A 57,671-nucleotide genomic window follows, 5' to 3' on the forward strand; every position below is an offset into this window, starting at 1 on the left:
AAAAGCACCCGATCACGATTTTCCCAGGCGCAAATCACTTCTTTACAGGCTATTTAAAGCAACTACGCCAAGTGATTAGCCAGTATATTCGTTTATAAACAATCGGCATCTCATGGCAGGAAAGTTGAGGTTTAGACCTGTATATCCTGCCATGTCAGCCCAAAATGCACCTAATCTCTTTAACCCAATTACTGTTGTTTTTGCATTCTAAATGCTCATACAAAAATCAAATGTGGAACAGGTGAAATATCAGTTCTAAGTTCTTGTCTCATCCAAAAGTTTTATTTCAAAAAAGATGACTTCACTATACTTTGGATCCATTAAAAGAAATTCATCTAGATTTACGCTCTAATTCATTCTAGATGGTGCATCATTAACTCACCCAAATAGGCATTTAAACCTATGCTGAACTTCACTTTTCTTGGTACTTCTTCAGGCGTTCCAACGCTCACACGCAATGTTGCAGGGCTTGCGATTGGTATTCAGAAAAGTAAGGAATGGATTTTAGTCGATGCTGGCGAAGGTACACAGCATCGCCTTCAACAAGCCAGATTTTCCCTACACAAGCTCAAAGCGATTTGTATTACCCATGTGCATGGTGATCATTGTTATGGTTTAGTCGGTTTACTCGCGAGTGCGGGAATGAATGCACGCACACAACCCTTAACGATTATTGCCCCTCAAGCCATTCAGACTTGGCTCGAAGTGACCATTCAACTCACCGATCTGTATTTATCTTATCCCATTGAGTTTATTGATGTAGAAACACTGCTTGAGCGGCCGCATCAACTCAATGAAGTGCTGTCGATTCAAACGCACCGTTTGCACCATCGTGTACCAAGCTATGCCTTTAGTGTGGTGGCTACACATGTTCAGAAAAAACTTGATACTGCTGCGCTACAAGCACTGGGTATTCCAAAAGGCAAAGTTTGGGGCGATTTACAAAGTGGTCAGGACATTGAATTTGAGGGGGAAAATTTTCCAAATCGACAGTTTTTTGAAATCACCTCTCAGCAAATTCATGCCGTGATTGCGGGAGATAATGACCAGCCTGAACTGTTGAATGATGTTTGTGCCACAGCCAATCTGTTGATTCATGAAGCAACCTACACCCAAGCCATTTTAGACAAGGTGGGAACAACACCCATGCACAGTTCTGCAAAAATGCTGGCCGAATTTGCCGAGAAAGTTCATTTACCTCACCTGATCTTGACGCATATCAGCGCACGCTATCACGATGCACAAGGTTCAAAAACATTAAAAGCTGAAGTTGAGCAATATTATTCAGGTCAGTTTTGGATCGCGCATGACTTTGACCGATACGAACTTGATCTCGATGGAAACATGACAAAAACCGCCTATGCAGCACATGGATTTTGCCAAGTCACGACTCCACGCTAAGCAGCAGACCAATTACTGAGAGATGCTGATTTTAAAATCTGGTCTCTTAAAATCGATATTCCCAAATAGAAATAACATCGTGATCTCTCAATCACCGAAGTCCAAAGTTCTGCAACATAAAACCAAAAAACCTCAACGTGGATAATGCTTTAATATAATTTCACTGATGTAGATCATGATGAACTGTTCAATTTCTCAACCACGGATGAAGCCAAAAAAATAGATGACAGTGAATATTCTTCATCATAAAAATTCGATCTTGATGGTGTAGATCTATCATGGATTGGTTTCTACTTGAACTTATGGATTCATAGCGCCATGTATTAACAATATATTCTTATTTAAAAATAAAAAGGAAAAAGCCGTGAACAAAGCTTTGGCACATTTGCCTAGTCCGATCCGCATTGACGGCTCGCAAGGTGAAGGTGGCGGACAAGTTTTACGTACTGCGCTTTCACTCTCAATGATTACAGGCAAACCGTTTGAGTTAGTCAACATTCGTGCTGGGCGCAAAAAGCCTGGTTTAATGCGTCAGCATGTGGTTTGCGTACAAGCCTCTCAACAAATGAGTCATGCCTACACCCAAGGCGCAGGCTTGCATAGTCAATATTTATATTTTGCGCCGCAGCAGACTCAGGCAAGACATTACGAATTTCATATTGGTTCAGCAGGCAGCAGCTTATTGGTCTTTCAAACCTTATTACCTGTACTTTTACAACAATCAACGCCAAGTCAATTGATTATTCATGGCGGCACGCACAATCCGATGGCACCGACTGCCGATTTTATTCAGCACAGTTTTATTCCAACGCTGGCCAAAATCGGGATTCAGATTGATTTTGAAATGGAAAAAGCGGGATTTTTCCCCATTGGCGCTGGAAAAATCAAGGCGACTGTTCATCCATGGCAGCAGCGACAAGAACTCGATTTGCGTTCACGTGGAGCACTGCAAGCCACACATGCCTATGCCGCAGTCCTAAATTTAGATGCTGATATCGCTGAGCGCGAACTGGCAACCCTCCAACAAAAACTCGATTTGCAACAGGCTGAGCAATTGCAGCTACAAGGCATTAGCCAAGGCAATAGTGTATTTGTCTGTATTGAAAGTGAACAGCATTGCCAAGTGTTTAGTGCATTGGGCGAGTTACGTAAAAGTAGCGAACAAACAGCCTTGCAACTGGCTCAAGATGTTCGTCACTATTTGAATGGTCAAGCCGTTGCCGATGAATATTTGGCAGATCAGTTGTTATTACCATTGGCATTGGGTCAAGGAGGACGCTTCACCACGCAGACTTTGAGTGAGCATACCCGAACCCAAGCGGAAATGATCAAACGTTTTATCGACTGTGAAATTGAGTTGATTGAACATGCGCATCAGTATGTTGAAATTATTGTGAGTGTTTAGAGGCGCATAAAAATGGCAGAGATGACTAAAATCAGTCTGTTTATAAGCTTGATGCTCAGACATTAACCTAAAAAATAGCTTCAAGTTTTATCAGTCAGAAAATGGCGTTTGGCTGACTGAATATGTCCCTGCACAGGATTTATCTGTACAGGGTTGATGGGTAAAAATATTCTGATCAGCCTATATCTGTACCAATCAGGACTTTGTTTTAATCAACATTTGCCAATGCAGTGATCAACAACTGCCAACATTTTTCAACAGTATCGACTTTCACTCGTTCGCCTGGTGCATGCGCCCCTTGAATATCAGGGCCAAAGGACACCATCTGCAAGTCAGGATAATGCTCGGCAATAATCCCGCACTCTAAGCCTGCATGAATCACTTTAAGTTCAGGTTCAATCTGAAAAGTGTCTTGATAAGCCCGTTGCAAGCATTTTAAAGCAGCTGATTCAGGATTCGGTGTCCAACCTGAAACGAACGGCGCAAGACTTGAATGCAATCCGTAATACTCAAAATGCTGCTGAATACGATGTGCATGTGATTCCAGTTCATCATTGACCATTGAACGCACCATGATCAGCACATTGGCTTGCTCATGGTTTAAGCGCACCACACCAATATTATTCGAGGTTTCCACCACATCAGGCAGTGCCTGACTCATGTGGGCCACACCATATGGACAGCTCGACAAAGCAGCGAGCCATGCCTGTTGCTGCTCAAGAGCAATCACTTCGGTGACAGCTTCTTGTAATGGCTGAGCATGTAATTCAAGTGCATCATCTACACCTTGAAGTTGTACGCGCAAATTCAATTGTGTTTGTGCTAACAAGGCATCTAACTGGGCAAATGCTGCTTGAGGTAAGGCAATTTTGGCAGTCGCTTCACGGGGTAAAGCATTTCGTGCTGTACCTCCTGAGAATTCAATCAGATGGGCATGGAGTTCTGGCAAATGCTGTTGTAAAAACTGAGCCAAAATCACATTGGCATTGCCGCGCCCCAAGTGAATATCAACACCTGAATGTCCACCTTTGAGTCCTGATACCTGTACTTCAACCGCAACCAGCTCGGTATCAGTGTGCACATACGTCAGCGCTTGCTCGACTTCAATATCCTGACTGCCTGCACAGCCCAAATAAAGTTGTCCCCATTCTTCAGTATCGATATTGAACAGCCACTTGCCTTGCAGTACATTTTCTTCAAGAAAACGTGCGCCGCTCATGCCCGCTTCTTCATCAACAGTCAGCAAAACCTCAATCGGGCCATGCACAATATCGTCGGCATCCAGCACAGCCAAAGCCAGTGCAACACCAATCCCATTGTCTGCACCGAGTGTGGTATTGGGTGTAATCAACCAGTCATTGTCCAAAATCGGCTGAATCGGATCACGACTAAAATCATGCAGCGTCCCCCGATTGGCTTGGGTAACCATATCCAGATGCCCTTGCAAAATCACGCCCATTTTATGCTGCATGCCTGAGGTTGCGGGTTTACGGATAATTAAATTGCCAACCACATCGACATAAGTCTCTAAACCTTTTTGTTCCGCCCAGTCTTTTAGATATTGGCGAAGTTGTTGTTCTTGTTTGGACTGGCGTGGAATACGGCATAAAGTGGCAAAATGCTGCCAGACGTTTTGTGGAGAGAGTTGAGAAAAATCAACGGCATTCATGCTCTGGTCTCATCAAGTCAATGGATTTATTTGTCTTCACTATACCGTAAAATCTCTAAATGGATGATGAGTCAGCCAATATTCCCATCATCCACCCTAAAAATGCTTAAGCGGCCAATAAACGCTTTGCGGCTGCATGATGTTCAGCGCGTAGTTTATCTAAATCTAGCCCCAAGACTTCGCGGTCTTTAACCACCCATTTTCCATTGACCATAACATGCTGGGCTTGGTCAGCACCGCACAACAATAGCGCTGAAATCGGGTCATGGCTGCCTGAGAAACGCAGTTCATCCAATCGGTAAAATGCTAAATCTGCCTGAAAATCAGGTGCAAGCTGTCCTAGATGTTGTTCACGCCCAAGTAACTGTGCTGAACCCTGTGTTGCCCAACCGAGTGCCAGTTCAGGGGTGATCTGCTCCGCACCATATTTGAGACGCTGCAAATATAACGCCTGTTTCGCTTCCAAAATTAAATTGGAGGCATCCCCAGACGCAGAGCCATCAACACCCAAGCCCACTTTTGCGCCTGAGGCCATTAAGTCAATCGTTGGACAAATGCCTGATGCCAGACGCATATTCGAATGTGGACAATGACAAATCCCCACGCCATTTTTCCCCAGTCGCTGAATTTCTTCGGCATTAAAATGGATGCCGTGTGCCAACCATGTCCGCGAATTGAGCCAGCCTACGCTTTCTAAATAATCCACGGTACGCATACCAAACATTTTCAAGCAGAAAGCTTCTTCATCCAAGGTTTCCGCCAAATGCGTATGCAGACGAACATCTAGTTTTTCCGCCAAATCTGCACTGGCACGCATAATTTCAGGCGTCACCGAAAATGGCGAACACGGCGCAAGAGCAATATTGACCATCGCATCTGCACCACGCTGATGATACTGCTGCACCAATCGTTCGCTATCTTCTAAAATAGTCTGCATGTCCTGCACTGTATGCTGTGGAGGCAAACCGCCCTGCGCTTGCCCAAGGCTCATCGAACCGCGCGTGAGCATGACACGCATCCCGAGTTCTTCCGCCGCTTTGACCTGAATATCAATCGCATCGGTCAACTGACTCGGAAAGAGATAATGATGATCTGCTGCCAAAGTACAGCCTGACATGACCAGTTCTGCCAAAGCCACTTGAGTTGCCAAATGCAATTGCTCTGGTGTCAATTTCGCCCAAACGGGATACAGATTGACCAGCCAAGGAAATAATGGCGCATTGACCACAGGTTTCCACGCACGGGTTAAGGTTTGATAAAAATGATGATGACTGTTGATCAATCCCGGAATGATCACATCTTGATTCGCCAAATAGACTTGATCAATCGCTGTTTTTGGCTGCTGTCCCTGTGCCACCAGTTCAATAATCTTTCCATTTTGAATGACTAAACCACCGCGGGCATCTTGTTCATTTGCGGTAAAAATTGCCAATGGATTCTTAATCCAAAGTGTAATACTCATGCCTTTCTCCTCTGTGCCACAGGGAGAAGCAATTTATATGCCGCGTTGTTGTTTATTCAGTTTTTCTCATAAAAAAAGCCAAGCATATGCTTGGCTTTTTATTTCTAACAGATCGAATTATTCAGACACTTCGATACTTAAACCTGCCTGATTTGCCAGTTCGGTAAAAGTCGGGAAGCTTGTTGCAACGGTTTCAGTACCCACAATGGTAATCGCTTGTGCAGCACGTAAGCCTGCAATACTAAAGCTCATCGCAATACGGTGGTCATGGTGTGATTCAATCTGAGCGCCTTTAAAGATTGGAGACCAGTCACCAGATTTGCCCTGACCTTGAATGATAATGCCATCTTCAGTTGGGGTACATTGAATGCCCATGGCTTGCAAGCCATCTGCCATCACCTGAATACGGTCAGACTCTTTGACACGCAGTTCAGCCGCACCTGTCAGCACTGTTTCACCTTCGGCACATGCCGCAGCAATAAACAATGCAGGGAATTCATCAATCGCCAACGGCACTTGATCTTCAGGAATATGAATGCCTTTTAATGTGCGTGTTGCACGAATACGAATATCCGCAATCGGTTCACCGCCTGCAATACGCTCATTCAACACTTTAAGGTCAGCACCCATTGCTTTGAGAATTTCAATCACGCCAGTACGGGTCGGGTTAATCCCGACCGCTTCCAAGGTCACATCTGCATTTTCACAGATTGCTGCACCCACCATAAAGAATGCCGCAGAAGAAATATCAGAAGGCACTTGAATGTCAGTCCCCACTAACTTACCGCCACCTTGCAAGCGAATACGGTTACCTTCTGTTTTCACTTCATAACCAAAAGCACGCAACATACGTTCTGTATGATCACGTGTTGGTTCAGGTTCAGTCACCGAAGTTTCACCTTCTGCCCACAAACCTGCCAATAAAATCCCTGATTTCACCTGAGCAGATGCCATTGGCAAATCATACTGAATGCCTTTGAGCGCTTGAGCACCTGTAATGCTGACTGGTGGTGTGCCTTTTTCGCCTGTGGTCTGGATTTGAGCACCCATTAAACGAAGTGGTTTGGCAATACGTTCCATTGGACGCTTTGACAATGAAGCATCGCCTGTCATGACAGTATCGAATTTTTGTGCAGACAACATGCCAGACAACAAACGCATACTGGTGCCTGAATTGCCCATATACAACGCACTTGCAGGTGCTTTCAAACCGTGCATGCCGACACCATGAATGGTCACTTCACCATTTTTAGGCCCTTCAATCGACACGCCCATGTCACGGAATGCCTGTAAAGTTGCCAAAGCATCTTCACCTTCCAAGAAACCAGTGACATGTGTTGTGCCTTCAGCAATTGCACCAAACATAATCGAACGATGTGACACCGATTTATCACCTGGAACAGTAAATGTTCCTTCAAAACGATGCTGTTGAGGTTGAATGGTAAATTGTTGAGTCACCTTGTCTTTCTCCATTAAAGGTTTTTTGGCAAGCATATGGTTAAAATGTTGACGCGCAGCTTGAGCATGTCCGAGTAAGCCCATCAGCGCATGAGAATCTTCTTTTTCAATCAGCCCACGAATAATTGCGAGTTGCTGTTCAAAGCCATCAACCGCTTTTAAAATTGCAGTCTTGTTGGCAAAGAAAATGTCATGCCACATTTGCGGATCAGATGCAGCAATCCGTGAGAAATCACGGAAGCCACCTGCGGCATAACGGAAAATATCCAGATTATCTTCGCGGTTTGCCAGTTGTTCCACCAGATTAAACGCCATCAGGTGCGGTAAATGACTGGTATGCGCCAACACTTCATCGTGTTTTTGTACATCCATACAGATCACTTCGGCTTTTGCTGCCTGCCAAAGTGCCACCAGTTTTTCAACTGCCCAATCTGCACTGGTTGGTAATGGTGTCAAAATCACTTTGTGATGCGCAAACAGATCGACTTTACCTGCATGTACACCCGTGTGTTCACTGCCTGCAATCGGATGTCCAGGGACAAAACCCACAGGTAAACTGTCACCAAAAACGCGCTGAGCCGCAGCGACAACATTGCCTTTGGTACTACCGACATCGGTTAAAATTGCATCGGCGTTTAAATACGGTTGAATCTGTCCCAAGACTTTTTCAGTCGCTTGTACAGGCAGCGCCAAGACCACCAAATCCGCATCTTTTACAGCATCAATTGCAGAAGTGTAACCCTCTTGAATCAGCCCCAATACTTTCGCATCTTGTAAAGTTTTGGCTGAACGCGTTGAGGCAACCACCTGAGTTGCCAAACTTTCTGCCTGAATCACGCGTGCCAGACTTGAACCAATCAAGCCTAGCCCAATAAATGCCACTTTTTTAAACAAGGGCTGTGTTTCTGAAACTACCACCAAATTCGCCTCTGTGTTAAATCCAATTTCTGCGTTTATTTTGTTTAAAGTACCGCAACTGGATAAGAACCCAATACACGTAATTCTTTAACAAACGGACGAATTTCTTCAATCGCAGCAGCAACATTCGGCTGGTCAATATGCCCTTCTAAATCAACAAAGAACACATACGCCCATTTTTCAGGAAGTGCTGGGCGGGTTTCAATACTGGTCAAGCTAATATTGTGTTTGGCAAATGGCTCTAAAATATCCAGCAATGCCCCTGCGCGGTCATGTGCAGAAATTAATAAAGATGTTTTATCATTGCCACTTGCAGGAATTTTTTCACGACCAATTACCAAGAAACGTGTGGTATTTTCAGGATTGTCTTCAATATTGCTATGCAAGATTTCCAAACCATACATCGTAGCCGCAATATCAGAAGCAATTGCTGCTGAATGCCATTCATTACGAATACGGCGTGCTGCTTCGGCATTAGAAGTCATTGCAACACGTTCAACACCAGGATAATGGATGTCGAGCCACTTACGGCACTGTGCCAAAGTTTGCTGATGTGCATAAATCTGTTTAATGCTGTCTTTACGGGTATTTTCAGACACTAAAAACTGGTGATGAATACGTAATTCAACTTCACCAATCACATTTAAGCTTGATGTCTTAAAGCAATCTAAAGTATGGTTGACCACTCCTTCAGATGAGTTTTCGACAGGAACAACACCATAGTGTGCACTACCTGCTTCAACTTCACGGAACACTTCATCAATGGTGGCAATCGGACGCACAATCGCATCCTGACCAAAATGTTTCAAAGCCGCCGCTTGTGTAAATGTGCCTTCAGGGCCTAAAAAGGCAATACTTTGCGGTGCTTCAAGTGCCAAGCATGCTGACATGATTTCGCGGAACAAACGAGCCATGGTTGCATCAGATAACGGGCCTTCATTACGTTCCATCACTTTACGTAGCACTTGTGCTTCACGTTCAGGGCGATAAAACACTGGATTCTCTTCAGTGGCAAATTTGGCTTTCGCCACAGCCTCAGCTAGACCTGCACGACGATTCAAAAGGTTTTGAATCTGTTGGTCTACGCTGTCGATATCCGAACGCAATTGTTCTAAATTCAGAGAAGTCGTTTTCTGATCGTCTTGGATCATGTCATTTCGCCCCGTGCTCATGTTTTTTCTGCCTGCAAGTATAACCACATTCAACTAGAAAATGTCATCACCTCCCAAGGTGCAAACCAAGTTTTTCGAGTGGTTTTCCCTATTTAGCAACTGAACTTCAACAAATCTAAGGCACTCTCAAACCTGATACCTGAACAAATACCTTACTTATTTATCACATTCATCCCGTTCACCATACACTGCACAAGATTGCAACTCCCCTCATCAACTGAACTTGGTTCTGGCACAGCTTGTGCTAGTATGTCGAATATCTTTTATTTTTTGCGGTTTCGTCATGACCACTAAACGCAATATCTATCAAGACTTTGAACATCCATTTGCCCAATATATCCGCATTATTGGTAAGGGCAAAACAGGTGCACGTTCCCTGACTTTTCAAGAAGCCTATGATGCGTTTAGCATGATCCTGAAAGGTGATGTCCTCGATGTGCAACTTGGTGCATTTTTGATGTTGCTCCGCGTGAAAGAAGAATCGGTCGAAGAACTGGCAGGTTTTGTCCAAGCCACCAAAGACCAGTTGCATTATCGCCCACTAGAAGTTGATCTAGACTGGTCATCTTATGCGGGTAAACGCAAACATTATCCGTGGTTCTTACTGGCAGCTTTGACTTTGGCTCAACAGGGCTATCGCGTGGTAATGCATGGCGCTGCGGGTCATACCTTAAACCGTGTTTATACCGAACAGGTTTTAGAGTTTCTCAACTATCCAATTTGTCATACACAAGACGAAGTTGAGCAACAATTACAGCAACGCAATTTTGCCTATCTGCCACTGGCTGCCATTTCCCCTGTTCTAGATGAATTGATTGGTTTGCGTAATGTCATGGGACTACGTTCACCAATCCATACACTCGCTCGCCTGATCAATCCATTTAATGCCAAAGCCACATTACAAGCGATTTTCCACCCTGCATATCGTGGCTCTCACCAACGCGCAGCCTTTACGCTTGGCTATAAGAATAGTGCAGTGATTAAAGGTGAAGGTGGCGAATTTGAACGCAATCCCGATGCTAAAACTTTAATTTGTGGAATTCGTGATGGCGAAATGTATGAGCATGAACTCCCGAAACTCACACCAGAACGCAGCGCAACTGAAGAAGAACTGGATTTAGCTGTATTTAAAGCGGTTTGGGAAGGTCAGCAACAACATACCTATGGTGAAATCGCAGTGGTCGAAACCATGGGCATTGCTTTATATAGCATGGGTGTTGTGGACAACTATGAAACTGCAATGCAAAAAGCACAGATGTTATGGGATACACGCCATCAACAATAAATAGCAGCAATAAAAAATCCCCGTTTGGGGATTTTTTATTTAGACAAATCGAATCGGCTTGAATTCAGGTTCATTTTTGTGATGGTCATCATCACACTCTTCCCCTTCTTCTTTTGTACCGCGGTCGATATAGCCTGTGCGCTCTTCTTCAGGCAAATTTTTATATTCCCATGCAAGGACTGCCTGCATGCAAATTTCACGTTGCTCTTGAGTCAACGCTACACCATTAGGCCATTTACCAATTTCAACCGCGGTTTTTAGACGTTCTACAATTTCAGGGTCTAAGACCGAGAGCATTTGTTCAATATTCATGACTCTTCCTGCTGCTGCAATGCTTCAAAATCTTGATGCCATCCCAACTTGGTTCGACATGCCATATAGAAGTCATAACCAGGTGGATGTAATAAGCTTAATTTAAAGGGATGCTTGCGAATATACAAAACATCTCCGACATTCAGCGCAACACTATGCTGCGCATCGGCACTCACCATTGGTAAAATACGATTCTTACGTACCGTAATTTTAATTTCACTCTGATCACCAACAATGATCGGACGTGAAGATAAGGTATGTGGATGCATCGGCACAAGGACAATCGCATCCATGCTCGGATGAATAATCGGGCCACCACCAGATAGCGCATACGCGGTAGAGCCTGTTGGGGTTGCCACAATCAAACCATCACTATGTTGACGGTAAACAAACTGCCCATCAATCGACAGCTCAAAGTCCACCATATGTACTGACTTGCCCGAGTGCAGCACAATATCATTCAGTGCAATGGCACTATAGACAGTTTCGCCTGCGGTGCGTACTTCCATTTCAAGCAAGAAACGCTTATCAAGCTGGAAATTGCCTTTTAAGACCAGATCAAGCTTTTGCAAAACTTCAATCGGATTAATATCTGTTAAAAAACCTAAACGTCCACGGTTAACGCCAATCACAGGTGTATTGTACTTTACCAACGCACGTGCAGCATGCAACAAAGAACCATCACCACCGACCACGACAACCAAATCCGCCACTTCACCCATCAGGTTACGGCTGACAATTTGACAATTTTGATAAGGGACTAGTTTCGCTGTTTCAACATCAAAAATTGGATGTAATCCCAATTTCAGCAAATGCTCATAAATAAGACAAAGTGTTTCTACAACAGCGGCCTTTTCTGGTCGTCCAATTAGCCCAATGTTGCGAAACGACTTGTGTGAGATTCCCACCAATTCAAGCGCTCCGTTCGGATTCGCAGCAATAATAGCACGTTGTTTCAGTTTTGAAAAAACAATACGAAGTCTCTGATAAAACGCTAAATTATTGCTTAATTTTGTATTGTTTCGCGAATAATCATTGCAAAATATATAAAAGCTTCGCATGATTACAGGGTTTATGTCGGATAGCTTATCACTTTTTATGAAGTCACAACGCGGTCTTGGTTTACTCCCTCTGATTTTTTGTATTGTTGTTATTGCAGCATTTTTAGCTTTTAGTGCGTATGTCATTCATCTTGATAGTGTTATCCGCAAGAAATTTGAAGGTCAACGCTGGGATATTCCTGCTAAAGTCTATGCACGCCCACTAGAAATATACAATCAAGCACCTGTCGCCGAACCTGATTTTGTTCAGGAACTCACCCTACTGGGTTATAAAAAAGCAGATGGTTACACTCAGCCAGGTAGCTATGTTCTCAATGGCAACAGCGTGTATGTACATACTCGCGGCTTTGACTTTGGTGATAGTACTGAACCAGAACAAGTGCTTCACATCACCTTTGCTAATGACGAAATGCAAGATGTTCGCACAACCAAACCTTCTAGCACTGGAATGACCCGTTTAGAACCACTATTGATTGGTGGGATCTATCCACAGCACAATGAAGACCGTGTTCTGATTAAAATTAAAAATGTACCAAAACCACTGATTGAAGCATTAATTTCCACTGAAGACCGTGACTTCTATCATCATCATGGTATTTCAATACGCGGTACTGCACGTGCCATCGTGAGTAACATTACGGGTGGTAAACGTCAGGGCGGTTCGACTTTAACGCAACAATTGGTGAAAAATTTCTATTTATCGCCAGAAAAAACCTTAAAACGCAAGGTAAATGAAGCGTTAATGGCTGTATTGCTTGAAATGCATTATAGCAAAGACGAAATTCTTGAAGCTTACCTCAATGAAGTTCACTTAGGACAAAATGGTAACTATTCGATCAATGGTTATGGTTTGGCATCACAGTTCTATTTTGGCCTGCCATTACGTGAACTAAATATTGCTCAACAAGCTTATCTGGTTGGCTTGGTTCAAGGACCATCTTTGTATAATCCTTGGCACAACCCAGAAGGTGCGAAAAACCGTCGAGATACCGTACTGCACAATATGTTGGTCATGGGTTATTTGACTCAAGCCCAATATGAGCAAGAATCAGCTCGCCCGCTGGGTGTTGTGGCAAAACCAGCACTTGGCCCAACTCGATTCCCAGACTTTATGGATATCGTGCGTCGCCAATTGCGTAGCGAATATCAAGAATCTGATCTGACCAATCAAGGCTTACGTATTTTCACAACGCTTGACCCTGTTGCGCAAACTAAAATCCAGAACGCCTTTAAAGACACTGTAGATAGTATCAGTAAACGTAATCCACGTGCATTGAGCGACTTACAAGGTGCGGTTTTGATTCAGCGTCCAGACAATGGTGAATTGATTGCCGCAGTCGGTTCAACACAAAACTTCACAGGTTTTAACCGTACTATTGATGCAAAACGTCAAGTCGGATCATTGCTCAAACCTGTAATTTATTTAAGTGCAATTCACTCAGGTCGTTATAACTGGGCAAGTTTAATTCAAGACAGCCACATCAGCATACCAGCTCAAGGCTCGTCATGGACACCTAAAAATTATGAAGGTGGTGAGCATGGCATGGTGCCAATGGTTCAAGCATTACAGCACTCTTACAACCTCGCAGCAGTACGCTTAGGTCAAGAATTTGGCGTGGCAACTTTCACCAACCAGTTACGTAAATTTGGCGTAACGAGTGACATTCCTGCCTATCCATCAATTTTCCTCGGTGCGGTCAACTTGTCACCAATGGAAGTTTTAGGCATCTACAACAACTTTGCAACAGGCGGTTTTAAGTATCCAACAAAAGCCATTCGTTCTGTCGTCGATCAAAATGGTAAAACTCTAGATCGTTATGGTTTAGAAGTTCAGCAAACCATTGATCCTGCCGATGCTTATGTCTTGAACTACGGTTTACAGCAAGTCATGAATGGCGGTACAGGTAGCGCGGCTTACCGTAGCTTACCTTCAAGCCTGAAACTTGCAGGTAAATCAGGGACAACCAACGATACCCGTGACTCATGGTTTGCTGGCTATTCAGGTAATTACTTGGCTGTTGTTTGGTTGGGTCTAGATAACAACAAGATCACTGGCTTAACAGGTTCTTCTGGTGCATTGCCTGTATGGGTCAATGTCATGAAGCAGTTGCGCCAGCAGCCCGTCAACATCAAGCAGCCAAAAAATGTTCAATGGCAATGGGTCGATGTGAAATCAGGTCAACTCACTGCGCAAAACTGCCCAGGTAATATGTATATTCCATTGTTGGCTAATCATTTACCTGCCCCAGGAGGTAGCTGCGGTGTTCCTGACAATCAAGCACCTACTGAACAACCTGCTGCATCTGCACCAGCAACCACCAGCCCCGACAACATCGAAAATCTAATTCGAGAAAGCAACAATTCAGACAACAGTGATTCACCTACTCGCGTCATTTCAAGTGGCAGTTACGAACAGTAATTTCATCTTTGGGCAATAGTCTTTACTATTTGCCCAATTCTTTTTTTAAAGTATCTAGATGGAGAGCTCTCGCGAATGCATTTCAAACTGATCAGTAGTTGTTTATTGAGTCTGAGTTTTGTTGGCTGTACTCAGTTAGCACATCAACCACAACCCAAAACACATCAAGCAACAACCCCGACAGAAAAAAAACCGCTTCACGATGCAAATGGTGTCACTGTTACACCTTACCATGTTCCTGAAATCAAACGTTCACCCGTTCCTGTTCCACCACAACCTGTAGCAGCCCCAGACGGTTCAGAAAAACCTGTTTTCCGTCAGCTCATTCAACGCGCAAATCAAGCATTACAACGTAACAATCTGACCGAAGCACAACACCTTGCTTTACAGGCACAGCGCATTTCACCACAAGCTGCTCAAAGCTATGTTGTACTTGCACAAGTTGCCTATAAAAAACATGACTACAGTCATGCGCAGTCTTTAATTCAACGTGGTTTAAGTCTGGCAGATGACAGTGCTACCCAAAAACAGTTATGGCACATCCGTTTGCAAATTGCACAAGCGCAACATAACGCCAGTGCTATTCAGCAAGCCAAACAAGCACTGAGCCAGCTTTAAACCTGAGAAATGCCCGCAATACCATAAGCTGCATGTTGTTGGGCTATCCCTAAATCTTCGTGCTTTAAACCACCCAAAGCAATAATTGGAAGGTCAACTTGCTGAGCAAGCTGCTGAAATTGACTCCAACCCAAACCTTGAACTTCTGGATGTGTAGCTGTTGCCAGTACAGGACTCAACAATGCAGCGTCACATCCAATTTTCTGCGCGTGTTGCAGCCCTTGTAAATCATGACATGCTGCCAGATAACACTGCCCAACACTTAGCTCTCCACGTTGTGTGGCAAATAGTTGTGGTTGTTTAAGATGAATCGCCACCAGTTGTGACTGTTGCTCTAGGCTTAGCTGTTCAGCCCATGTTTTGTTCAAAATCAGCTTGTTTAATTGTTCTTGAGTTAAAGCTTGCAAAACTGCTGCATCAGCTTGATGCTCGGGACGGTAGTACATAACTTGCCCTACATCCAAATCAGCCAGTTCATCTAATTGCGTGCGTATTTTAATACGTTGTGGCAACACCAAGCGTCGAACCAGTTGTCGGTTAGCTTTTGGAAAATTCAAGTTGGCTAATTCGGTACGTGTATACCATTGCCATGGCTGTTGGATTTGTCTCAAATCTTCTTCAGGCACATAGCTAAAAAACACATGCAATCGAACAATGACATCCTCATATTCATGTTGAATCAGCTCAAACGGGTGCCAATCAGCCAAATTAATCCCAACTTCCTCTAAAACTTCACGGCGACAGGCTTGTTCGGCAGTTTCACCCTGCTCAAGTTTTCCGCCAGGAAATTCTGCTTTATTTCCCTGATGTTGCTGAGCATCGCGCCATCCAACGAGAACGCGTGTTTTGGAAAATAATAGCCCAATTGCCACTTCAACTTGGGATTTTTGCATCACTCATCCTTTTCAATTTTCAACATGGTTTTGTCTCATGCTGAGCATGTTACAAAGTTTTCTGATTCAGTACCAAATTTTCGTTGACAGTCTTATTCGATAATGATTATCATTTAAATCACTCACCGACACCACGGAATAAATACGATGAACGCACCATTTAGCTTATTTACTCGTAACACTGATACTGCCCAATCTCTGCCAATGCTTCATTCCAACAACCTATTTGCTCTCGGGCGTGAAATTCGCATTATGCATGCAGGGGAAGAATACCGTTTACGTCTAACACGCAACAATCGACTGATTCTCACCAAATAATAAGAACTTAAAACAGTGTCATATAATAATAAACGTGGGAATATGCAGCACATCTGAGCAATGTGCTGTTTTTTATTGAAGTTTTTCAAAAAAAATAACTTCGAGTTGATTTCACAACTTTCCAACCTTAAATTACTAATTTTATGTGACTTTTTTAATACTTAACTTAATGGAACGACACGTAAGACTTCTTCCAGCGAAGTGACACCTGCAACAACTTTTCGCGCACCTGCAATTCGGAGTGGCTCTACACCCTCTTTTTTCGACTGAAAACGTAGAGTATTTAAAGGGACATTGTCACTGATCATTTGCTTCATTTGTAAGCTGATCGGCATAAACTCATAAATCCCAACACGCCCTTTATAACCTGTATAACGGCAGGCTTCACAACCTACAGGAACATACATGGTTTTTGGAACATCGACTGTATAGTCCACGGTTAAATGCAACCACTGGGCTTCATTGATAGGTACTTCTTGTTTACATGCTGGACACAGCTTACGCACTAAACGCTGTGCCAATATACCGAGCAATGTGGCAGAAGATAAAAATGGCTGTACACCTAAATCATGCAAACGGGTCAGACTCGAAGGTGCATCATTGGTATGTAGTGTTGAAAGCACCAAGTGGCCTGTCAGCGCTGCCTGAATCGCCATATCAGCGGTGTCTTGGTCACGGATTTCCCCGACCATAATAATGTCAGGGTCTTGACGCATTAAAGCTCGAATACCATCAGCAAAGCCAAGTTCAATCCCGTGATTGACCTGCATTTGGTTAAAGCTACCCTCAATCATCTCAATCGGGTCCTCGATGGTACAGACATTTACATCATCTGTGGCCAGTTGTTTTAAAGTTGAATATAGCGTGGTGGTTTTCCCTGAACCTGTCGGCCCTGTAACCAAAATAATGCCATGACTATGCTGGGTCAGTTCATGCCAATGATTCAATAAATTTTGATCAAAGCCGAGCTGTTCAAAGTTACGCACCAAGACTTCAGGGTCAAAAATACGCATGACCATTTTTTCACCAAAAGCAGTGGGCAAGGTCGCTAAACGCAACTCTGTTTCCAAACCTCGTGGCGTACGAGTTTTTAAACGTCCATCTTGGGGTTTGCGTTTTTCAGCAACATTCATTCGCCCTAAAATTTTAATACGAGCAATCACTGCACCCAAGGTATTGGCAGGCATTTTATAAATAGTGTGTAAAATCCCATCGATACGGAAACGCACCTTACTCTGTTCACGGCGTGGCTCAAGGTGAATATCACTCGCCCCTTGCTCAAAGGCAAACTGTAAAATCCAGTCCACCAATTTCACAATATGCTGATCATTGGCATCTGGGTTCTGATTGGTTTCGCCCAATTGCAACAGCGCTTCCACACCGCGATTATCTCGTTCATAACTCTGATTCTTCTGCGATGAGTTTACTGCACGACTGACTTGGTAATACTCTGTGACATAGCGCTGTAACTGCTCAGGACTTAAAAAAACCCGCTGGATTTTTTTGGGTTTAAGACCATTCTCCAGATACCCGATCCAATCCGTTAAAAAAGGTTGATCTGTTCCGATCAAAACTTCGGTGTCATTCACTTCAACTGCCAAAATGTGATTTCGAATGGCAAATTCTTGTGACATGACCGCAGTGAGTGCCGCAACATCTGCTTTAAGCGGATCAATCACATAAAATGGTAAATTGGCTTTCTGGGCGAGCCACTGACACAAAAAATTCAGCGTCAGCTTTTTGTCAGGATCATTTGGAAGACTTAAATCAAATTGTGCAATCCACTGTAAAGGGTGCCATGCCAACTGTGTTTTGTTGCGATGTGTAGTCTGAACTAATGCCTGATCACGCTCAGTCATCATGTCATCCCAAAGCAACTGATCTAAACACCAAGTCAAATCAATAGAATAAGAAAATTGTTTAAACCGCTGATTTGACTGCATGAAAAAAACCCCTACATGATCATTATGATTTTATGCAGGCTATGTTAGCACTTTATGCTGTAAGCATTAATGATTTGAACTAAAACTATCTTTCTATAAAGCATTGATTAGTCGGTATATGGAATCAATTCAACGATGACAATCTCATTCACCCTCACCTGAAACCGAACATTCAAATCAGCAAAATGTAATCCATAAACACGTTCAGGATCATCTTGATAGGCAGGACGTGGGTCGAGTGCCAATACCTGTTCAATTTCCTGATATAGTTGAGATGAACCTAATCCATTTTCAGCAAGTTGAATACGCTGTGATAATGCTATTTCAGACCAAACCACCTGTTTGAGTACTGGTGCTTCGCGAGCATAACCACTTTGCGCATCAGGAATAGCATCGGAATAAGCAATATACGGTTTTATATCGACTATCGGTGTACCATCGAGCAGATCCGCACCCGACACATACACACGTAATTGATTATCAACCTGTTCAACACGTTTAAAACGGACAACGGATAAACCAATCGGTGCAGGTCGATACATACTGCGTGAAGCAAACACCCCGATTTTTTGGTTGCCACCTAATCTTGGTGGACGAATTTGTGGTCGGAAACGTTCAAGCGGCTTATTTTGATGAAATTGCCACAACAGCCATAAATGACTAAATTCTTCGATGCCGACAAAGGCGAGTGGATCATCATACGGAGCCTGCATCACAATATAAGATTCAACATCCACCAGATTCGGCTGACGTGGAATACCAAACTTTTCTTTGAATGGAGACTGCATGAAACCAATAACGGGAACTTGGAGCGGAGCGATCATCACTTTTTCTTATAAACACAATTAAATATATTCAGTTTATCGGCAATCATTTTAGATTAAAATACACCTCAGTTTTTATTATCCATATTGAGATTGCTTGAATGGCTGCTTTTAACGCTGAACGTGTAACACATGTTCACCATTGGAATGACACTTTATTTAGTTTTAAAACAACACGTGATCAAAGCCTGCGCTTTAAGAATGGTCAGTTTGTCATGATCGGTCTTGAAGTGAATGGCAAGCCGTTAATGCGTGCCTACTCAATTGCAAGTGCCAACTATGAAGAAGAACTTGAATTCTTCTCGATTAAAGTACAAAACGGTCCATTGACTTCGATTTTGCAAAAAATCCAAGTGGGCGATGAAATTTTAATTTCTAAAAAGCCAACAGGAACTTTAGTCCTTGATGACTTACTCCCAGGTAAAAACTTGTACCTTCTTTCTTCAGGTACAGGCTTAGCACCATTCTTGTCTGTGATTCGTGATCCTGAAACTTATGAACGCTTTGAAAAAGTGATCGTGGTTCACGGTACACGTTTCATCAGCGAATTGGCTTACCAAGACTTGATCTTAGATGAATTGCCAAACAACGAATTCTTCGAAGAATTGGGCATTAAAGACAAATTGGTCTACTACCCAACTGTAACTCGTGAAGAATTCCATACTCAAGGTCGTGTAACAACTGCAATTGAGTCTGGTCAATTGTTTGAAAAAACTGGTTTACCACGTTTCAACCCTGAAACTGACCGTGCAATGCTTTGTGGTAGCCCACACTTCCTGAAAGACGTTGCCGCGCTTCTTGACCAACATGGTTTGAAAGAATCTCCACGTATGGGCGAAATGGGCGATTACGTGATTGAACGTGCTTTCGTAGAAAAATAATTCCACGATGCTCTAAAAAACCGAAGTCCTGTGCTTCGGTTTTTTGTTTGAACGTATTGAAAAATCAGACATCGGCTGTAAAAAAGCTTGTCGATCTCGGCATTTTTCTGCACAATTCTTGCTTTCGTTTTTAGCATAGCCGTAGCCAAATGAGTTTGCCGTTCCCTCTCATCCAGCAAATAGATGCATTATTGCCACAAACCCAGTGCGGTTTATGTGGACATCGTGATGGATGTTTGCCTTATGCCAAAGCAATTAGTGAGGGTGAAGAAGCCAACAAATGCGTCCCAGGGGGGCAGCCTGTTGCCGATGCCATTGCACAGCTACTCAATCGCCCTTTGCTCAAAGCCGAAGAAAGTGTTTGGGATATTCAGGCAGATGGTCGACCTCAGCGCATGAAAGCGGTGATTCGTGAAGATGAATGTATTGGCTGCACCAAATGTATTAGTGCCTGCCCTGTCGATGCGATTATTGGTAGTGGTAAATTAATGCACAGTATTCTAAGCGATCTGTGTACAGGTTGTGAATTGTGCATACCACCCTGTCCTGTCGACTGCATTGATTTAGTAGAAGATACGCAAGCTTTACCGACAGCAACACAGCAAACCGAACAGCAAGATGATCTACGCTATCGTTATTATGCACATATCCACCGTGAAGAGCAGCGCCGCACCGAACGCAAAGGGCCGATTGTCCGCGCTGAAATTGATAGCGAGTTATTTGTCCAATTCTCAAGTTATTTAAATAGCGTACCCACCATTCAGCGTGTTGAAAAATCGTCTGAACAAGATTTGGTTGCCGATGCCAAGACGACCATTGAACTGGCTAAACTACGGACTCAAATTAAGAAACTTGAAAAACAGCTCAGCGTACGCGACAACCCAGCGAAACGTGCTCAACTTGAACAGCTCAATGCTGAGTTAAATGTACTGCAAGGTGAAGGCTAATGTCCAGTAAGAACATGACCAAAAAGCAGGTTCAAACTTTTTTTGAACGCTTACGTGAACAGCGTCCTGAACCAACGACCGAACTCAATTTTTCATCGCCTTTTGAATTGCTTATTGCGGTCATGCTCTCAGCTCAAGCCACCGATGTCAGTGTTAACAAAGCCACTGATAAACTTTATCCTGTTGCCAATACGCCTGAACAGATTTTGGCGCTAGGCTTAGAAGGTTTAAAAAGCTATATCAAAACCATTGGCTTATATAATTCAAAAGCTGAAAACGTGATCAAGACCTGTGAAATTTTAATCGGTCAACATCACAGCCAAGTTCCAGATAATCGAAAAGATTTGGAAGCACTTCCAGGGGTTGGACGTAAAACAGCCAACGTGGTGCTCAATACGGCTTTTGGACACCCAACTATGGCAGTGGACACGCATATTTTCCGTTTAGGTAATCGTACAGGTTTGGCTGTCGGTAAAAATGTACTTGAAGTTGAGCAACGCTTAATTAAAGTCATTCCAAAAGAATTTATGATTGATGCACACCACTGGTTGATTTTGCATGGTCGTTACTGCTGTATCGCACGTAAACCCAAATGTGCTGAATGTGTGGTTTCCGATGTGTGCAACTGGGCCGACCGTTTTGAGTTTGGTGCGGTCAAACCTGTAAAGCCTAAAAAAGAAGATTGATTTTAATTCATCACACTAAGAATCAATTTTAAATTAGCGTTTCTTTTTAGATGGCGTTGATTTCTTAGTGGGTTGAGGAATTGGTTGGGGTTTAGATGCTTGTTTATGCTCTTTCACTACATCATTAAGCATTTTCTTGCTTTGTAAAAGTAAAAAGATCAGCCCCACTAAGCTGATAATCACTAAGGCGATCAGTGCCAATTTCAACATCGTCTGCTTTTCCCTATATAAAAAAAGAGCCCTACAATAAATGAGGGCTCTTTATCTGTCAAAGTCGATTATTTCGCTTGATCTAAAATCGCGAACAAATCAGCTTGAACATTATCAATCGGACGTAAGCCGTTCAATTTGTCGTAGCTTGGTGCATTTTCACCAGATGCTGCGCGACCTTGATAGAAGCCAACCAATTGTTCAGTTTCAGCATGGTAAGCTGACAAACGTTTACGAATGGTTTCTTCTTGATCGTCTGGACGTTGAACAAGGTCTTCACCAGTTTCGTCATCTTTACCTTCCACTTTTGGTGGATTATAGACAACGTGGTAAACACGACCCGATGCAGGGTGCTGACGGCGACCAGAAAGACGGTTCACGATCTCTTCGTCTGGCACATCAATTTCAATCACGTGATCGATGCTGATGCCTTCTTTCTCTAGCGCTTCTGCTTGAGGAATGGTACGAGGGAAACCATCGAAAATACAGCCGTTTACACAATCAGGTTGAGCAATACGCTCTTTGACTAAGCCGATAATTAAATCGTCAGAAACCAAACCACCAGATTCCATTACACTTTTCGCTTTCAACCCTAATTCGGTTCCTTCACGAATCGCAGCACGGAGCATATCGCCAGTTGAAATTTGTGGGATATCATAGCGCTTACAGATCAACTGAGCTTGAGTACCTTTACCTGCGCCAGGTGGTCCGAGTAAGATAATGCGCATCTAATAAATCCTCATCTAAAATAAAAACAGTCTTAACCTGTCCAAAGATTTTAAATCTCTGAAACTGTTAAGTATTATAAAAAAGCAACAAACAAATGTATTGTACCAGCAATAAAGCCAGTTACCCCCCCCAATACAATCAAAATCCACTCATCCTCTTTAAATGCGGGACGTAACAAATTCTGGAATTCACTTGGAGTTAGCTCGCGAATACGATCTCGAAACATTTGAAATATTTTACGTGCACGACTTGCATTAAATGCAGGATCGCTAACAGGTACCATCGTAATTTCAATTGAGCGGTCAATCAAGTCTGTTTTTAACTTCGCGTACTCTCTTGGCCCTAAAGATAATTGCAATGTGGTGCGTACCAAAGGCGTATCCATAATCTGATTGACATGCTGTTTAACAATGCGTCGCGTTTTTTCCTTATAATGACCATACATCATTTCGCTCATAATGGTCTTTAAAGTAATCAACTCTTCGGTCACAACTTTAGCGAACACATCGGAAACTTCTTCCTGACGTTTCATGAATGCACCCTGAATATTGTAAGTTCCAATCCGAGGAATCACGGGCACAATCCATGGAAACTGATGCTGTTTAGTCCGTCTAAAGAATTGTGGATAACGAACGTAATGCGGATAGAGTGGATTAAACACCATCCAGATCGCAATCCAATTGGTGAGAAAACCCCAGATTGATGCCCAAAATGGGACTGTCCAGTGCCAAGGCACCAAGAACCAAACCACCATTTGGAATAAGCCAAAGAAACAACCAATCAAGGCACTAATATGCCAAATAAAATTAATTTCTTTTTGTCCAACCTTCAGGAACATGCGAACCATAAGCTTGGGGTCAGCTTCCATTTGGCTAACGACCATTTCACGCATATCGACCAGTGATTCGACATTGTAGGTCAGCTCAGTCACCAAATGTTCAAGAACGGCCGGCAACTGTTTATGTCCCTGATCATAGATACGACGACGAATGGAATACGGAATATTTTCCCAAAGCACAGGATTACGTTCGAGCATGATCTCGTCAATCAGGTTTTCAAGTTCATGATTGACTTGTTCACCAATAATCTTTGCCATTTCTTCAGGATCCATTGCCTGAAGAAACTCACTCAGTGATCCAATTTTTTTTAAGGTGTTATCTGTGATAATCCCTGAAATACGTCCTGCTTTACGTGGCACGATCCCCTGCCAACCCACAGGTACATTTCCAACATGAAAACCCCAGAAATGAATCGGGTAAAAGACCATTTTGAGTGCCATCCACACATGCGCCCAAGTTACAAATGCAGTCACAGGAATAATACTTATTACCGCCCAGTGGTCGGGGCGATGCATAAAAACTTGCCATAAATGACTAATAAATTCGAACATGAATGCTCTCGTGCGCTATGACTTCAGGGGTTCAATCAAGAAAATGGCTATTTTGAACGAATACAACTGCTTAAAGTATACCAAATTTGTAAGACTAGCATTTGACTGTTTCACAAGGATGATTTTCTAGTTTTTTTCTACGTTACAATCTAGCAGGTTTCTATGATGAACTATAACAACATTCACATAAAAACTGATGGCAAATCAGACAAACTACAAGTTTTACACAGAATGAAGAAAATACTTGCTACTTTCATGCCAATGTTGAGTTAAAATAATCCGCCTTTAATTCTCCTCTGGCTGATTGACGATACGAATATGAAGCAGCATTTTCCCTTAAAGAATGTTCAAGAAGAAAAACGCCTTTTTCGTAGTCGAATTTTCATCGCCATCGGTCTTGTCGTTTTATGTTTTATTACACTCATTTCAAGATATGTGTATTTGCAAATCTTTCACTATCAGGAATTTGAGACTGCTTCAGACAATAACCGTATTCGTTTACAGCCATTAGCGCCTGCTCGCGGTTACATTTATGACCGCAACGGAATTTTACTGGCAGACAACTACCCTGTCTTTACTGCAACCATGAGTAAAGCCGACGTCGAAGATATCGATGGTACAGTTAAAAAACTGATTCCTATTCTTGATTTGACCCAAGACGATATTGACCGCTTTACTAGCCGAATTAAAACTGCCAAGAAAACCGAACGCGTCGCCCTCAAGCTCAATCTGAATGAAACCGAGATTGCAAAATTCAGCGAAATGAAATATCTGTTTCCTGGAGTCAATATCGAAACGCAAATGACGCGCTATTATCCATATGGGGAATTGTTTGCCCATGTGATTGGTTATGTCGGACGAATCAATGACCGTGAATTAAAGAAAATCAATAAAGATGTCTATGCAGGAACTAACCTGATCGGGAAAATCGGGGTTGAAAAGTCTTATGAAGACTTATTGCATGGAACACCCGGCAATGAGTCTGTAGAAGCTGATGCACATGGTAATGTGCTACGTCATTTAGGTAAAAAAGACCCTGTTCGTGGTAATGATCTCTATCTTTCACTGGACTATGGCCTGCAAATGGTTGCATCTGAGCAACTCGCAGGTCGTCGTGGTGCTATTGTCGCCATGGATCCTCACACAGGTGAAATTCTAGCCTTGGTATCAAGTCCAAGCTTTAACCCGAACCTGTTCGTTTCAGGAATCAGCACCAAAGACTATGTCGCTTTACGTGATAACCTTGACCAACCGCTTTATAACCGCGCCTTACAAGGGGTTTACCCACCAGGATCTACCATTAAACCAGTCGAAGGTTTAGGGGGGATCAACTATGGCGTGATTGATTGGTCAACGACCATTAATGACCCGGGTTATTTCCATTTACCAGGGGATTCACATAAATTCCGTGACTGGAAAAAAAATGGTCATGGTATTGTCGATCTCAACAAAGCCATTCAAGAATCTTGCGATACCTTTTTCTATGTTCTGTCCAGCCAAATGGGGATTGAGCATATGAATGCATGGATGCGCCAGTTTGGCTTTGGTGAAAAAACAGGGATTGATTTGCCAAGCGAAAGTTCGGGGCTTTATCCAAGTCCTGAATGGAAAATGCGTACGCGTAAAACCAAATGGCTTAAAGGTGAAACCATTTCTGTCAGCATCGGACAAGGGGCATTTACCGCGACTCCGATTCAGTTAGCCATGGCCATCTCTATGGTTGCCAATCACGGCTATCATCTTGTACCCCATGTAGTCAGTAGCTCTCGAGGTGCAAAACCATTTCCTGTACGCAATGCACCCGACGGCCGTGTTAAATTTAACGGAACCGACGAAGACTGGAACAAAATGCGTGATGCGATGGTCAATGTAATTAATCAGGGAACAGGGCGTCGTATTCGTACCAATGCCTACCAAATTGCAGGAAAAACAGGTACAGCTCAGGTAAAAAGTATTGCACAAGGTAAAAAGTATAACGAAGCTTTACTCACTGAACGTCAGCTTGACCATGGCTTGTTTGTTGGCTTTGCCCCTGCTGAAAATCCTCAAATTGCAATTGCTGTAATTTTGGAAAATGGTCGCCATGGTGGTGCTGCAGCAGAGCTTGCACGTCCTGTCTTTGACTACTGGATGCTTCAGCGTAAAACCAACCCAATTCGTCCATTGACGCATCAGATTACAGGCAGCTTGATGACTGCAGGAATTCAGCCAAGTCAGTTACCAAGTGGCCAAAGCATATTACAAGCCGATCCAAATGCTGTACCGAATAGCCAAAAAGCACAGCAAATGACCCAAAAGCAAAAAGCTGACACAGCAGCACAGCAAGCAGAAATCACGGAATAAGCATGAAAAATCAGTTGCGTATTATTGGTGGAGAATGGAAACGACGTCAGTTGAGCTTTGCTTCAATTGATGGCTTACGTCCAACACCTGATCGTGTGCGTGAAACCCTGTTCAACTGGTTAATGTGGGATATTCAAAATGCTGTTGTCCTTGACCTTTGTACAGGTTCAGGTGCACTCGGATTTGAAGCGTTATCACGTGGCGCAGCACAACTGGTGATGATTGAACCTGATCGTAATCAAGCTAAATTCCTGAAAGACAATCTTCAATTGCTAAAAGCTGAAAATTGTCAACTCTATACCAACACCGCCCAAAGTGTTTTACCCAAGCTCAATCAAGCGTTTGATCTGGTCTTTCTTGATCCACCTTATAGCTTGGATTTGTGGCAGGAATTGGCTGAACTTGCGGATGTCCATTTAAAAGATCAGGGCTTGATTTATGTGGAAGCTGACCGAGCACTTAATAGTTTAAAGCTCCCATCTTCATGGAAGCTCCTCAAGCAGACCAAAGCAGGTCAGGTTCAGGCGGGTTTATTTCAAAAACAGCTTTGATCATAACTCACTGACTTCCTCCTGATCAGGAGGATCATCATGGCGCAAGTCTTCTGCATAGGCAGTTTCACGACGAGTCTGTTGTGGCTCATGCTCACGTCCATCATCATCATGAAAACCATTTTCAATATGTAATGGCTTTAGCGGTTTAGAAGACAAGATAATGTACTTAAGCTGCGTGGCATGAGCATGTGGCACCATACAGCCATTTAACGAAATGAGACACAGCAGGCTAATCCAAAAATACTTCATGGCAAGCTTAATCAGTAGAATAGCATTGCGCTATTGTTGAGGAAGTTCGATGAAAACTCTTGCTGAGTGATGTAAATTGAAACGTGGTTTCACTGAAGTTTTGCAACCGATTAAAACATCATGTAAGCGCGTGTGAAAAACGATGAACTTCAGTAAAAAAAGTTAAAGCAACGGATTACTTTAACTTTTCTTTAATGTCTAACAACAGCTAAATTACGCCAAGCCTAACAGACCGACCAGTGCTACGACACCTGCTACGATTTTACGACCCTGCTCTGGAATATAACGCTCAAGCAAAGCGCCCACACCCAAACCAATACCGTATAGCAACGCCATTGCAGTCACCATACCAAGCATCAACCCTGCCCAATGCCCATGTGAACTGAGTTCAACCCCATGCGCCATACCGTGGAAAATCGCCAAAGCGGCTGTTGCCACAGGCATCATGACATTGTGTTTACGCCACAATGCTACAGCCAGCATCATTAACGATGCCACAATGCCATATTCTGCCACCGATGCACTAAATAGGTTTTGCGCACCAACCACAAAACCAATCAGTAAAGCAGCCACTAACGCAACCACACCCGACATTTGCCATTGGCGTTTGGTTTTCCAAAGCAATACACCCAGACCTGCTGCCATAGACATGTGATCGAGTCCAGTAAATGGATGGACAAAACCACTTAAAAAGCCCAATTGTGGAAATTCATGCCCAGGGTGTGCCATCGTAAGCACAGGTAATGCGCTCAGGATCAAAGCACTGCTCAATGTTTTTAAAATTTTCATGCCATGACTCCTTATGATTTAAATAAACCTTGTTTCTCAATGAAGCTAATGATCTCTGCCAAACCATCTTGGGTTTTCATATTTGAAAATAGGAAGGGCTTTTCACCACGCATACGCTTGGCATCCTGATCCATCACGTCCAAGTTAGCGCCAACCATCGGTGCCAAGTCGGTTTTATTAATAATCAACAAGTCTGACTTGGTAATACCTGGCCCACCTTTACGTGGAATTTTCTCACCACCCGCTACATCAATCACATATAAGGTCAAATCAGACAATTCAGGGCTAAAGGTTGCTGCCAAGTTATCACCACCACTTTCGATGATGATGAGCTCCAATCCATCAAACTTTTCACACAAGTCATCAATCGCTGCAAGGTTAATTGATGCATCTTCACGAATCGCAGTATGCGGACAACCACCCGTTTCCACCCCGACAATACGCTCAGGATTCATGGCTTCATTACGGGTTAAAAAGTTCGAATCTTCTTTGGTATAAATGTCATTGGTCACAACTGCCATGTTGTATTTGTCACGTAAAGCACGGCATAAATTTAAGGTTAATGCGGTTTTGCCTGACCCTACTGGGCCACCAATTCCGACACGCAATGGGCTACGTTCTGACATTTTTGTTTCCTTCTTAACGAATTGCACTCATGAAACAAGGCAATCTTTTTATGATCTAAATAATCGTGAATATTGGGTTTCATGCTGCATACTCAGCATGGCATAGTGTGGCAAGGCACTACTGATTTCATGATCTTGCAATTGCATGGCACGCTGTATGGCATCGGGAATCAAACCATGTACATACCATAAAATCCGCTGTCCTGCGATTTGTCCAAGTGGCACAGTTTTCACAGCAGCCAAGACCTGATTTTCCAGTACGGTAAAGGTATATGCCGTCAGCACATCAACCAGTCCAAGTTCTAAGCGTCCACAGAGCTGTGCATAGACAGGCACAAAACCAAACTGTTTTTTGACTTCCACAGGAATTTGCAGCACATCTTTAATCCATGCATTTAAAGAAAATGCCAGTTGCTGCGACTCTGCCAAAAATTCTTTGCTCTCTCGACTGGCTCGGTACAGATTCGCCCATTGGTCAAACTGTTCAGTGTCTGCATAGCTCTGCATTAAGCGCTGTAACATCGGCAATTCAAAACGTACCAGCAACATTTCCAGTACCTCTTCAAAGTACGCTTTGCTACTGGCTTCATCCTGAATCAGCCCAATCTGAATGGCACTTTCTACACCTTGCGAATAACAGTACGCACCGACTGGCAATGCAGTCGAGGACAGCGTCAATAACTTCAGCAGTTGCGCTGCATTAGTGATGGACATGATGTAAAGCCTTAATCGGGCTTAAACGATGATCATGGCTGTGCTGTGCATATGCCCCGCTTTCAGGTTCAAATGGATGCTCAACTTCATTCACCGCTAAACCTAAACCTTCCACCATTTCAGCCAAAACATGGTCTGGCTCGAAATACAAAGCGGTTGGAGTCAACATTAATGGCACATGACGATTACCCAAATGATAAGCCGCCTTAAGCAAGTCAAACTGAGTCGGTGCAGTCACACACATTAATCGTTCAGCTTTGGCATCGACCCGTAAAATTTCACCGCTTGGCGTGGCAATCAATGAACCACTGCGTAAAATACCCGTGCGTGGCAAATCTGCGCCAATATCCGTTCCATTGTTTAATGTGGCACGAAAACGTGATTTCTGACGGGTATCAAAGCTCAGTTCCACCACATCAAAAGGCTGTTCCACTGCGATATTGTCAAGACGTTGGGTATAAATTTTCATGTCGTCATACTCACTTTCCATGGCTTTTGTTCTTGCACAATATTGCAAAATTCTCTCAAATCTTTTTTTAAAATAAGAAGTAACGCTGTGCCATCGGCAAAACATCCGCAGGCTCACAAGTAAGCAGCTCACCATCAGCACGTACTTCATATGTTTCAGGATGTACATCCATCACAGGGCAATAACTGTTGTGTTTCATGTCCTGCTTGTTGATGTCGCGGGTGTTTTTGCATGGGCTAATCATTTTTTTCAGTTGGAGCTGTTCTGCGATACCCACATCAATCGCCACCTGCGGCAAGAACGTCAAACATGTACGATGTACCCCGCGCGGGAATGCACCAAACATCGGACGATAATGCACAGGCTGAGGCGTTGGAATCGAGGCATTAATATCACCCATTGGTGCAGCCGCAATCATCCCCCCCTTAATGATCATGGAGGGTTTTACCCCAAAAAAGGCAGGTTTCCACAACACCAAATCCGCCAGTTTCCCTTCTTCAACCGAACCGATTTCATGGCTCAAACCATGGGTAATCGCAGGGTTAATCGTATATTTGGCGATATAACGCTTCACACGATTGTTATCGTGCTGGGCATTGTCACCTTCTAAACTGCCACGCTGCACTTTCATTTTATGGGCAGTTTGCCATGTGCGAATAATCACCTCACCGACACGCCCCATTGCTTGTGAGTCCGAAGACATCATGGCAATTGCACCCATATCCTGCAAAATATCTTCCGCGGCAATGGTTTCACGACGAATACGGCTTTCTGCAAAAGCCACATCTTCGGCAATCGCTGGATCTAGGTGATGGCACACCATCAACATATCCAAATGCTCATCAATGGTGTTGATGGTATAAGGACGGGTTGGGTTGGTTGAAGATGGCAAGACATTGCTTTGCCCAATAGCTTTTAAAATATCAGGTGCATGTCCACCGCCTGCGCCTTCGGTATGGTAGGTGTGGATGGTACGCCCTTTAAATGCTGCAAGGGTTTCTTCCAAAAATCCGCCTTCATTTAAGGTATCGGTATGAATCGCCACTTGTACATCGTATTCATCAGCAACGCTTAAGCAGTTATCAATCGCCGCAGGGGTTGAACCCCAATCTTCATGCAACTTCAACCCGATCACGCCTGCTTTGATCTGCTCACGAATCGGATCTGGCAAACTTAAATTCCCTTTACCCAGCAGACCAATATTCATTGGCAGGTCATCAATCGCTTGCAGCATCGTGCCAATATGCCAAGGGCCTGGGGTCACTGTGGTTGCCGATGTTCCAGCAGCAGGCCCTGTTCCACCACCGACCATGGTGGTCACACCCGACATCAGCGCTGTTTCCACTTGCTGCGGGCAAATCCAGTGAATATGTGTATCGACACCGCCAGCCGTCAAAATCTGCCCTTCACCTGCAATCACTTCGGTGGCTGCACCGAGTGGAATGGTAATATTCGGTTGAATGTCAGGGTTGCCTGCCTTACCAATTTTCCAGATGCGTCCATTTTTCAGACCAACATCGGCTTTGACAATGCCCCACCAATCGACAATCAAGGCATTGGTAATCACGGTATCCGCGACATCGTCCGCCAGTAATTGTGACTGCCCCATCCCGTCACGGATGACCTTACCACCACCAAATTTAACTTCTTCACCATAGGTCGTGAAGTCTTGTTCCACTTCGACAAACAACTCAGTATCGGCTAAACGGACACGGTCGCCGACGGTAGGCCCAAACATTTCCGTATACGCACGACGCGACATTTTCATGATTTTCACCCTAATTTTATTGTGTTGCGGGATAAGTCTTTTTCATGGCAATAAAACGTAGCCCATGTGCTTCTTTCACATCTTGTACGGTTTCAAAACCAAAATGGCGATACACCTCTTGTGCAGCATAGCTCGAATTGACCGTAAACTCCTGAATCGGTTGCTGCAAGGCGTGCTGCTCGACCCATTGCCATAACTGCTTCCCGATCCCTTGCGACTGGCGATGCTGATCCACAAAAAAATGCAGCAGATGCGCAGGCTCACGATACGCAATCACGCCTAAAATTTGCTGATCTTGCTCAGCAACAAATGAATGCACTTCGGAATGATGAATAAAGTCCATCACCACTTGCTCACTAAAATGTGCCAAGCCCGATTCATCAACGACGAAATCTGCCAAATAAGGCTGAATTAAAGCTTGAATTGCCTGAACATCTTGAGGATTAGCCTGCCGAATCTGCATCATCAATCCAGTTTTCCCATGACACGTCCCGCAAAGCCATAGACTTCACGTTTGCCTGCCAACGCCACCAATTCAACATCACGGCTTTGCCCAGGTTCAAAACGCACAGCCGTTCCCGCAGCAATATTCAAACGGAAACCTTTACTGGCTTCACGGTCAAACTGCAAGGCATCATTGGCTTCATAAAAATGAAAATGTGAACCAACCTGAATCGGTCGATCACCGATATTGCTGACGGATATTTTTAAAGTTTCTCGCCCAGCGTTGAGTTCAATATCTACACCTGAGGTCAGTACTTCTCCAGGAATCATGTTTATTCTCCTGTTTAAACAATCGGTTGGTGAACCGTGACCAGTTTTGAACCATCAGGGAATGTCGCCTCTACTTGCACTTCGGCAATCATTTCCGCAACACCATCCATCACATCTTCACGCCCAAGTAAAGTCGTACCATAGTGCATGAGGTCAGCAACACTCATCCCATCTCGCGCACCTTCAAGTAGTGCCGCTGAAATAAAGGCGATTGCCTCTGGGTAATTCAGTTTTAAACCACGTGCCTTACGACGCTCGGCCACAAGACCCGCTGTAAATATGAGTAACTTATCTTTTTCTGTGGGATTGAGTTCCATATCTCTTTCCTGATTTATTTGCCTTTAACTAAGCAAAATATGTGCTAAAACACAGCTTAATGAAATTGGATGTTTTGAAAATAAGCAATATGACGTAATTTAAGTCCGCCAAATGCGTGGAAATTCTTCATCCAGATCAAACCAATAGCGACGCAAACGCGCCCGAATCGCAGCAAAAGCATCGTGACATTGCCGTGTGTCTTGTCCTAGATAACGTGCGCTCACCACATCATTCAATAGAGTTAATGTGACAGGAACATTCATACGCATCATTAATTCACGAATTAACTCAACCTGTTCTTCTAAGATCACGCTTGCTCGAAACTGCTCAGGCGCGACCGCCCACAAGTTGCCAAGCACTGCTTGCCGATTCATCCCCAAACAGGAGCTTAACCAGCGGTCATTGCCTTGAAATTGCAAGGTGTCTGCAACCAATAGCGTATCTGCACGCCATAACCGCAATTGATTATGATACTGACCTGTTTCAAAGCTTTCCTGACGCGCCTGACGCCCAAGCACCAACAGATCCCAACCAATAAAGCTAGCTGATTGTGCCAGATGAATGTGCGTTTCCGAATAGGCATTTGCACCATTAAAGAGCATTACTTCTTGAGGCAACCACTCTAGAGTTGCCTGTTCTTGTACCTGTAAATAAGTATGTTGAAAGGCTTGTTTTCCATTGGTTTTATACCACTTTCCTGCGCCAGGCGTGGTGACTAAAGCATGTGCCTGTTTTTGCACTTCAATATCAAAGGTTAAATGATCTCCACCCGCAATCCCCGCAGGTGGATGTACAATGATGCTATGACACACCCCTGTTTTTTCAGGCCATAACATTTTTTGCACCCGAAGCGGGCCAAAATGTTTTCTATGACTTAATATGGTGCGTTTTTGTTGCGCGGTAAATTTTAATTCTAAGCGTGCATACCAGCGTTCAGGCTGCGATATCCCTGTGATCAAGGCATTTTGCATATGACTCATACATTTAGCTTCACTTTATCGTGTAATTTATCTAGCGAAAATTGCGCCAACTTTTTAAACTAAATCTCAATATTTAACCAAAAGATAAATTCCATATATTAGAGATAGATTAGTGGATAAAATAAATCAGTTTAATTCTCTATTTTTATATGATTTTATTCATAGTTTTTTTTAGATCAGTAACAATTTTATTTTAAATAAAAATATGCCTTCATCTGATTAAAAAAGCTCTCACTATTGGCATTATTTTTGTACAATAGCGACTGTAGTGGTTCAAGCTATATGAAATCGTAACTATGTTCAACCTCCCTGAATGTAACAATGAAATTATTATCAGTGCAATGCAAGAATTGGAGCGTAGAGCTTTTATTAGTGCATTCATTTACTTACCTTGCTGGTTAATTATCGCCTTAAATAACCAAAATAATATTTTCATTCAGGAAACTTATTATCCTATTTGTTTTTTCTTTCTCATTATTCTTTTTTTACATATTATTTTGCACTATCGCTTTAACCAGATTCTGCAAAATAATTTTCATCGCGCTCGGTTACTCTTAACCATTATTATTATTATTCCCTGTTTAATGCTGGGTTCAATTTGTTCATGGTGTATCTATTTACATGTCAGTTATAACATAACTGTTCCCTTTATTATTATTACAGCGGTGTTATGTACCGCAACATCCTTACTATTAACGATTGATCCAATCTATAAAATCATGGTGCCGCTTGCCATGCTTTTGCCTGCCCTAACATCCGTATTGGTCGAGCGCTCTTCAGACAATCTGATTTTTCTTCCATTAGCTGCCCTCAATATTTTATATATTTTCAGATCATCTCAGCTCAAATTTCACGATTATTGGCATGCACTCATTACATTTTCCTATTTCAAACAAAAATCAATGACCTTGGAAAATATGGCGTTTACCGATTTTCTGACTCAAAAACCAAACCGATTATGTGCAGACAAGCAGCTCAAAAGCTTATGGGAACAAGCAAAAACTGAACAGCAATGCTTGGCATGGATGATCATTGATATCGATAATTTTAAGAACATTAATGATAGCTATGGACATCCATTTGGAGATATTTGTCTGATGCTTGTTGCCGATGCACTGGCAAGTTATTCACGTAAGGTTGGTGGATTTTTTGCACGTTATGGTGGAGAGGAATTTGTTTTTATCAAGATCTGTGAATCAGGTACAGAAATTCACCAAATGGCACAAGGTTTAATGCAGCAATCTTCCAAAACCCGAATTTGCCACGATGATGCCTCTATAAATATTACCTACAGTATTGGGGTTTCAAGTTTATGTCCGAATTTAACGGAACAAACTTCAAATGACTTAATTGCTCAGGCGGATCAGGCACTTTATATTGCCAAACATGAAGGGAAAAATCAGTATCGTTGTTATGGAGAAACGCACCCTTATATTGAACAACAAATGCAAATGCTAAACACTCAATCTACATGTTGTTCAATACCGTGCGAAAAGCAGGACAACCAGTGTCCTCCTGCTTAAAACTTTAGAATATTAAAATAAACGATTTAGCCCGTTCAGTGCAGCAACACGATATGCTTCTGCCATGGTTGGATAGTTAAATGTCGTTTCGATAAAATACTTCAACGTATTATTTGGACTTTGCATCACTGCTTGCCCAATGTGAATAATCTCAGAAGCATTATTCCCGAAACAGTGAATGCCTAGAATTTCTAAAGTGTCACGATGGAACAAGACTTTTAATTCACCCACAGTATCGCCCGTAATTTGCGCACGCGCTAAATGACGGAAAGAAGACTGTCCAACTTCGTACGGAATTTTCTCTTCGGTCAATTGTTGTTCAGATTTACCAAAACATGAAATTTCTGGAATGGTGTAAATTCCCGTCGGGATGTCGGTTACAGGTTTTACGTTTTCTTCACCGCTCATGTTCGCACCAGCACAGCGCCCTTGGTCATAGGCTGCTGATGCAAGAGATGGCCAACCAACCACGTCACCTGCTGCAAAGATATTTGGTACTTCTGTTTGATACTTTTCGTTGACGGTTAACTGACCACGACTATTAGGCGTCAAACCCACATTTTCCAGACCCAAACCATCAGTATTTCCTGAACGTCCGTTACACCACAAAATCGCATCGGCTTTGATTTTTTTACCGCTTTGTAGATGCAAGACAATGTGATCATCAAAAGTTTCCAAACGATCAATCTGTTCATTGTGACGAATCAACACCCCCTGTTCACGCAAGTGATAAGACAAAGCATCTGAAATTTCGGCATCTAGATAGCTTAATAATTTCGGCTGGGTATTAATCAAATCAACTTTGTGATTAAGTCCAATGAAAATCGATGCGTATTCACAACCAATCACTCCTGCACCATAAATAATGATTTTGTTAATGGTGTAGTCAAGGTCAAGAATTTTATCTGAATCAAAAACGCGAGGATGATTAAAGTCTAAGCCTTGTGGTTGATATGGACGGCTACCTGTGGCAATCACCAACTCATCAAAAATAATGGTTTCTTTAATACCTTCAGGCGTGAACACCAAAATTGTGTTTTTATCTTGAACATAAGCACGACCATGAAAAACATCGATATTGTTACGGTCGTAAAAACGTGAGTGGGTTGCAACCTGCTGCTGAATCACGCGGTGCGCATGACTGAGCACCTGTTTCATGGTGAATTTTTTCCATTCACCTACTTTTTGAAACATCGGATCACGTTGGTAACGGATAATGCTCGATACTGTCTGACGCAGTGCTTTACTTGGAATTGTCCCGACATGGGCACAGTTGCCACCAAGCTGATCACGCATTTCAACAATTGCAACACGCTTGCCTGATTTGGCAAGTTTCATTGCAGAGCCTTCACCCGCAGGGCCTGAGCCAAGCACGACGGCATCGTATTTGATAAAACTCCCTCTCATGACCTCTTTCTTACGTGACATTCAATGCTCCTTTACTATCATGTTTAGTGCATAGTTTAGCTGAATTCCTTAAGTTTTAGTTTATTTCCACCACATATATATTTAATGTCAACATTTATTTTATGAATATCTTTTTCCCCCTAAAAGTTTCACTTTCCGCTATAATTGTGCCCCTATCGCAGTAAAAAGTTCATCGTCAAACAGTGGAAAAGTTGAATATGACCAATAGCCGTAAACCTGAACAGGGTGTCAAACTTCGTGGCGCAGAGAAAGTCGCTAGAATTCCTGTAAAAGTGATTCCTACGGCTGAAGTGCCACGAAAACCTGACTGGATTCGTGTCAAGATGACAGCACCAGATGAAGTTCAACGGATTAAAACGACATTACGTGCACAAAAATTACATACCGTATGTGAAGAAGCTGCTTGTCCGAACCTACCTGAATGTTTCGGTGGCGGTACAGCAACCTTTATGATTATGGGTGATATTTGTACCCGCCGTTGCCCATTCTGTGACGTTGCACATGGTCGTCCAAATGCGCTTGACCCAGATGAACCACGCCACATGGCAGAAACCATTGCCAACTTGGGTTTAAAATATGCCGTAATTACTTCAGTTGACCGTGACGACTTGCTTGACGGTGGTGCTCAACATTTTGTTGACTGTATTAAAGAAGCGCGTGAACTCAGCCCTAAAACTTTACTTGAAATTTTAGTGCCTGACTTCCGTGGACGTATGGATATTGCGTTACGCATTATGACTGAATGTCCACCAGACGTTTTCAACCACAATATTGAAACCGTACCTCGTCTTTATAAAGCCATGCGTCCAGGTTCAGACTATCAGCACTCTTTGAATCTTCTCAAAATGTTTAAAGAATATTGCCCAGACGTTCCAACCAAATGTGGTTTGATGGTGGGTATTGGTGAAACTGAAGAAGAAGTCATTTCATTGTTAGATGACCTTCATGCACATGGCGTTGACTATGTGACCATTGGTCAGTACTTACAGCCATCGAAAGAACATGCGCCAATTGACCGTTTTGTAACGCCTGAAGAATTTGAGCGTTATGCAGAACATGGTCGTAAACTTGGCTTTAGAAATATCTGGTCTGCACCTATGGTACGTTCAAGTTACTTTGCTGACCGTCAATACCACGGTGAACCTGTCCCAGAAGTGCGCCGTAAAGTCGACCCCGCGAAAAAAATTACCGTACAAACCATTGAAGCTTAAGTTTCAATGCTTTCTAAGCCCTCTCATATAGAGGGCTTTTTTATGGACTCAAGCCTAATAGTGAAATGTGGACTTTGCGTGTATGGTGAAGTTTTAACACGTCACAGGTCAAACAAGACATGGCACAACAAGATTATGAGAATGGATTAAAAGTACGCACGGAAGTCATGGGTGAAAGCTTTGTAAAACGCGCTCAAGACAATACCGTACCCTTCACTCAACCCTTACAAGACTGGATTAATGAACATGCTTGGGGTTCAACTTGGCAACGTGAAGGTGTTCTCCCCCGCAAATATCGCTCTTTAATTACCATTGCCATGCTGGTTGCACAAAAATCACCAACTGAACTGAAAGGTCATGTGCGCGGTGCGCTGAATAATGGCTGTAGTGTAGAAGAAATTCAGGAAACTTTATTACATAGCCTGCCGTACTGTGGTGCACCTACAACTCAAGAAGCATTTCGTTCAGCGCTTGAGGTGATTCAGGAATATCAGGCAGCTCAAAAATAATGATTTAGATCGACATCTTTGCTGATTTCTTATAATACAAAGATGTCGATCTGCATTTTTAAGAGCTTGGTGTATCTATAAAAATGAGTTGAATATCCTGCTGAGGAATGAAATCTTTCTCTGTCGCCTTAAACTGTGTCGCACTGACTTTTTTCAATTGCCCTTTCCAGCACAATGACACAAACTGATTTGGCTGTTTCTCAATGGTCAAATTAAAGCGTTCAATCGGTTTTGCCCAGTTCGCACCTGTTTTTAAAATATAACCCATCTCCAAGTAATTCGGCGTTGGATTACCCATTTTGCGTAAAGCCTTTTTCAGGTTGTCATCAACACACACCGACTTTGCTTTTTCTGGATCTAGATACACCGAACCACCTAACAATGGCGTGTATTGATGGCGAACTCGTGTGAGTTGGTTGGGTAAAAATGTCTGCTGCCAGCTATAAATAATTTGCGACTGCCACCAAACATCTTCATTCAATTTCAACAGTTTTTGCAGCTTCGGTTGCTGACAGCGCAACATTTTCCGACTTAATTCAGATGCATCATATTTTTCTGTCCACGGACTCATCATCTCAGCATCTGACCAACCGCAGGCTTTTAACTCCGCAGTCACATCAATCATCGGTGTATTTTCTCTTATGTCATTTACAGATTTAAGCTGTGGCAGAAAAGCACGAACATGAACCTGTGGTGAAATCTGCTTTCCATTCGACCACACCTTAAAACTTTTAACCAAATCTGCGGTGTCTGCGTAGTCGCTATCGTGCCAACTCTCCACCAAAGGCAAAGGAAATAGAATATTTTCAGTGAGATTTTTAAACTGATAATCGACTTGAACCTTTTTCTGACTAATCAGCAAGTCTTCCGTTTGCATGGCAATATTGGGATTTTTCACATATTGCACCCCGCCTGTTGCTACAAAACCCGCACTGTCATTGGCAAATGCCAATTGCAGAGGAAGTAGCCCCAGCAAGATAATCCATTTTTTCATTCTCTTTTACCGCTCTTTTTATTGTGATGCCGCACTTTAGCCGAAAAGCTCTGTATTCACCACATGCTTCATTTTTCTAATTGGATTTAAACGATTATTTTGTTATTTTATAACATAACTATAATCTTTGTTTTTCTTACTTTATTTCTATGTCAGTTATTTCTTCACAGCGCCTACAGGCCATTGATGCGCTGCGTGGCTTGGTCATCATCATTATGATGCTCGATCATGTGCGCGAAACCTTTTATCTACACCATCAAGTTTCCGACCCGATGCACGTCCAAGAGGTTGAACCTGCGCTATTTCTCAGCCGTTCTTTGGCACATCTGTGTGCGCCTGTTTTTGTGTTGCTGACAGGGCTATCGGCTTTTCTTTATCAGCAAAAATATGACCTGAAAATGACCCGTGAATTTTTATTCAAACGTGGCTTATTTTTGGTGATTTTAGAACTTACAGTGGTGAATTTTGCTTGGACAGGACAATTTCCACCACAAGTGATTTATTTACAGGTGATTTGGGCGATTGGGCTGAGTATGTTGGCACTTAGTTTATTGATTGGCTTGCCACAAAAACTGCAATGGCTGCTTGCGATTGGCATTATTGCGTTGCACAACCTGCTGGATCAGGTCAGTTTTCAGGGTGTAACGGGGTTACATGCGCTATGGAGCATTTTGCATCAGCGGGATTGGATTGAGCTTGGGCAAAGTTTACGTCTACGTACCACGTACCCTGTCTTACCGTGGATTGGGGTAATTTTATTGGGATATTGTTTGGGACGTAGTTGTTTCAGTTTAGGAATTTCAGTCGCTCAACGAAATAAACGCCTACTTGGCTATGCTTTGGGAAGTATCACTTTATTTATCATCTTGCGTTTACTCAATGTATATGGCGATCAACCTTGGTTATCGCTGAATAGTAGCGTGCAAACAGGAATGAGCTTTTTCAATTTGACAAAATACCCACCGTCACTGCTATTTATTTTATGGAACACTGGCATAGGCGTGTTAATTTTATTGGCACTCAGCAAAGTTGAACAATCTGCATGGGTAAAACCGTTGATTGTATTGGGTTCTGTGCCGATGTTTTTTTATATTCTACATTTATATGTGCTGAAACTTCTTTATGTGATCGCTGTAGAGATTTGGGGAGCAAATCAAGGTCAATATTTCGGTGTCAGTCAGGTGAGTTACTTATGGCTGATCATGCTGATTTTACTGGTCGCGCTGTATCCTGTGGTTCAGGCATTTTCAAAATTTAAGCATGCCAATAAACAGATCGCGATTTTGAAGTATTTCTAAGCGCAAGAGAAAAGCAGATCTTTGGAGGTCTGCTTTTTATGGATTCATACTCGACGATGTTATTTGCCAGCCCATTTCAATGCAAACTCCAAATAATTACACTCACCCACCACAATCACTTGCTGACAGATTCCTTCAACTTTTCGTTGCTGTTCAAAAACTGCGGCTGACATAGGTTCTAGGTCTTCACAGAAAGAAATCTCTTGTTCATTCATCGAATAGACAACTGACATACAACCTATACCTTGCAAACTTTCATAAGATACGATTACAATTTTTTGATCTTCAAATACCTTCTGAATTTCCTGATAACTTAATGCGGGTCGAATTGGCAGATGCCGTTTTTCTGCATCATCGTAACAAATAATCTCTAACTCATTTGGTGCTGGGTCTTTATCTCCATAAAAAGCAACATCAAATCCAAATTTCTTTAGGGCAACAGCTAACCCTATAGGAAAAGTACCATTTTCAGGATCATGTCGGCAGACTTTTAATAACGTTGTTAACTTCACTTCAATTTTATAATGATCTAGAACTAGCCAAACTGCGAGCGGACCACAATTGGCTTGAAGCTGACGTAATGATTTTGGAACTTTTATTAATTTCATAATTTTTATAACCTACCCAAATGATTATCCAGATAATAAACAAAACAAGATTGGAACTCAGCACATTTCCAAGTACAATACTTCGCTAGTCGAGGGATGCTGCGACGTTTTACAGGTACCAAATGTAAAAGCGCCAGGCTCGACGATCGGTTAAGTGATCAATTTAACCAACAACGGCATCCGCGAACTGAATGATCAACAATTGTTTTATTAAAAGGAGATCGTGATGAACGCGGTTAATGCTTCATTTACTGATTATAAAGTTGCCGATATCAATCTTGCTGACTACGGCCGTAAAGAAATCAAACTTGCTGAAGCAGAAATGCCAGCTTTGATCGGCTTGCGTAAGCGCTATGCTGCTGCAAAACCACTTGCAGGTGCCAAAATTCTTGGCTGTATCCACATGACCATTCAAACTGCGGTTTTGATTGAAACTTTGGTTGAATTGGGCGCAGAAGTTCGCTGGACTTCATGTAACATTTTCTCGACTCAAGACCACGCTGCTGCTGCAATCGCTGCACGCGGTATTCCAGTTTTTGCTTGGAAAGGCGAAACTGAAGAAGAATACAACTGGTGCTTAGAACAACAAATCAACGTGAATGGCACACCTTGGGATGCCAACATGATCTTGGACGATGGCGGTGACTTGACTGCACTTGTTCATGACAAATACCCAGAACTTCTTGAGCGTATTCACGGTATTACTGAAGAAACCACGACAGGTGTACAACGTCTTCACGAAATGTTCCGCGACGGTACTTTAAAAGTTCCTGCAATCAACGTGAATGACTCTGTTACCAAGTCTAAAAACGACAACAAATACGGTTGCCGTCACTCACTCAATGATGCCATCAAACGTGGTACAGACATGCTGCTTTCTGGTCGCCGTGCATTGGTGATTGGTTATGGTGACGTGGGTAAAGGTTCAGCGCAATCTTTACGTCAAGAAGGCATGATTGTTCGTGTGACTGAAGTTGACCCAATTTGTGCAATGCAAGCATGTATGGACGGCTATGAAGTTGTTTCTCCATACAAAAATGGCGTACAAACAGGTAAAAAAGAAGACATCAACCTTGATTTGCTTGAAAACACTGACCTTATCGTAACGACTACAGGTAACTACCACGTATGTGACTCTGCAATGCTGGATACGTTAAAAGCAGGCGCTGTCGTGTGTAACATCGGTCACTTTGACACTGAAATCGACACCAACTACTTACGTGGTTACAAGTGGGTTGAAGTTAAACCTCAAGTTCACCAAGTTTATCGTACAGAAAACGAAAATGATTACCTGATCTTGTTGTCTGAAGGTCGTCTAGTGAACCTTGGTAATGCAACTGGTCACCCATCACGCGTGATGGACGGTTCTTTTGCTAACCAAGTTTTAGGTCAAATGCACTTGTTTGCTGAAAAATTTGCTGATCTTCCAGCAGCAGAAAAACAAGCCCACATCCGTGTTGAACTTCTTCCGAAAAAATTGGATGAAGAAGTTGCAGCAGCAATGGTTGCAGGTTTTGGTGGCGTGTTGACACAATTGACTCAAGTCCAAGCAGATTACCTTGGTGTACCTGTTGAAGGTCCATTCAAATCTGACGCTTATAAATACTAAGTTTTAGACCTCTCCTAGCCTCCCCTTGTGCTGAACTTTAAAGCTGCGCTTTAAAGTCTACTCAAGAGAGGAGCTTTCTCTTGAGTCCTGCCGATGGTTTAACTGAATCTGCATTGACTCAAGTAGAAAGTCAGGATGAGGGCAAATGATAGAAAAGGATTTGAAATGACTAAACGTGTACCAATTTCCTTTGAGTTTTTCCCTCCAAAAACTGACATTGGCGCAGAAAAACTTCGTGTTGTACATCAAGAATTACAACCGCTCAATCCAGAATTTTTCTCCATTACTTACGGTGCAGGTGGTTCAACCCGCGAACGTACTCTCGCCGCAATCCGTGATTTCAATGGCAAAGGCACACCTGTTGCACCGCATTTATCGTGCATTGGTGATGACAAAGCCCGTATTGCTGAACTCTTAGATTTATATAAATCTCAAGGGATTGACCGTATTGTTGCTTTACGTGGTGACTTACCATCGGGTCAGGTCGGCTTAGGTGAATTGCCATACGCACAGGACTTGGTTCGCTTTATCCGTGAACACTCAGGCGACCATTTTAAAATTGAAGTTGCTGCTTACCCTGAAATGCACCCACAAGCTGAAAGCTTTGATTTAGATCTTCATCGCTTTGCAGAGAAAGTGCATGCTGGCGCAAATGCTGCAATCACTCAGTTTTTCTTCAATCCAGATGCATATTTCTACTTTGTTGAACGTATTGCGAAGTTGGGCGTGCATATTCCTGTTGCACCAGGCATCATGCCAATTACCAACGCCAGCAACCTGATTCGCTTTGCTGATGGTACAGGTGCTGAAATTCCACGCTGGATTCGCAAGCAGCTTCAAGCTTATGGAGATGACAGCAAGAGTATTCAGGCATTTGGCCATGAAGTTGTCGTGAAACTGTGTGAACGCCTGATTGCTGGCGGTGCACCAAGTTTGCATTTCTATACCATGAACAACACCAATCCAACGCGTCAGCTTGTTACTGACCTTGGACTCGCTTAATTTGTAACAGGTTTCGAACCCGATGAGTAACCGTTTTTTTATCGAAGCGACCTTAACAGTAGGTCAATCTCTAGAGTTAACTGAGGTGGTGTTCCACCATTGGGTTCGAGTCTTACGTGCAAAGTTAAACGAACAAGCCATCTTGTTTAATGGACAAGGTGGCGAATATTTGGTTGAACTCACCGAAATTAATAAAAAGAATGCCTATATTCAGGTCATCTCTTTTGAACCTGCCAACCGCACGCCGAACTTCAAAGTTTTATTGGGTCAGGTGATGAGTAAAGGCGACCGAATGGATTACGCGATTCAAAAAGCCACTGAGCTTGGCGTACATCAAATTCAATTACTCACCAGTGAACGCTGTGAAATGCGTCTCAAGTATGACCGTGATCAAAAGAAAATTGACCACTGGCAAGGGGTTGCGATTGCTGCGTGTGAACAATGCGGTTTAAATATTGTGCCTCAAATTTTGGCACCAATTTCATTACAAGAATGGTTCAAAAATACAGATACGTTACCAACAACTAAACTGGTTCTTGCACCAGACACAGAAGCCTTTGATATCCAAAAAGAAGCTACTCCTGATCTGGCTTTATTGATTGGCCCTGAAGGAGGTTTAAGTCTGGATGAAATTACTCAAGCGAATGCTGTAGGCTTTAAAAACTGGTGTATTGGTGAACGTGTCTTACGCACAGAAACTGCACCTGTGGTTGCCTTATCTATTTTGAATTATATTTTGTAATAAATGAAAAAATAGTCACACTTCTATTCTATTCAGACATATACATTTTTCTTAAACAATATTATGTTAATACTATTGTTTGCTTCTGCCTACCCGAAAACGGACTTCGAATGCCATTTATGCAAAACGATGCTCTTTCTCAAGGCATTGTGTCAAATCAGATCAAAAAATCAGCATATTATTTACGCTATTTGCTGATCAGTGCATTTATTGTCTGTAATTTTATTTTTTTAAATTTTTATTTGAGATACCCAGATGAAACGGCTTCACTCAGTATCTGGGCGCTGTCTAGCAGCCTATTCTTCATTCCCTGCTTTTTATTCTTGCATAAGTTTGTTAGAAAAAGAAACCTACGACTTTCTATCATAGATTTAAGTAATAAGTTGATTTGTACAGGTATAGGTTTTTCCTTTGGTACAGGAGTCTATTTACTCCATATTTACTTGCCAAGTAACTACGACTCCATCCTGTTTTATGACACGCTCTATTTATCTTTAAGCCTAACCCTAAGCTGCTTAATTTTTAGTCTTATTTACTTAACTCAGCGTTTAGCTTATTTTTTTCTGGTATCCATTCCAGCGATTGCACCAATTTTACTGTTACAACCCATTAACCAGCATATTTTTAACCAACTCTTTTATTTTGCTTTCGATTTCATTTTGGTGGTCATTTGTTTTAGTGCATTTGCGCTCAATCGCATGCATCGAAAACTCACAAAACTCTTTATACGTAATGAACAACTCATTCAAAATGCAGAGAAACAAGTTCAATATTCTCAACATGTTTGCAATGAACTCAACCAAGAAATGCAACATTCAAAAAATATGGAACACCAGCTCCATGAATATTCTCAAAGCCTTGAGCAAACCATTCATGAACGAACTCATATTTTAGAAAAACAAAAACAAACTATTGAAATGGCCAATGCGATTGCTTCCGTGCATACATGGGAATGGAATCTGATCAAAGGTACATTTGAGATTAATAATCACGAAATTAAAAAACTAGAATACCTTTCACTCGAAGAAGACCTTACCCAAGCCTTACACCCTGAAGATATTCCGCTTTGTATTGAAAAACTTCATCAACATTTCAACCGCGAAACTGAAATTTTTGAGTGTGAATACCGTGTCAAAGATGAACATGATAAATGGGTCTGGCTGATTAACCGAGGGAAAGTCATTCAGTACAATCCTGAAACTTCAGAACCTGCGATCATGATCGGGATTTTCCAAAATATTGATCGCCAAAAACAGGATCATGATCGCATTCAACAAGCAGCCAATATCATGACGCATGTGGAAACTGGAATCGTGATGTTAGATGAACATCTGCGTTATGTTGAAGCAAATCCTTACTTTTTCACCTTATCCAACTTAACCGTTGACCAAGTTCTAGGTAAACAGTTATTTGAAATTACAGATAATTATCGACCACGACAACGCAGTTTTCACTATTCTATTACTGAACAGCTCCTCAAAAATTCTAAATTTGATGGTGAATTTGAAGAAAAATTTATTTCAGGCAAGGAATTAAGTTTAAGGTTGCGTTTGAATGCAATTCGCGATGAGAAACAACGGATTGTTAACTATGTCGGTATTTTCTCAGACCTGACCAAAATCAAGGAACAAGAACGCCGTGTTTCTTATCTAGAAAACTATGACATTGTCACCAATTTACCTAACCGCTTTTACTATAACTATAAAACTTACCAATTTTTAATTACTAACAGCGCCACAATTCAGCAGATTGCGATCATCCGCCTTTCGATTGATCGCTTTACGGCACTCTATGAATTTTTGGGCAATGAAAACACCTCGGAACTACTCAAACTGGTCGCACAGCGTTTACGTTTATGCAATCCAAATGCCTTGATGGTAGCTTATCTGAACCGTGAAGATTTTGTGATCGTGTACGAACTTAACCATGTTCAACCAAGTATTCAAAAAATCTGTGAACAAATTAACCAGTATTTTCATCAGGCATTTAAAGTGGCTGATCAAGAGTTGATTCTCACTATTTCGATTGGGGTTGCGATTTACCCTGAGCATGCACGACAGTTCGAACAACTCAATAATTGTGCTCAGCAAGCGTTGAATTATGCGCGACGCTTAGGCGGCAATACCATTCAGTATTACACCAAAACTCATGGCAATCTTTATGAAAAAGATGTGAATTTAGAAAATGAGTTGCGTCAGGCTCTCAGAAATCAGGAACTCGAAGTCTATTTTCAACCCCAAATCAATTTGCATGATGGTTCGATTGCAGGTTTTGAAACCTTAATTCGTTGGAATCATCCCGAAAAAGGTCTGCTTCACCCAACACAATTCTTACCTGCAGCACAACAAACCAGTCTTATTTCTGATATTGGTGAATTTGTTCTGTTTACAGCCATTGCCCAATTACGTGAATGGCAAGATCAAGGATCAGGACTGCCTGATATTCATCTATCTATTAATATTGATGCCCAGCAACTCTATCGTGGTCAATTGCTTGAACATCTTGATGCAGCACTTCATCGTTACAGTATGCCTGGAAAATATATTGAGTTTGAGATTACAGAAGCCTCATTAATTGAAAATACCGAGCATATTCACAATATCCTACATCAACTCAAACAGCGCCATATTAAGCTCTCTTTAGACGATTTTGGGACTGGATATTCATCAATGGCTTACCTGACAGAGTTTTCTTTTGATGTCTTAAAAATTGATAAAAGCTTTGTACAAAGTATGCATATGAAACGCCACAATGCCATCATCAATGCCATTATTGCGATGGGTAAAGCCATGGATGTCAAAATTGTGGCTGAAGGAATCGAAACTCAAGAGCAATTAGATTATTTAAAAGACAAACAATGTGACATTGCACAAGGTTTTTACTATGCAAAACCACTCAATAAAGCCGATGCAACCCAATATCTACGGGCTTCTCAGCATAAAACCACCCCATCATAACGAAAATTTATGGTGAACATCACAAACATAGAAATTTTTCGGTAGTTGCAACTGTGCGAAAACAAAAACAAGTGATATAGTCGATTAGATTTTTTTTGTGCCAGGACCGTTAAGTTACTGGATTAACTGTTGTAAATGAGATGCAAATGGACGACCAAACACTAAAACAGCAAGCTTTAAATTATCATGAATTTCCACGCCCAGGTAAAATCAGTGTTACGCCAAGCAAACAACTGGTTAACCAACGCGACTTAGCCCTCGCTTACTCACCTGGTGTTGCGGCACCATGTTTAGAAATCGCGCGTGATCCATCAACAGCAGCTAAATATACAGCTCGTGGTAACCTTGTTGCCGTAGTCAGTAACGGTACTGCCGTTCTTGGCTTAGGAAATATTGGCCCACTCGCTTCAAAACCTGTCATGGAAGGTAAAGGCGTTCTCTTTAAGAAATTTGCTGGTGTAGATGTCTTTGACATTGAAATTGCAGAAAATGATCCAGACAAAATCGTCGACATCGTTGCAGCACTTGAACCGACTTTCGGCGGGATCAACCTTGAAGATATCAAGGCACCAGAATGCTTCTACATCGAGAAAAAACTGCGTGAACGCATGAACATTCCTGTGTTCCATGACGATCAGCACGGTACAAGTATTATCGTAGGTTCAGCATTGCTGAATGCACTGAAATTAACAGGCAAAAAAATTGAAGAAATCAAGATTATTGCTTCAGGTGCAGGTGCAGCAGCGCTTTCTTGCCTAGATTTACTTTGTGCATTAGGCGCACGCAAAGAAAATATCACTGTTGCCGACTCTCGTGGTCTACTCACCACATCTCGTGAAGGTCTGGACGACTCTAAAAAACGTTACGTTCAAGACATTCCACAGACTCAATTACATGAAGTCATGGAAGGCGCAGACATGTTCCTTGGTCTTTCTGCAGCAGGTATTCTCACCAAAGAGATGGTGAAGAAAATGGCAGAAAACCCGATTATTTTTGCTTTGGCCAACCCAGATCCAGAAATTCTACCTGAACATGCTCACGAGACACGTCCAGATGTCATTATGGCAACAGGCCGCTCTGACTATCCAAACCAAGTGAATAACGCACTTTGTTTCCCATATATCTTCCGTGGTGCACTAGACGTTGGTGCAACTACAATTAACGAAGAAATGAAAATTGCTTGCGTACATGCAATTGCACGTATGGCACACGTTGAAGCAGATGCTGCAACTTATGGCGAAAAATCTGCATCATTTGGTCGTGACTACCTGATCCCACGTCCACTTGATCAACGTTTAATTTTGGAAATTGCTCCAGCCGTTGCACAAGCAGCAATGGACTCTGGCGTAGCAACTCGTCCAATCGAAGACTTTGCAGTTTACCGTCAGCACTTGTCTGAGTTTGTTTATAACTCAGCGTTTGTAATGAAACCAATTTTTGCACAAGCGAAAAGTGCACCAAAACGTATTGCGTATGCTGAAGGTGAAGATCTTCGCGTATTGCGTGCAGTTCAGGTTGTGGTTGATGAAGGTTTGGCATTCCCGATCTTGGTCGGCCGTACCAAAGTCATCGAGGCGAACATCAAACAGTTGGGCTTACGTCTGGAAAACGGTGAAAATATCGAAATCGTTGACCAAGAACAAAACCCATTGTATGAAGAGTTCTGGAAAGACTACTACAACTCAATGCAACGTAAAGGTATTACGATTGAGTATGCTCAGCGTGAAGCACGTCGTCGTTCAACACTCATCGCATCTATGTTGGTGAAGTTTGGTCAAGCAGACGGTATGCTTTGTGGTACATACAGTAGCTACGACATTCACTTAGATTTCGTGCGCAACGTGATCGGTCTTAAAGAAGGTATGAACAACTTCTTTACCTTGAATGCATTGATGCTTGAAGATCGTAACCTGTTTATTGCTGACACTTACGTCAACACCAACCCAACTGCTGAACAATTGGCAGAAATGACCATTTTGGCTGCTGCTGAAGTTCGTCGTTTTGGTATTGAGCCACGTGTCGCTTTACTTTCACACTCAAGCTTTGGCAGTAACCAAGAAGATCCTAGCGCGCAAAAAATGCGTGAAGTGTATCGTCTGTTGACTGAACAAGCGCCAGACCTTGCTGTTGAAGGTGAGATGCATGGTGATGCAGCACTTGATGAAAGTATTCGTCAGTTTGCATTCCCGAACTCAAATTTCAAAGGTTCTGCAAACTTGTTAATTATGCCTAACCTTGATGCAGCCAACATTTCATTCAACCTGTTGAAATCAACTTCAGGGAACAATGTAACGATTGGTCCAATCTTGCTTGGTGCAGCTAAACCAGTTCATATCTTGACTCCAACGACAACTAGCCGTCGTTTGGTGAATATGACTGCGTTAACTGTGGCTGAAATTCAGCAAGATCAACAAGCTTAAGCTCGGTTTTAAGCCCACAGCTTAGACTTGTACAAACCTCTATTCTGTTGCATGATTGTGATAAGAATAGAGGTTTTTTCATGCAGATTTATTTAGTAGGCGGTGCTGTCCGAGATCAGTTACTTGGACACCCCTATCACGAGAAAGATTATGTAGTGGTGGGTGCAACACCAGAACAGCTTATTGCACAAGGTTTTCAACCTGTTGGTAAAGATTTTCCCGTTTTTCTACACCCTGAAACCAAAGATGAATATGCACTTGCACGTACAGAACGCAAGCAAGGACATGGCTATCATGGTTTCGAATTCTTCACATCACCAGACATTAATTTAGAACAAGATCTCATTCGGCGCGATCTGACCATCAATGCCATCGCCCGAGATACCGAAGGTAATTTGTACGACCCTTATGGTGGTCAGCAAGACCTTGAAAATAAAGTCTTGCGTCATGTGTCAGATGCTTTTACTGAAGATCCTTTGCGTGTGCTTCGTGTCGCCCGTTTTGCAGCACGTTATGCAGAATATGACTTTAAAATTGCCGATGAAACATTGGCGCTGATGACACATTTGGCACAGTCGGGTGAATTATGCTGCCTAACGCCTGAACGGGTTTGGAAAGAAACCTCGCGTGCACTGATGGAAAAACATGCCGATGTCTATTTCCAAGTTTTGCGAGATTGTGGTGCATTAAAAATACTGTTTCCAGAAATTGATGCCTTGTTCGGTGTGCCACAACGTGCTGAATATCATCCTGAAATTGACTGCGGCATACATACGCTTATGTCACTGCAACAGGCTTGTCTTGCTAACCTGAGCCTAGATGTCCGCTTTGCAGTTCTAGTGCATGATTTGGGTAAAGCCCTGACACCAGAAGATGTTTTGCCACGCCATATTTTGCATGAACAACGCGGCGTTGAGCCTGTGACTGAGTTATGTGACCGACTCAGAGTGCCTGCCAATATCAAACAGTTGGCGATTGTGGTGTGTAAAGAACACTTGAAATGCCATCAGGCATTTACCTTAAAAGCAGGGACACTCTGGCGTTTGTTGCAACGACTCGATGTTTTGCGTCGCCCCGAACGTGTGGTGGCTTTTATCCAGGCCTGTGAATGTGACGCTCGTGGCCGATTGGGCCTAGAGCTACGTCCCTACCCGCAAGCGGATTACTTATATGCCGCAATCGAATGTGTGCGTGAGATTAAAGCGCAAGATTTGCCTGCCCACATCACGGGTGCAGATATCGGTGAAATGCTGATTCAACGCCGAATTGATGCGTTGGCACAATTAAAACATGAATATTTAATGCAACAACAGCCATCATTTTGATGGCTGTTGTCTTCTGACTTAAGCAATATCCGCTGGGAATGTAATTACCTGTTCAAGCTTCAATTTGTTCTGAGCAACCATCAATAAGCGGTCGATTCCCAAAGCAATCCCCGAACATTCAGGCATATGTGGCAAGGCTGCCAACAAGTGTTCATCAATCGGCATGACAGTTAAGCCCTGCGCTGCACGTTCAGCATTGTCTGCCGTAAAGCGCTGACGTAAAACATCAGCATCGACCAGTTCATCATAGGCATTCGCCAGTTCCAAACCTTCAATATACACCTCGAAGCGAGCTGCAACCTGTTCTCCATCTTCATCGATTTTAACTTTTGCCAGTGAAGCCATTTCAGGTGGAAAATCAGTTAAAAAAACAGGTGTATCGAAGCCCAAACTTGGTTCGACCATGTGCGAAAATAGCAAGTCCATATACGCCAATCGGTCATCGCCCAAGTCCAGATTTAACCCAACACGGCACGCAGTTTCTTTGAGTTGTTCCAAGGTCGCTTGTAATGGATTAATGTCCAAACGATCCTGAAAGGCATGCTTATAGCTCAGTACCATCGGGCGCAATTCATCAAAACGGTCTGCTAAACACACATTCAACAAAGCTGCCGTTTCATGCATTAAATCAGTCAGGCTAAATGCAGGGCGATACCATTCCAACATAGTGAATTCACTGTTGTGCTTGCGCCCATGTTCGTCATCGCGAAAGACTTTACAGATCTGGAAAATCGCACCACTGCCACTCGCCAGTAAACGCTTCATGGCAAATTCAGGTGAAGTCTGCAAATAATTGGTGTGCTGCTGACCTTGAACATGACGCAGTGCAGGCACAGAAGCCAAATGCACATCGGTCACACCTGCCTGAGACAAGATGGGTGTTTCCACTTCCATCGCATCGCGCTCGGCAAAAAACTGACGGATGCGTTGATACATTTTGGCACGTGCTTTTAAAGCTTCAAGATCACAGGTTGGTTGGAAGGTCTGGCTCATGCCTGCGGCCCTCCATGTGCAGCCCATTCACGGCGCAGCGGATAATTTTTGCGTAAGGCATCAAAAGCTGGTTGATGTACCCAGCCATCAACCACACAAGCACGTAAATTGGCATCATCCTGCTGAATATCATAGATTTCTGATAAATGTTTCACCAAAGCTTGTTTTAAATCTTGTCCTTGGAAAAATGGCTCGCAAGCAGGCAACTGAGTACGAAAGTCTTTATTAATCTCTAACTGGTATTTTTTGCAGAATGCTTCGTAGATCATTTGTGTACCACGTGCCTTACCTTCAAGGCTGTAACCCGCAATATGAGGGGTGACCAAAGTGACTAAATCTAGCAATTCCTGAGAAATCATCGGTTCATGTTCAAAGACATCTAGCACGACTTGGCGCTGCGTTTGGCGAATATCCGCCATAAGGTCTTGCTCGGCAATCACTGCACCACGCGAGCTATTAATGAGAATAGTCTCAGGGGCAAGCTGTGCCAAACGCTCAGCATTAATCAAATGATAAGTTGGATGTTGCCCTATTTTGACCATCGGTACATGCAAAGAAACTGCATTGGCCTGTTGCAATAAAGTCTCTAAATCAACTTGTTCAACCTGATCACGTTGCACCAGTGGATCACAACCCAACACTTTCCAGCCCAACAATTTCGCCATGGCTGCTAAACGTGTCCCAACATTGCCCAATCCGACTATTCCCAAACAAAAATCATCGTTTGCATCAATTAGTTCTGGTTTGAGTTTTAACAGTGCTGTAATCACATATTCAGCCACTGCTTGCGCATTGCAGCCTGCAGCATTTGCCCAAGTAATACCATGCTGTTCCAGATAAGCAATGTCGAGGTGGTCTGTGCCGATGGTGGCACTGGCAACAAATTCGACAGGAGTGCCATCAAGTAATGCTGCATTGACTTGGGTTACAGAACGCACCAGTAATGCTTGCGTCTGAGTCAGGTTTTGCTGTGTCAGGGTTCGCCCTGCATGATGTTGAATGTCTGCCAAATCGGCAAAAAAATAGTCTGTAAATGCCAGATTTTCATCTGCAACAATGTTCATGCATGATCACCACAATTTTAGATGGCTTCATGATAACGCTCCTATCAGCGTTAGGCTATGTTCATCCATGAAAATTTGGTTTGCCGATACGAACTGTTTTTATTGTTATTTTTATAATCAGAAATGTCAGGCATAGAAAAATATGCCAGCGAAAATCTGATCTAACAAATATCTTGTAAATAAAACTGAATCCGAGATTTCACAATCATTATTTAAAGAATGACCACAAAACCAAGACATTGATTTTGTGGTCAAATCCTGACTTAGAACTTAAATCCGATATTTAAATTGACGCGATACAACCATTTATTACTGTTGACCGAAGTCGCTGAAGTAAAGCCTGTGCTATTCGAAGATCCCCCCAGAATATTGGCATTTTTACCCCATGTATAGTCCACCCAAACCAAGAATGGTGATGCAATAAACATCATGCCTGTGGTGTTCATTTGAGAGGCAGCCCAATCGCTACGTTTTTTATCAAAATAACTAAAGTCATCGTAGAATTTGATCGCTTTTAACTTGCCCATATTTTTCAGTGGCAAGGTGTACGCGACATTCAGGCTCGACACTGTCCCTTCAGAAGCAATGAAATAGGCAGGCGTAATACCGTTGGTTCCCATCAACGTAACATCATTACTAACACCGTCTGGGTTTTTGGCATCATACTTATAGTGGATCACCGAACCCTGTATGTTCCAACGGTTAATATTGGTGTTGGCATGAGCAGCGGCTGCGTAATAACTTCCGTTTTTCCCCGTAATCGAGTTATGCAATTGAGATACAGCACCCGACACTCCAAATTCCTGCTTGCCGACAGAGGTATCGAATTTCTTCACAATACGGGCATTAAACTGGTTTTGCTTTTCATTCTGATATTTGCTTTGTGAAGGAAATGCATTTTCTGTCAAATCACTATACTTGGCACTTTCAGGTGCGTAGCGCAGATTAGTATCCAGCATACGCGGATAGTAACCCAGTTTAATATCCCAATCTTTGTCGTTGTAATTCCAGTTCACCCCAGGGGCAATGTTGTCACCATATCCCAAGAAAAACGGAATGTGATAAGTCCAGCCATTTTGCGGGTAAGGATAGATTGCAAAAGGTTTATACACCAAACCTACATCAACGCTATTTTTGGCATTGATGTTATAACCCACATAGGCTTTTTCAATGGACGTATATTGGTCATTTTGCAAGAGCAAGCTCGAGTCTGTATAGAAATCGTGATATTTCCCTTTCAAATCAAGACGAAAAATATCAAAGTTCAGCTTACCAAAACCACGGTTGGTACTGGTTGGCCAACTTTCATAGCGTTGATTAAAACGGATGACTCCCCCAACTTGAAATGATTCTGTTCCGTCAGCATTCGTCCATTCAAGTGGAGACTCAGCCAAAACTCCTGTTGCAGCAGTTAACATCGATACTGCAACCCCAATTAAAGATATACTTCTCATTTCTGACACTCTCCTTCGCCTGCTCGCCACAAACTTGATTAACAGGCTTTGTTTTGTATAAAAAACATTGTTTATTTCGTTTCTTGCCTAAAAAAATTTTGTGTTCGCCTTAACCTGAGCAAATCTCCTTTTGCTCATCACATGTTTTTGCATGTGCTCCGCCCTACGTGCCGAAGCACGTATCACGAAAAATACTGAGGATGTTGTTTAAGCTAAATCAGAGCGATCTCGCTATTTGTGTACGTTAGACTTCTTTCATAATTACCTACACCCTCTTTATTTTTCTCCCACAGGGAGAAATAAAAGGGATTGATAAAAGAAGTCTATTGAATCAGTACAGTTTCTTTTGTGGTGGACCCGCAAAATTGAGTGGCCCAATCGCGTGCATATCGAGTTCGATAATCGCAGGACCATTTAGCGCAACGGCATCTTGAATTGCAGTCTTAAACTCATCGGCACTGCCCACTTTCCAGCTTTTTACACCCATCGACTCACCCAAAAGTTTGTAATCTGGCGTGTGCAATTCGTTGTAATACTGACGACCATTGAAGTAGTTATTTTGGATACCGCGCATGACGCCATAACCACCATCATTCATAATCATCAGTACCATGTCCGTGTTTTCCTGCACCATGGTTGCAATCTCACCGATACCGAGCATAAGACCACCATCACCCACCAGCCCCACCACTTTCTTGTCTGGGTTGGCAACACTCGAACCAATCGCATGCGCTAGTCCTAAGCCAATTGCACCTGCAAGCGAGTGAATATTGCGGTTAGGTGCTTGTAATGGGAATAAACGGCTACCCCATGTGCTACCCGACATAGTAATGTCACGGACAAAAATGCCATCTTCAGGCAGTGCTGCACGCAAGTGATCACAGATTAAAGCGTATTGATCCATTTGTTTGCGTAGGGCTGCAACAGCGGCATCTTTGGCTGCCACAATCGCTTGGTCATAACTGGCATCGACCTTTGATGTACCGTTAAGCTGTGTCAGCACACGCGCCAGAGTATCTTTGGTGTCAGCACAAACAAAGTGACGAATTTTGTAGTTACGTTGTTGAGCCACTGGGTTGGCATCAATCTGAAGAATATTTTCAGGGAACTCAACCGAATAAGTTTTGGTTTCATTACTGCGTAAACGAGAACCGACCACCACCAGTAAATCTGACTCTTTAATGAGTTGCTCTACGCCTGCCGAGTTATGAAATGCGCCTAAGCTACGTGGATGTGCATCCGCCAAAATACCGCGACCATGCGTTGAAGACACCACAGGAATACCTAAATCTGCAATGGCTTTGACTTCATCTACCGCATGCAAAGCACCACCACCCACCCAGAACACTGGACGTTTGGCTTGTTGAATTTGCTGGCGAATCAATTCAATTTCAGCGTCATTGGCTTGCGGAAGTTGAAGTGCTTTGACTGGACCTAAATCAAGTGGCAAATCAATTTCTGCCGCCTGAACATCAATTGGAAGTTCAACGCTCACCGGTCCCATCGGTACCGTGGTCGCAACACGAATCGCTTCACGAATCACACCCACGGCATTGTCTGGACTGGTAATCCGAAAGGCTGCTTTGCTTGAAGCACGCAGGAAGGTGAGCTGGTCTTTGGTTTCATGAATAAAGCTGGCATCACGATCCAGATATTCACGCTCAACCTGACCGGTTAAGTGTAAAACTGGGCTACCTGCATTCATGGCTTCAATCAATGAACCCACCGCATTACCCGCCCCTGCACCGGTACTGGTTAAGGCAACGCCTAAGCCTTTGAAGCGTGCATGCGCATCAGCCATTGTGACTGCACCTGCTTCACCGCGTGCCGCAACAAAGCGGATTTTTTCACGGCGACCAACGGCATCGGCAATGGGTAAGTTATGAATTGAAATGACGCCATAAATGCTGTTTACATCGTGCTGTTCCAACACGCGTGCTATTGCTTCACCTACATTGACACGTTCAGTCATGAAAATATTCCTCTAAAAATCTGTTTTACAATCCGTTTAAATTTGTGCTGACTTGCTGTTAGTCAGACCAAGGGTTAGGTGTCTCATTCAGCCCGATATAAATGCTTTTTTGTTGCATATACGACAAAATGCCCTGACGCCCTTTTTCACGACCAATTCCACTGTCTTTAAAGCCACCAAATGGTGCTGAAATTGAGAATTTCTTGTAGGTGTTGACCCACACCGTCCCGACTTCTAAAGCACGCGCCATACGCCATGCCTTACGATAACTTTCGGTCCAAATGCCTGCGGCCAAACCAAAGCAACTGTCGTTGGCTTGTTGCAGTAAATCTGCTTCGTTGTCATATTTCATGACCACTAAAACAGGCCCAAAGATTTCTTCTTGGCACACTTGAGCGTTGTTATTTAAGCCCGTAATAATGGTTGGCAAATAGAAACTTCCTTTGGCAAATTCGCCTTCAGTCAGTGCTTGGCCACCTGTCAGAACTTGCCCACCTTCCTGTTTAGCCAGTTGCACATAACGATCAACCGACTCAAGATGAGCATGGTTAATGAGTGAACCCATGTGTACATTTGCTTGTTCAGGATGCCCAACACGAAGCTTCTCAGTGACTTCGACAAGACGTGCTAAAAACTGGTCATACAGGCTGCTATGAATAAACAGACGTGACCCTGCAATACAAGCTTGACCTGCAGAACTGAAAATTCCGTATGCCACACCTTTCACAGCCAATTCGACATCCGCATCAGGAAGTACAATCGTTGGAGATTTACCGCCCAGTTCGAGTGACGTGGTGATCAGCTTATCTGCCGCGATGTGTGCCAAATGACGACCCGTAGTTGTACCGCCAGTAAAGGAAATCTTACGCACCAATGGATGCTTGACGATGGCATCGCCCACCACAGAACCTTTACCCACCAGCACACTGAGTAAGCCTTTCGGTAAACCTGCTTCTTCAAAGATTTTCGCCAATTCG

At 42.9% G+C, this 57,671-nt stretch carries 52 protein-coding genes (2 of these 52 only partly in view); 22 read left to right on the forward strand and 30 right to left on the reverse strand.

Annotated elements, in window-relative coordinates; genetic code table 11:
• From C1A47_RS04335 to rtcA, 3 genes are all read left to right on the forward strand, one after another.
• Positions 1-98, forward strand: the final stretch of a protein-coding gene (locus C1A47_RS04335; RefSeq protein ID WP_111892775.1) for an alpha/beta hydrolase. The gene continues 532 nt to the left of window position 1, outside the view; 98 of the gene's 630 nt are visible here — the last part of the coding sequence; the start codon falls outside the window, past its left edge; its stop codon occupies positions 96-98.
• Positions 99-402: 304 nt separating this feature from the next.
• Positions 403-1,401, forward strand: coding sequence for a ribonuclease Z (locus C1A47_RS04340; protein ID WP_111892777.1), 999 nt, complete (start codon positions 403-405; stop codon positions 1,399-1,401).
• Between the two features lie 364 nt (positions 1,402-1,765).
• Positions 1,766-2,806 (forward strand): RNA 3'-terminal phosphate cyclase, encoded by a 1,041-nt coding sequence (gene rtcA, locus C1A47_RS04345; protein WP_111892779.1) that lies wholly within the window; start codon positions 1,766-1,768, stop codon positions 2,804-2,806.
• Between the two features lie 208 nt (positions 2,807-3,014).
• Here the strand turns inward: rtcA and C1A47_RS04350 are convergent, their stop codons facing one another.
• The 4 genes from C1A47_RS04350 to pheA all read right to left on the reverse strand — a co-directional run bounded on the left by C1A47_RS04350 (position 3,015) and on the right by pheA (position 9,464).
• On the reverse strand, positions 3,015-4,475 hold the full coding sequence (locus tag C1A47_RS04350) for an aminoacyl-histidine dipeptidase (protein WP_111892781.1): 1,461 nt from the start codon (positions 4,473-4,475) through the stop codon (positions 3,015-3,017).
• Positions 4,476-4,581: 106 nt separating this feature from the next.
• The gene (locus C1A47_RS04355; RefSeq protein ID WP_111892783.1) at positions 4,582-5,937 is read right to left on the reverse strand and encodes an 8-oxoguanine deaminase; all 1,356 of its coding nucleotides are present in this window, start codon (positions 5,935-5,937) and stop codon (positions 4,582-4,584) included.
• Between the two features lie 117 nt (positions 5,938-6,054).
• Positions 6,055-8,313, reverse strand: coding sequence for a bifunctional prephenate dehydrogenase/3-phosphoshikimate 1-carboxyvinyltransferase (locus C1A47_RS04360; RefSeq protein WP_111892785.1), 2,259 nt, complete (start codon positions 8,311-8,313; stop codon positions 6,055-6,057).
• 44 nt (positions 8,314-8,357) lie between these two features.
• Entirely contained in the window at positions 8,358-9,464 is a 1,107-nt protein-coding gene (gene pheA, locus C1A47_RS04365) for a prephenate dehydratase (RefSeq protein ID WP_111893089.1), read from the reverse strand.
• A gap of 304 nt (positions 9,465-9,768) precedes the next feature.
• Here pheA and C1A47_RS04370 point away from each other — a divergent pair, with 304 nt between their 5' ends.
• Positions 9,769-10,770 carry a glycosyl transferase family protein gene (locus C1A47_RS04370; protein WP_111892787.1) on the forward strand — a complete coding sequence of 334 codons (1,002 nt, stop codon included), beginning with the start codon at positions 9,769-9,771 and terminating at the stop codon, positions 10,768-10,770.
• Positions 10,771-10,809: 39 nt separating this feature from the next.
• Here C1A47_RS04370 and C1A47_RS04375 read toward each other — a convergent pair whose 3' ends face one another.
• Positions 10,810-11,082: a YeaC family protein gene (locus C1A47_RS04375; RefSeq protein WP_111892789.1), complete on the reverse strand. Its 273-nt coding sequence runs from the start codon at positions 11,080-11,082 to the stop codon at positions 10,810-10,812.
• On the reverse strand, positions 11,079-11,990 hold the full coding sequence (locus C1A47_RS04380; protein WP_111893091.1) for an NAD(+) kinase: 912 nt from the start codon (positions 11,988-11,990) through the stop codon (positions 11,079-11,081). Before C1A47_RS04380 ends, C1A47_RS04375 begins: the two co-directional genes overlap by 4 nt.
• 190 nt (positions 11,991-12,180) lie before the next feature.
• Between C1A47_RS04380 and mrcB the strand changes: the two genes are divergently transcribed.
• The gene (gene mrcB, locus C1A47_RS04385; protein ID WP_171294325.1) at positions 12,181-14,562 is read left to right on the forward strand and encodes a penicillin-binding protein 1B; all 2,382 of its coding nucleotides are present in this window, start codon (positions 12,181-12,183) and stop codon (positions 14,560-14,562) included.
• A 75-nt stretch (positions 14,563-14,637) separates the two neighbouring features.
• Positions 14,638-15,180, forward strand: coding sequence for a tetratricopeptide repeat protein (locus C1A47_RS04390; RefSeq protein WP_111892793.1), 543 nt, complete (start codon positions 14,638-14,640; stop codon positions 15,178-15,180).
• On the opposite strand, the gene C1A47_RS04395 is transcribed toward C1A47_RS04390, so the two are convergent.
• Positions 15,177-16,073: an NUDIX domain-containing protein gene (locus tag C1A47_RS04395; protein WP_111892795.1), complete on the reverse strand. Its 897-nt coding sequence runs from the start codon at positions 16,071-16,073 to the stop codon at positions 15,177-15,179. The two genes, C1A47_RS04390 and C1A47_RS04395, sit on opposite strands and share 4 nt — an antisense overlap.
• Before the next feature lie 147 nt (positions 16,074-16,220).
• Here C1A47_RS04395 and hemP point away from each other — a divergent pair, with 147 nt between their 5' ends.
• Positions 16,221-16,391 carry a hemin uptake protein HemP gene (gene hemP, locus C1A47_RS04400; protein ID WP_111892798.1) on the forward strand — a complete coding sequence of 57 codons (171 nt, stop codon included), beginning with the start codon at positions 16,221-16,223 and terminating at the stop codon, positions 16,389-16,391.
• A 161-nt stretch (positions 16,392-16,552) separates the two neighbouring features.
• On the opposite strand, the gene C1A47_RS04405 is transcribed toward hemP, so the two are convergent.
• Positions 16,553-18,334 (reverse strand): GspE/PulE family protein, encoded by a 1,782-nt coding sequence (locus C1A47_RS04405; protein WP_111892800.1) that lies wholly within the window; start codon positions 18,332-18,334, stop codon positions 16,553-16,555.
• Positions 18,335-18,441: 107 nt separating this feature from the next.
• Positions 18,442-19,158: a tRNA (N6-threonylcarbamoyladenosine(37)-N6)-methyltransferase TrmO gene (gene tsaA / locus C1A47_RS04410; protein WP_171294326.1), complete on the reverse strand. Its 717-nt coding sequence runs from the start codon at positions 19,156-19,158 to the stop codon at positions 18,442-18,444.
• A gap of 101 nt (positions 19,159-19,259) precedes the next feature.
• Between tsaA and C1A47_RS04415 the strand changes: the two genes are divergently transcribed.
• From C1A47_RS04415 to nth, 3 genes are all read left to right on the forward strand, one after another.
• Positions 19,260-20,039: a ferredoxin--NADP reductase gene (locus C1A47_RS04415; RefSeq protein WP_111892802.1), complete on the forward strand. Its 780-nt coding sequence runs from the start codon at positions 19,260-19,262 to the stop codon at positions 20,037-20,039.
• Positions 20,040-20,188: 149 nt separating this feature from the next.
• A complete protein-coding gene (locus C1A47_RS04420) occupies positions 20,189-20,986 on the forward strand; it encodes an RnfABCDGE type electron transport complex subunit B (RefSeq protein WP_111892804.1) in 798 nt (265 codons plus the stop codon).
• Positions 20,986-21,672 carry an endonuclease III gene (nth, locus tag C1A47_RS04425; protein WP_111892806.1) on the forward strand — a complete coding sequence of 229 codons (687 nt, stop codon included), beginning with the start codon at positions 20,986-20,988 and terminating at the stop codon, positions 21,670-21,672. The genes C1A47_RS04420 and nth overlap by 1 nt, the downstream gene beginning before the upstream one ends.
• A 33-nt stretch (positions 21,673-21,705) precedes the next feature.
• Here nth and C1A47_RS17725 read toward each other — a convergent pair whose 3' ends face one another.
• The 3 genes from C1A47_RS17725 to C1A47_RS04435 all read right to left on the reverse strand — a co-directional run bounded on the left by C1A47_RS17725 (position 21,706) and on the right by C1A47_RS04435 (position 24,001).
• Complete coding sequence (locus C1A47_RS17725; protein WP_171294327.1) at positions 21,706-21,882, reverse strand: hypothetical protein; 177 nt, start codon at positions 21,880-21,882, stop codon at positions 21,706-21,708.
• A gap of 68 nt (positions 21,883-21,950) precedes the next feature.
• Positions 21,951-22,610 (reverse strand): adenylate kinase, encoded by a 660-nt coding sequence (gene adk, locus C1A47_RS04430; RefSeq protein WP_111892808.1) that lies wholly within the window; start codon positions 22,608-22,610, stop codon positions 21,951-21,953.
• A 74-nt stretch (positions 22,611-22,684) separates the two neighbouring features.
• On the reverse strand, positions 22,685-24,001 hold the full coding sequence (locus tag C1A47_RS04435; RefSeq protein ID WP_111892810.1) for a hypothetical protein: 1,317 nt from the start codon (positions 23,999-24,001) through the stop codon (positions 22,685-22,687).
• A 318-nt stretch (positions 24,002-24,319) separates the two neighbouring features.
• Here C1A47_RS04435 and mrdA point away from each other — a divergent pair, with 318 nt between their 5' ends.
• Together mrdA and rsmD are read left to right on the forward strand one after the other, a co-directional pair.
• A complete protein-coding gene (gene mrdA, locus C1A47_RS04440) occupies positions 24,320-26,344 on the forward strand; it encodes a penicillin-binding protein 2 (protein ID WP_111892812.1) in 2,025 nt (674 codons plus the stop codon).
• A gap of 2 nt (positions 26,345-26,346) precedes the next feature.
• On the forward strand, positions 26,347-26,895 hold the full coding sequence (rsmD, locus tag C1A47_RS04445; protein WP_111892814.1) for a 16S rRNA (guanine(966)-N(2))-methyltransferase RsmD: 549 nt from the start codon (positions 26,347-26,349) through the stop codon (positions 26,893-26,895).
• On the opposite strand, the gene C1A47_RS04450 is transcribed toward rsmD, so the two are convergent.
• The 10 genes from C1A47_RS04450 to C1A47_RS04495 all read right to left on the reverse strand — a co-directional run bounded on the left by C1A47_RS04450 (position 26,896) and on the right by C1A47_RS04495 (position 33,576).
• The gene (locus C1A47_RS04450) at positions 26,896-27,147 is read right to left on the reverse strand and encodes a hypothetical protein (protein ID WP_111892816.1); all 252 of its coding nucleotides are present in this window, start codon (positions 27,145-27,147) and stop codon (positions 26,896-26,898) included. It lies immediately after the preceding gene.
• Between the two features lie 213 nt (positions 27,148-27,360).
• Positions 27,361-27,936: a HupE/UreJ family protein gene (locus C1A47_RS04455; protein WP_111892818.1), complete on the reverse strand. Its 576-nt coding sequence runs from the start codon at positions 27,934-27,936 to the stop codon at positions 27,361-27,363.
• Between the two features lie 11 nt (positions 27,937-27,947).
• Positions 27,948-28,562 (reverse strand): urease accessory protein UreG, encoded by a 615-nt coding sequence (gene ureG / locus C1A47_RS04460; protein WP_111892820.1) that lies wholly within the window; start codon positions 28,560-28,562, stop codon positions 27,948-27,950.
• 48 nt (positions 28,563-28,610) lie between these two features.
• Positions 28,611-29,276 (reverse strand): urease accessory protein UreF, encoded by a 666-nt coding sequence (locus C1A47_RS04465; protein ID WP_111892822.1) that lies wholly within the window; start codon positions 29,274-29,276, stop codon positions 28,611-28,613.
• Positions 29,263-29,745, reverse strand: coding sequence for an urease accessory protein UreE (ureE, locus tag C1A47_RS04470; RefSeq protein WP_111893095.1), 483 nt, complete (start codon positions 29,743-29,745; stop codon positions 29,263-29,265). Before ureE ends, C1A47_RS04465 begins: the two co-directional genes overlap by 14 nt.
• Positions 29,746-29,812: 67 nt before the next feature.
• Positions 29,813-31,513, reverse strand: coding sequence for an urease subunit alpha (gene ureC, locus C1A47_RS04475; protein WP_111892824.1), 1,701 nt, complete (start codon positions 31,511-31,513; stop codon positions 29,813-29,815).
• A 16-nt stretch (positions 31,514-31,529) separates the two neighbouring features.
• Positions 31,530-31,979 carry a GNAT family N-acetyltransferase gene (locus tag C1A47_RS04480; RefSeq protein ID WP_111892826.1) on the reverse strand — a complete coding sequence of 150 codons (450 nt, stop codon included), beginning with the start codon at positions 31,977-31,979 and terminating at the stop codon, positions 31,530-31,532.
• Positions 31,979-32,287 carry an urease subunit beta gene (locus C1A47_RS04485; RefSeq protein ID WP_111892828.1) on the reverse strand — a complete coding sequence of 103 codons (309 nt, stop codon included), beginning with the start codon at positions 32,285-32,287 and terminating at the stop codon, positions 31,979-31,981. The genes C1A47_RS04480 and C1A47_RS04485 overlap by 1 nt, the downstream gene beginning before the upstream one ends.
• 14 nt (positions 32,288-32,301) lie before the next feature.
• Entirely contained in the window at positions 32,302-32,604 is a 303-nt protein-coding gene (gene ureA / locus C1A47_RS04490; protein ID WP_111892830.1) for an urease subunit gamma, read from the reverse strand.
• Positions 32,605-32,703: 99 nt separating this feature from the next.
• Positions 32,704-33,576: an urease accessory protein UreD gene (locus C1A47_RS04495; RefSeq protein WP_227539735.1), complete on the reverse strand. Its 873-nt coding sequence runs from the start codon at positions 33,574-33,576 to the stop codon at positions 32,704-32,706.
• 305 nt (positions 33,577-33,881) lie between these two features.
• On the opposite strand from C1A47_RS04495, the gene C1A47_RS04500 reads away from it, so the two are divergent.
• Complete coding sequence (locus C1A47_RS04500; protein WP_111892834.1) at positions 33,882-35,108, forward strand: GGDEF domain-containing protein; 1,227 nt, start codon at positions 33,882-33,884, stop codon at positions 35,106-35,108.
• A gap of 12 nt (positions 35,109-35,120) precedes the next feature.
• On the opposite strand, the gene sthA is transcribed toward C1A47_RS04500, so the two are convergent.
• The gene (sthA, locus tag C1A47_RS04505; protein WP_111892836.1) at positions 35,121-36,536 is read right to left on the reverse strand and encodes a Si-specific NAD(P)(+) transhydrogenase; all 1,416 of its coding nucleotides are present in this window, start codon (positions 36,534-36,536) and stop codon (positions 35,121-35,123) included.
• Positions 36,537-36,733: 197 nt separating this feature from the next.
• Here sthA and lipA point away from each other — a divergent pair, with 197 nt between their 5' ends.
• Positions 36,734-37,747 (forward strand): lipoyl synthase, encoded by a 1,014-nt coding sequence (lipA, locus tag C1A47_RS04510; protein WP_205669577.1) that lies wholly within the window; start codon positions 36,734-36,736, stop codon positions 37,745-37,747.
• Between the two features lie 119 nt (positions 37,748-37,866).
• Positions 37,867-38,256 (forward strand): carboxymuconolactone decarboxylase family protein, encoded by a 390-nt coding sequence (locus C1A47_RS04515; protein ID WP_111892840.1) that lies wholly within the window; start codon positions 37,867-37,869, stop codon positions 38,254-38,256.
• A gap of 58 nt (positions 38,257-38,314) precedes the next feature.
• On the opposite strand, the gene C1A47_RS04520 is transcribed toward C1A47_RS04515, so the two are convergent.
• The gene (locus tag C1A47_RS04520; RefSeq protein WP_111892842.1) at positions 38,315-39,250 is read right to left on the reverse strand and encodes a DUF4424 family protein; all 936 of its coding nucleotides are present in this window, start codon (positions 39,248-39,250) and stop codon (positions 38,315-38,317) included.
• 149 nt (positions 39,251-39,399) lie between these two features.
• Between C1A47_RS04520 and C1A47_RS04525 the strand changes: the two genes are divergently transcribed.
• The gene (locus tag C1A47_RS04525) at positions 39,400-40,548 is read left to right on the forward strand and encodes a DUF1624 domain-containing protein (protein ID WP_111892844.1); all 1,149 of its coding nucleotides are present in this window, start codon (positions 39,400-39,402) and stop codon (positions 40,546-40,548) included.
• Between the two features lie 59 nt (positions 40,549-40,607).
• Here the strand turns inward: C1A47_RS04525 and C1A47_RS04530 are convergent, their stop codons facing one another.
• Positions 40,608-41,156: a cysteine peptidase family C39 domain-containing protein gene (locus tag C1A47_RS04530; RefSeq protein ID WP_111892846.1), complete on the reverse strand. Its 549-nt coding sequence runs from the start codon at positions 41,154-41,156 to the stop codon at positions 40,608-40,610.
• A 226-nt stretch (positions 41,157-41,382) separates the two neighbouring features.
• Between C1A47_RS04530 and ahcY the strand changes: the two genes are divergently transcribed.
• The 6 genes from ahcY to C1A47_RS04560 all read left to right on the forward strand — a co-directional run bounded on the left by ahcY (position 41,383) and on the right by C1A47_RS04560 (position 51,211).
• The gene (gene ahcY, locus C1A47_RS04535; protein ID WP_111892848.1) at positions 41,383-42,765 is read left to right on the forward strand and encodes an adenosylhomocysteinase; all 1,383 of its coding nucleotides are present in this window, start codon (positions 41,383-41,385) and stop codon (positions 42,763-42,765) included.
• 165 nt (positions 42,766-42,930) lie between these two features.
• On the forward strand, positions 42,931-43,767 hold the full coding sequence (gene metF, locus C1A47_RS04540) for a methylenetetrahydrofolate reductase [NAD(P)H] (RefSeq protein WP_111892850.1): 837 nt from the start codon (positions 42,931-42,933) through the stop codon (positions 43,765-43,767).
• Between the two features lie 22 nt (positions 43,768-43,789).
• A complete protein-coding gene (locus tag C1A47_RS04545) occupies positions 43,790-44,509 on the forward strand; it encodes a 16S rRNA (uracil(1498)-N(3))-methyltransferase (protein WP_111892852.1) in 720 nt (239 codons plus the stop codon).
• Between the two features lie 110 nt (positions 44,510-44,619).
• Entirely contained in the window at positions 44,620-47,466 is a 2,847-nt protein-coding gene (locus C1A47_RS04550; RefSeq protein WP_111892854.1) for a GGDEF domain-containing phosphodiesterase, read from the forward strand.
• A gap of 146 nt (positions 47,467-47,612) precedes the next feature.
• The gene (locus C1A47_RS04555) at positions 47,613-49,886 is read left to right on the forward strand and encodes an NADP-dependent malic enzyme (protein WP_111892856.1); all 2,274 of its coding nucleotides are present in this window, start codon (positions 47,613-47,615) and stop codon (positions 49,884-49,886) included.
• 80 nt (positions 49,887-49,966) lie between these two features.
• Positions 49,967-51,211, forward strand: coding sequence for a multifunctional CCA addition/repair protein (locus C1A47_RS04560; RefSeq protein WP_111892858.1), 1,245 nt, complete (start codon positions 49,967-49,969; stop codon positions 51,209-51,211).
• 18 nt (positions 51,212-51,229) lie between these two features.
• On the opposite strand, the gene epmA is transcribed toward C1A47_RS04560, so the two are convergent.
• The 5 genes from epmA to C1A47_RS04585 all read right to left on the reverse strand — a co-directional run.
• A complete protein-coding gene (gene epmA, locus C1A47_RS04565; RefSeq protein ID WP_111892860.1) occupies positions 51,230-52,204 on the reverse strand; it encodes an EF-P lysine aminoacylase EpmA in 975 nt (324 codons plus the stop codon).
• Positions 52,201-53,268 (reverse strand): 4-phosphoerythronate dehydrogenase, encoded by a 1,068-nt coding sequence (locus C1A47_RS04570; protein WP_111892862.1) that lies wholly within the window; start codon positions 53,266-53,268, stop codon positions 52,201-52,203. The genes epmA and C1A47_RS04570 overlap by 4 nt, the downstream gene beginning before the upstream one ends.
• A 263-nt stretch (positions 53,269-53,531) precedes the next feature.
• Positions 53,532-54,722: a hypothetical protein gene (locus tag C1A47_RS04575; RefSeq protein ID WP_111892864.1), complete on the reverse strand. Its 1,191-nt coding sequence runs from the start codon at positions 54,720-54,722 to the stop codon at positions 53,532-53,534.
• A 331-nt stretch (positions 54,723-55,053) separates the two neighbouring features.
• Entirely contained in the window at positions 55,054-56,694 is a 1,641-nt protein-coding gene (locus C1A47_RS04580) for a thiamine pyrophosphate-binding protein (protein WP_111892866.1), read from the reverse strand.
• 58 nt (positions 56,695-56,752) lie between these two features.
• On the reverse strand, positions 56,753-57,671 hold the 3' portion of the coding sequence (locus tag C1A47_RS04585; protein WP_111892868.1) for an aldehyde dehydrogenase. Its footprint extends 548 nt past the window's final position; 919 of the gene's 1,467 nt are visible here — the last part of the coding sequence; its start codon lies off the right edge, out of view; its stop codon occupies positions 56,753-56,755.

The sequence above is a fragment of the Acinetobacter sp. MB5 genome (genome assembly GCF_003261585.1).
Lineage (GTDB): Bacteria > Pseudomonadota > Gammaproteobacteria > Pseudomonadales > Moraxellaceae > Acinetobacter.

What these genes read in the sequence shown, in the direction of transcription:
- ureE (WP_111893095.1), bottom strand. Translation starts at nt 29,745, where the DNA reads ATGAAAATTTATACCCAACGTCTTGACAATATCGCAGTGGAACAGCCT.
- C1A47_RS04570 (WP_111892862.1), bottom strand. Translation starts at nt 53,268, where the DNA reads ATGAACATTGTTGCAGATGAAAATCTGGCATTTACAGACTATTTTTTT.
- adk (WP_111892808.1), bottom strand. Translation starts at nt 22,610, where the DNA reads ATGCGCATTATCTTACTCGGACCACCTGGCGCAGGTAAAGGTACTCAA.
- C1A47_RS04355 (WP_111892783.1), bottom strand. Translation starts at nt 5,937, where the DNA reads ATGAGTATTACACTTTGGATTAAGAATCCATTGGCAATTTTTACCGCA.
- C1A47_RS04575 (WP_111892864.1), bottom strand. Translation starts at nt 54,722, where the DNA reads ATGAGAAGTATATCTTTAATTGGGGTTGCAGTATCGATGTTAACTGCT.
- C1A47_RS04435 (WP_111892810.1), bottom strand. Translation starts at nt 24,001, where the DNA reads ATGTTCGAATTTATTAGTCATTTATGGCAAGTTTTTATGCATCGCCCC.
- sthA (WP_111892836.1), bottom strand. Translation starts at nt 36,536, where the DNA reads ATGTCACGTAAGAAAGAGGTCATGAGAGGGAGTTTTATCAAATACGAT.
- C1A47_RS04370 (WP_111892787.1), top strand. Translation starts at nt 9,769, where the DNA reads ATGACCACTAAACGCAATATCTATCAAGACTTTGAACATCCATTTGCC.
- C1A47_RS04485 (WP_111892828.1), bottom strand. Translation starts at nt 32,287, where the DNA reads ATGATTCCTGGAGAAGTACTGACCTCAGGTGTAGATATTGAACTCAAC.
- C1A47_RS04455 (WP_111892818.1), bottom strand. Translation starts at nt 27,936, where the DNA reads ATGAAAATTTTAAAAACATTGAGCAGTGCTTTGATCCTGAGCGCATTA.
- mrdA (WP_111892812.1), top strand. Translation starts at nt 24,320, where the DNA reads ATGAAGCAGCATTTTCCCTTAAAGAATGTTCAAGAAGAAAAACGCCTT.
- C1A47_RS04390 (WP_111892793.1), top strand. Translation starts at nt 14,638, where the DNA reads ATGCATTTCAAACTGATCAGTAGTTGTTTATTGAGTCTGAGTTTTGTT.
- C1A47_RS04550 (WP_111892854.1), top strand. Translation starts at nt 44,620, where the DNA reads ATGCCATTTATGCAAAACGATGCTCTTTCTCAAGGCATTGTGTCAAAT.
- hemP (WP_111892798.1), top strand. Translation starts at nt 16,221, where the DNA reads ATGAACGCACCATTTAGCTTATTTACTCGTAACACTGATACTGCCCAA.
- nth (WP_111892806.1), top strand. Translation starts at nt 20,986, where the DNA reads ATGTCCAGTAAGAACATGACCAAAAAGCAGGTTCAAACTTTTTTTGAA.
- C1A47_RS17725 (WP_171294327.1), bottom strand. Translation starts at nt 21,882, where the DNA reads ATGTTGAAATTGGCACTGATCGCCTTAGTGATTATCAGCTTAGTGGGG.
- C1A47_RS04545 (WP_111892852.1), top strand. Translation starts at nt 43,790, where the DNA reads ATGAGTAACCGTTTTTTTATCGAAGCGACCTTAACAGTAGGTCAATCT.
- C1A47_RS04495 (WP_227539735.1), bottom strand. Translation starts at nt 33,576, where the DNA reads ATGCAAAATGCCTTGATCACAGGGATATCGCAGCCTGAACGCTGGTAT.
- C1A47_RS04520 (WP_111892842.1), bottom strand. Translation starts at nt 39,250, where the DNA reads ATGAAAAAATGGATTATCTTGCTGGGGCTACTTCCTCTGCAATTGGCA.
- C1A47_RS04465 (WP_111892822.1), bottom strand. Translation starts at nt 29,276, where the DNA reads ATGTCCATCACTAATGCAGCGCAACTGCTGAAGTTATTGACGCTGTCC.
- C1A47_RS04530 (WP_111892846.1), bottom strand. Translation starts at nt 41,156, where the DNA reads ATGAAATTAATAAAAGTTCCAAAATCATTACGTCAGCTTCAAGCCAAT.
- C1A47_RS04415 (WP_111892802.1), top strand. Translation starts at nt 19,260, where the DNA reads ATGGCTGCTTTTAACGCTGAACGTGTAACACATGTTCACCATTGGAAT.
- C1A47_RS04340 (WP_111892777.1), top strand. Translation starts at nt 403, where the DNA reads ATGCTGAACTTCACTTTTCTTGGTACTTCTTCAGGCGTTCCAACGCTC.
- C1A47_RS04405 (WP_111892800.1), bottom strand. Translation starts at nt 18,334, where the DNA reads ATGCAGTCAAATCAGCGGTTTAAACAATTTTCTTATTCTATTGATTTG.
- metF (WP_111892850.1), top strand. Translation starts at nt 42,931, where the DNA reads ATGACTAAACGTGTACCAATTTCCTTTGAGTTTTTCCCTCCAAAAACT.
- C1A47_RS04560 (WP_111892858.1), top strand. Translation starts at nt 49,967, where the DNA reads ATGCAGATTTATTTAGTAGGCGGTGCTGTCCGAGATCAGTTACTTGGA.
- ureG (WP_111892820.1), bottom strand. Translation starts at nt 28,562, where the DNA reads ATGTCAGAACGTAGCCCATTGCGTGTCGGAATTGGTGGCCCAGTAGGG.
- ahcY (WP_111892848.1), top strand. Translation starts at nt 41,383, where the DNA reads ATGAACGCGGTTAATGCTTCATTTACTGATTATAAAGTTGCCGATATC.
- tsaA (WP_171294326.1), bottom strand. Translation starts at nt 19,158, where the DNA reads ATGATCGCTCCGCTCCAAGTTCCCGTTATTGGTTTCATGCAGTCTCCA.
- pheA (WP_111893089.1), bottom strand. Translation starts at nt 9,464, where the DNA reads ATGATCCAAGACGATCAGAAAACGACTTCTCTGAATTTAGAACAATTG.
- lipA (WP_205669577.1), top strand. Translation starts at nt 36,734, where the DNA reads ATGACCAATAGCCGTAAACCTGAACAGGGTGTCAAACTTCGTGGCGCA.
- C1A47_RS04420 (WP_111892804.1), top strand. Translation starts at nt 20,189, where the DNA reads ATGAGTTTGCCGTTCCCTCTCATCCAGCAAATAGATGCATTATTGCCA.
- C1A47_RS04555 (WP_111892856.1), top strand. Translation starts at nt 47,613, where the DNA reads ATGGACGACCAAACACTAAAACAGCAAGCTTTAAATTATCATGAATTT.
- C1A47_RS04525 (WP_111892844.1), top strand. Translation starts at nt 39,400, where the DNA reads ATGTCAGTTATTTCTTCACAGCGCCTACAGGCCATTGATGCGCTGCGT.
- C1A47_RS04375 (WP_111892789.1), bottom strand. Translation starts at nt 11,082, where the DNA reads ATGAATATTGAACAAATGCTCTCGGTCTTAGACCCTGAAATTGTAGAA.
- mrcB (WP_171294325.1), top strand. Translation starts at nt 12,181, where the DNA reads ATGAAGTCACAACGCGGTCTTGGTTTACTCCCTCTGATTTTTTGTATT.
- C1A47_RS04350 (WP_111892781.1), bottom strand. Translation starts at nt 4,475, where the DNA reads ATGAATGCCGTTGATTTTTCTCAACTCTCTCCACAAAACGTCTGGCAG.
- C1A47_RS04395 (WP_111892795.1), bottom strand. Translation starts at nt 16,073, where the DNA reads ATGCAAAAATCCCAAGTTGAAGTGGCAATTGGGCTATTATTTTCCAAA.
- ureA (WP_111892830.1), bottom strand. Translation starts at nt 32,604, where the DNA reads ATGGAACTCAATCCCACAGAAAAAGATAAGTTACTCATATTTACAGCG.
- C1A47_RS04480 (WP_111892826.1), bottom strand. Translation starts at nt 31,979, where the DNA reads ATGATGCAGATTCGGCAGGCTAATCCTCAAGATGTTCAGGCAATTCAA.
- epmA (WP_111892860.1), bottom strand. Translation starts at nt 52,204, where the DNA reads ATGAGCCAGACCTTCCAACCAACCTGTGATCTTGAAGCTTTAAAAGCA.
- C1A47_RS04450 (WP_111892816.1), bottom strand. Translation starts at nt 27,147, where the DNA reads ATGAAGTATTTTTGGATTAGCCTGCTGTGTCTCATTTCGTTAAATGGC.
- ureC (WP_111892824.1), bottom strand. Translation starts at nt 31,513, where the DNA reads ATGAAAATGTCGCGTCGTGCGTATACGGAAATGTTTGGGCCTACCGTC.
- C1A47_RS04500 (WP_111892834.1), top strand. Translation starts at nt 33,882, where the DNA reads ATGTTCAACCTCCCTGAATGTAACAATGAAATTATTATCAGTGCAATG.
- rsmD (WP_111892814.1), top strand. Translation starts at nt 26,347, where the DNA reads ATGAAAAATCAGTTGCGTATTATTGGTGGAGAATGGAAACGACGTCAG.
- C1A47_RS04580 (WP_111892866.1), bottom strand. Translation starts at nt 56,694, where the DNA reads ATGACTGAACGTGTCAATGTAGGTGAAGCAATAGCACGCGTGTTGGAA.
- C1A47_RS04515 (WP_111892840.1), top strand. Translation starts at nt 37,867, where the DNA reads ATGGCACAACAAGATTATGAGAATGGATTAAAAGTACGCACGGAAGTC.